A 57,671-nucleotide genomic window follows, 5' to 3' on the forward strand; every position below is an offset into this window, starting at 1 on the left:
CGGGATTGCTTCGGCGCAGCCTCGCAGGGTGAGCTTTCAGCTATCAGCTTTCGGCTGGCAGTAATCAGTACACAGTCGGCAGTTTACAGTAAAAAATACCGGGATTGCTTCGGCGCAGCCTCGCAGGGTGAGCTTTCAGCTTCGGCGCAGCCTCGCAGGGGAGCTTTCAGCTTTCAGCTATCAGCTTTCGGCTGGCAGTAATCAGCTTTTACAGTAAAAAATACCGGGATTGCTTCGGCGCAGCCTCGCAGGGTGAGCTTTCAGCTATCAGCTTTCACTGGCAGTCACAGTCGGCAGTTTACAGTAAAAAATACCGGGATTGCTTCGGCGCAGCCTCGCAGGGTGAGCTTTCAGCAGTCAGGTTTCAGCTTTCAACCCCCTCCCCGTCACTGCGAGCGACCACAAGGCGCGAAGCAGTCTCGGTACTCCTATTCAAATATTTGAGATTGGTAGTATTTGTGGCATTGGTAGTATTTTCCGGCCATCAGCTACATGGATTACCCGCTTTCGCGGGTAATGACAACAAAATAAATGTCATCCCCGGCGAAAGCCGGGGATCCACGTCCTCAATAACTCGTTACTGTTTACTGGATATTAGAATTTCCTGGGGGATCCACTCCTACGGATGCGGGCCGGCGTACTCCACCTATACGCTGCGCGCCTCCTGGTTGATCCAATACCGGATACGGTGGCTGTCAGTGACATCATATTGCAGCAGCCACTTCAACTCACCTTTGAGACGTTTGGCTTTCCCCGCTGAATTAATGGTATCAGCCGGCGATTTCTCCAGAAAAGCCTTGCAGCGCTTCATCGGCTCCGGATACTGGCTTTCAAGCTGTCGCCAGCCCTTAAGCACGGCGTTTTTCTCCAGATACACGGCATACTTGCCGGACGGCTCAGTCAAGACGAACATACTCCCGGACAGCCTGGCCGTCCTTCAAAAGCACGGCAGTGGCGGGGTTGCTTTTAGCCTCGGCGGTCGCCTGCCAGGCGGCCAATAGCTCTTCCAGTTGTTCCCACTGGTTATGGCTGGCAGCTTCCTCAAATCCGGCCAGCAGTTCATCATAAAATTCGTCAATCTCACCAGCGTTAAGGTGAATCATCCAGGAAAATACCTTACTCCCGCTCGTGGGGCTTAACCGCAGCTCCCGGCCGAGCCTGATCAATAAATCTGCGTAATAGTTGAACGCATACATCTGACGCGCGGTTTCCCGATTAACGATAACCAGTTTCTTTTTACCACTGGTCACCGATACCGGATTGCGCCAGGCCTTTTCAAACCACATCTTCTGTTTAGCCTTGAGTTCAGTCGCAGTGACGATTTCATCATTGAATATTGTTGGCATTTTTCCGTACCTTTTTTAGTATCTTTTTATATACTTATTATGGTACCTTGCGCCGGGGATGTCAATATGAGGCCGAAAGCTGTCAGCTTTTTAGTAGGCAGTCGACAGTTGGCAGTTTACAGTAACAAATACCGGGATTGCTTCGGCGTAGCCTCGCAATGACGTTGGAGTGTGACAATGACCCCCTTCCCCGTCACTGCGAGCGACCACAAGGCGCGAAGCAGTATCGGTACTCCTATTCAAATATTTGAAATTGGTAGTATTTGTGGCATTGGTAGTATTTTCCGGCCATCAGCTACATGGATTACCCGCTTTCGCGGGTAATGACAACAAAAATTAATGTCATCCTCGGCGAAAGCCGGGGATCCACTCCGTACTGAATACTCGTACTGTCTACTGTTCACTGAATATTCTGCCCACTCGGTATATTCAAATATTTGAAATTGGTAGTATTTGTGGCATTGGTAGTATTTATACCCATTAGATATTAAAAGAGGGAGCCTCCATTTCTGGAGGCTCCCTCTGAAGCTGACAGCTGTTAGCTGAAAGCTGATAGCTTAAAGTTTAACTACACTACCGCCCGCGTCCGGACAATCAGCACAGTCACCAGAATGGTCAGAATACCGCCGATGCCGATGATCAGCCAGATATAGGTCGGCACTTCGGCGTCCGGCGCTCCCAACTGGGTCAGGGTAATGCCCGGCTGTGCCGTCTGGGTCACCGTCACCTGCGGCTGAGCCGCCGCAGCGGTAGTGAACACGCCGCTCACCCAGGCGGACTGCCCGGTAGCCGTCTGTGCCGCCACGCGCCAGTAGTACACCGCGCCGTTATTCAGCGGGCTGCCCGGCCAGGCGAAGGCGGCGATGGGTGAGGAGAAACGCTGCGGGTTGGTGAATCCGGAATCGGTGCCCACCTCAACCACATACCCCGTAGCCCCCGGTATGGGCGACCACTGGAACGAAGGATTGGTCGGCACGTCCTGGGCCGCCGGCGGCGGCGCCAGGTTCGGGTCGGTCTGTCCCGGCGCGTTCGGTTGAGTGGCAAACGAGGTGGTGCCCACGAACGAGGTCACCGGAGCCACCGCCCAGACGCTCACCGAATACACCGTATTGGAATCCAGGTTGTTAAAAGTATAGGTCAGGGTATCCAGGTCGTCCGCGGCCAGCACAGCCGTGTACACGTCACTGGCGGCCTCTGAACCGGCCACAATGGCCACACCGTAAGTGTCGGCGGTCGGCAGACCAGTCCAGGTAACGGTGGCTGAACCGGTATTGAAAGCGCCGATGCTGACACCCGGCACAGGCACCGCCAGGTGGTCGGTATAGGTATAAAGCTCATTGCCGTCGCCGATGGTCCACAGCTTGTTGGCTCCGGCCTGAGGCTGGATATAGAGCTTATTGGCCCCGGTAAAATCGTCGGAGGGCGAAATCTTACCGGCACGGGAAGCATCGGCCATAATCCGGCTGAGTTCAGCATCGGCATCCATGGCATAGATGACATAGTCGCCGCCGACAGCGATACCGGAGGCAATGCCGACGCCCTGGTCGACCGTGTTGGGTACGGAATTAGGTGAATCAAACAGCGGCGCGTCGCCGCCGTCATCAAAGCGGTCGCCCCATGAAGGCGTAGCGGCGGTCAGATTCATGGCAAAAACGCCGCTGTTATAGCTGGTAGCCCAGATCTTGGAATTGGAGCCGTATTCAAAGGTAATGGATACCGGAGCCGCAGCGCCCGGCAGAGCCGCTTCGGGCGACGCTGACCAGGTCACACCCAGGTCGGTGGAACGGGTCACCCGGCCGTTGTCATCAATGGCCGCCAGGGTGGAGCCGTCGGTGGAGCGGATAATGGCGGCGATATAGCCGGTCATCTCCGTGATGTTGGTGACATCCCAGAAGAAACCGCCGTTGGTGGTGCGGGCGAACCGGCCGTCGGTAGTGCCCACCACAAAGGTATTCAGGTTAATGACCTCATAGGAACAGACGGGACTGCCGGCAAACGGCGGCACCACCTGCGCCTCAAAGGTCTGGCCCCGGTCGGTGGAGCCGACGATAACGCCGCCGGTTGTGCCGTTGTCAGTGCCGTCGATGAAGAAGACACCGCCGTCGGAGGCGTAATTGGGCGAAAGTTCCAGCTTGGTCAGGTAATTGGGTTCCTGGTTGCCCAGCACCCGCTCCCAGTTGCCGCCGGAATAGCGCCACAATGACCGGTTGTCATAATTTTGGATTTCGCCCATGCGGTGTGACTGATCCGGCGCTACTGAAGACGTAATCATGAAGATGTCGCCGTTGGCGGCGAAAGCCACGTCGTCAATGGTATAAATGGTTGAATTCAAAAGGCTCAGGCCGTTCCAGTTGACGCCCTTGTCCACTGAAAGGTGGAAGCCGGCTTCATCATAAGGGGAGCCTTCCATTCTCGGCGTGGTCAAAGCATAGGCAACGCCGGAAGAAGCGAAGTCGCCGCGGAAGAGCACCTCGGCCGGCCCGTCGCCGGTGAGCTTCTTGCCCTGGGTCCAGACCTGCCCGTAGTTAAGAGTAGTATAAACTTCACCGTAAGCGGTGCCGGCAATCAAAGAAGCCGAAGTAAAACTACCGGTTACATCCAGACTGCCCACCGGCATCGGTTCGCTGATCAGCACGGCCGCGCCGTTCATTACCCGGTAAACGCCGCCGTCGCCGCCATAAGCGCCCACGCCGACATAGTAACTGGGGTTGGATATGGAAAAACCGGTCGGCAGGGCCAGTTGGCCGAAGATATCGTAAGCGATATATGAGCGTTCATTACTTTCAGCCAGCGTGATCTCCACGCCGGGCGTTGCTCCCCATGAGCCGCCGCCGACGTTATAGGAGATGAGGGCTGCGGTATAGGAATCGCCTAATTTATATGAATTGTAGATATTATCGTCAGTGGACAGCACCACCACACCCCTGTCGGTGGCGAAGCTGGGCGAAAGTTCGATGTCGATAATCCGCGCCCCCGGATTGGCGGTGGCAAAATCAGGCGTGCCCACCGGCACCAGGGTATTGAAGAATTCGGCTTCGTCCATTATGTAAACGTTGCCGCCGGAAAGCTCATAAGGAGTCGCACTCATTTTCTTTGAGGTGGCACCGCCGTAGGAAGTACCCACTATCACCTTATAGGCACCGCCCACTTTGGCCACGGCCATGGCGGTGATAAATTCGTAACTGTTCAGGGACGCCATAGTGGTGAAGTTCTTGCCGCCGTCAGTGGATTTCATGATGGTGGGGGTATAACCGGCGGTCATGGGTGTAGCCGTCGTTGTGCCCTGACCGGCGAAGGGTGTTGTGGATGGCGGCGGAGTGGAACTGGGCGGCGGTGTATTCTCCACATTAACTGCGATATAAATCACGTTAGCCTCGGTCGGCGAAGCGGCAATGGCGGTAATCTCGCCGGGCACTTCAGTGGCCGTCCAGGTGCGGCCGCCGTTGGTGGACTTGACCAGATTATAGCCCCAGTCAAGTAAGACCACATTGTTGGTCTCTTCCCCAAACCGGACATAGGCGTACAGCGCGCCGTCAGCGCCCATGGTCAGTAGGCCGGAGTCATATATGTTGTTGGGCATGACCAGGCCTTCCTCGGAAGGAGTGGCAAACTGCGTCCACTCATGAGTGCCGGCGCTGACCGGCATGACTGAGGTAATCAGCAGACTGGCCATAATCGCTGCGGTCAGCAGCACGTTGAAGATCCGGTGGAGTTTTTTCATGTTTAAGAAGCCTTTCTAAAAACTCTTATTGTACCGAATGTGATTCGGCATATATTAAATCAACCCATACTATAGTACTTTTAGTAACCGGAGTTCAAGCGGACGAGCTGTCAGCCATCAGCAGTCAGCTATCAGCTACCTACATGTGTCATTGCGAACACCCGCAGGGTGTGTGGCAATCTAATACCATCTTCCATTCTGTCATTGCGAAGCCGCGCAGCGGATGTGGCAATCTAATGAGTAACTGGATTACCATGATTTAGATTACCACGTCGCTTCGCTCCTCGTAATGACGGAGGGGGTAAGGGTTTTGTCTTTGCGGACGAGCTGCCATCTACCCTTATACGTCATTGCGAAGCCGCGTCAGCGGCTGTGGCAATCTAATACCAACTTCCGCCCTGTCATATCTCATCATATAAATCTCGCCATTCAGGGTTGAACTTCTCTATCAGGTCGTTCTTCCGTTTCCGCGACCATGACTTCAGTTGTTTCTCTCTGGTGATGGCGCCTTCGGCCTGAGGACAGGTTTCGTAATACACCAGCTTATTGATATTGTATCGGCTGGTGAAGCCGTCGGCCAATTTGGCTTTGTGCTGATACACCCGCTGTTTTAGATTTGAAGTAACACCGATATATATCACCGTATTAAACTCGGATGCCATGATATACACGGCGAATGTTTTTTCACGCATCGTCGCCATATTAACACAAAAGGCTCCTTGCCGTACCGGACATTCAAGACGAGATTACCACGTCGCTTCGCTCCTCGTAATGACGGATGGGTTAAGCGTTATCGTCATTGCGAAGCCGCGTCAGCGGCTGTGGCAATCTAATACCATCTTCCATTCTGTCATTGCGAAGCCGCGCAGCGGATGTGGCAATCTAATGAGTAACTGGATTACCATGATTTAGATTACCACGTCGCTTCGCTCCTCGTAATGACGGAGGGGGTAAGGGTTTTGTCTTTGCGGACGAGCTGCCATCTACCCTTATACGTCATTGCGAAGCCGCGTCAGCGGCTGTGGCAATCTAATACCAACTTCCACTCTGTCATATCTCATCATATAAATCTCGCCATTCAGGGTTGAACTTCTCTATCAGGTCGTTCTTCCGTTTCCGCGACCATGACTTCAGTTGTTTCTCTCTGGTGATGGCGCCTTCGGCCTGAGGACAGGTTTCGTAATACACCAGCTTATTGATATTGTATCGGCTGGTGAAGCCGTCGGCCAATTTGGCTTTGTGCTGATACACCCGCTGTTTTAGATTTGAAGTAACACCGATATATATCACCGTATTAAGCTCGGATGCCATGATATACACGGTAAAGGTTTTTTCACGCATCGTCGCCATATTAACACAAAGGGCTCCTTGCCGTACCGGACATTCAAGACGAGATTACCACGTCGCTTCGCTCCTCGTAATGACGGAGGGGTTAAGCGTTATCGTCATTGCGAAGCCGCGTCAGCGGCTGTGGCAATCTAATGAGTAACTGGATTACCATGATTTAGATTACCACGTCGCTTCGCTCCTCGTAATGACGGATGGGTTAAGCGTTATCGTCATTGCGAAGCCGCGTCAGCGGCTGTGGCAATCTAATACCAACTTCTACTCTTCTGTCCATCTTAGTGATGGTAAAGAAATCAGTCCAGCCGTGCCCAAATCAGTGTTTTTTAGCCTGTAAAGCCGCCAAACGGCCATAGAACGATTTTAGCTTTACAAGTCACCCGTCTTTGCGAAGCCGCTGCCAGGCGGCTGTGGCAATCTAATACCTACTTCCTCGGCGAAAGCCGGGGAGCCACCGGGGCGGGAGAGGCATGCCTCTCCCCTACGGAAAAATCCCCGTTTTGAACCTTTGAGTTTAGGATTTTAATATTGTTTGTTATTTGGTGCTTTGGATTTGTGATTTCTCTTTTTGCTGTCGTGACAGCAAAAGAGGGAGCCTCCAGAAATGGAGGCTCCCTCTTTTCTAAGCTTTTAGCTGAAAGCTAATAGCTTTGCGTTACACTACGCGGCGGGTGCGGACGATCAGGACGATCACCAGGACGGTCAAGATACCGCCGATGGCAATGATAATCCAGATGTAGCCCGGGGTCGCTACGTCAGGAGCCGGCAGCTGGGTCAGCGTGATGTTGGGTGAAGTGGTGGAGGTCACGGTGACCGGAGGAGTCGCGGCAGTCACGGTGGTGAAGACGCTCTCAACCGCAGCGGAAGTTCCGGTAGCGGTGGTAGCGGTCACGCGCCAGTAGTACACGGTGTTGTTGGCCAGTGAAGCGCCATCCCAGGCAACAGCGGCAATGGGGGTGGTGAGGGTTTTGACGATGTTGGTGAAGAGGGCATCAGTGGCAACTTCCACGGTGTAGCTGGTAGCACCGGCAACGCCGCCCCATTGGAAGGACGGGTTAACCGGGACACCGATGGCGCCGGCAACCGGAGCCAGGCTAACCGGGGTGGTGACAGCATCAGGTTTGGTAGCTACTGAGGTAGTACCATAGAAGGTGTCAACCGGGTCAACGCCCCAGACAGATACATAGTAGGTGGTGTCAGCGGCGAGGCCGGTGACAGTCAGGGTGGTGGCGTCAACGGTGGCATCACCGAAAGCGAAGGTGGCGCTGAAGTAATTCTTTTCGGCAGAGCCGGTCTTAACGTTAACCGCATACTCTTCAGCATCAGCCAGAGCAGCCCAGTTGATGGTAATGCTGGAGGTGGAGTTGGCGGTAGCGGTGACACCGGTCACGGCGACAGCCAGGGTATCGGTGTAGGAGCGGATGGCATTACCGTTGACCAGAGCGGTCAGGGTGTTGCCGGCTCCAAACAGAGCGGTACCGGAGGTGAAGTCGCCGATGCTGGTGGCTTGGCCGTTGGACAGCAGGCGGATAACCTCACCGTTGGCATCCAATGCGTAGACAGCATAGGAGTCAGACGGAGCGGCACCGGAGAAGACGCCGACGCCGTTGGTCAGCAGGCCTTCGTCTAAATCAGTGCTTGGCTTGGAGGATTTTACCAGTTTGCCGTCATCGGTCACGCCCCAGGCGGCGGTATTGGAACCCATCTGGAGAGCTACGGCATTGATTTCGCCGGTAGCGGCATCAGCGGTCTTGGTGGCCGCGCCCCAGGTGGCGCCCATGTCAGCAGAGAAGGCAAAGCGGCCGTCGTCAGTGCCGACGACAACGGCGGTGCCGTTGGTGGCCATGGCGGTGATATCGCCAGCGGTGGCGGGAGTAGAATCGCCGCTCTTGATGGTGGTGGCGGTCCAGATGAAGCCGTTGTCGGCACTGCGATGGACCACACCGTTATTGTCGCCGACGATGAAGGTCTGAGCATTGACAGCAATGAAGGTGTTCAGGGACGGGGGATCGGAGAAGATGGTGCCGTCAAAGTTCTCGCCGTTATCCATGGATTTCTCCAGGCTGTTCACGTCACCAAAGGTGCCCATGAACAAGGCGGCGCCGTCCTCAGACAGGGTCAGCAGATCAATTGCCGCATCATCTTCAGTGAAGAGGACGCGTTCCCAATTACCGCCACTCATGCGCCAGATTGAGTTGGTGACATTGGCGGTAACGGGAGTGATGGGATAGGCAAGGGTAAAAGCGCCGGCTACTGGCGGGTTGGCACCGGCATAAACCGGGGCAGTGCCCGAAGTAGTGACGACAGTGCCAGTTACAGTGGTAGAACCCGTTGCGGTAACTGTGTAGGACTCACCATTGACGTCAAACGTCATAGTGCCATCCCCACTCCCACCACTCCAGTGAGGGCCAGAGACGGAAATTGTACCACCAGTAACATCAACGGTAACAACAGTGTTGACATTACTAACAACTGCAATGTCGGGCAGGACTACAGTGTAGTTCGGAGGAGTTCCCGTGATTGATATGTTATCACCAGAGCCGTCAAAGTTCTCAATGAAAGAATAAGTACCACCACCAGTGACGTCCATATCAAAACCAATGCCGGCTAGCAGGGCAGAAATAGTAACCGAATCCCCACCGTTAGGCAGAGTGATGAACATTGTACCGGCAACAATATTGTAACTACCAGCAGCGGAGAACGCGACACTGATATCATCAACATCGCCGGTAACCCAAGTATTCAACTCAGCAGTAAGCGAAACACTGCCTGTATTAACCAGAGTAACCGAATCAGCCGCAGTTGTGACTGCAGTACCTAAGGTCGGAACAGTCACAGTAAAAGTGCCGGCGGTTTGGCCAACGACACCATTATAGTCGTTCTGGGTGGACAGCCAGGTGAAACCGCCACCGACTTCCATCGCTTCGATGGAGGTGATATCGGTGTTGACCAGGCTGACCTGGTTCCAGTTGACGCCCTTGTCAACCGTCAGGTTGAAAGCGGATTCGTCGTTGATGGAACCGGAAGCGGCGACCATGGCACATGCAATACCGGAGGTAACGAAGTCATCAGCTAAGCAGACATAAACTTCATTGCCGGGGCCGGTTAGCTGGTCTGAGCCTTCGGTCCAGGAAGCGCCGGCGTTGGTGGAGATAGCGACTTCACCTTCGTCGGAGCCGATGATGATGCTGGCGGAAGCGAAGTTACCGACAACATCAATGCTGAAGACATCCATCTGTGAGATGGCGGCCGGCAGACGGAGCACGGAAGAAGTGGTGGGGCTACCGACTACGCGGTAGACACCAGAGGTTGAGCCGGTGCCGTCAATACCGACATAGAAGAAGGGGCTGGAAACGATATTGAAGTCAGCGGGCAGAGCGATCTGGCCGCCCCAGAAGGAGCCATCAATATCAGTTTCTTCAACAGCATCAACTGCGGAACCCCAGGCGCCGCCATTGACATTAAAAGAAATCAAGGGGCGATTGTCATCGCCTTCAGCCAGAACAACGATACCCTTATCGGTGGCAAAATTAGGGGACAGCACAACATCATAAATCTGGTCGGCGTCATGCTGAGTGCCGAAGGACGGGGTACCGATGGTCTGGAAATTGAAGAAGAAGTCGCTCTCATCCATGTAGAAGACTTCACTGTCCGGCCAACCGGTGTAGTTGGCACCGACGACCACTTTGTAGGTGCCACCGGCCATGGCGACATCCATAGCTACGATATCGTAGCTGTCGCCCCAGCCATTAGCCGGAACGGATGCCATCTTGGTGAAGGTAGCGCCACCATCGGTGGACTTGAACACGGTGTGCAGGGAGGCAATGTACACCACAGCAGCATCAGTGGGTGAAGTGGCGATAGCTTGAATCTCCCATTCACCAGCATCAAAAGTGACGCCGGTATTCAAACCAGTGAAAGAGGGAGTTTTAACGGTGGTCCAAGTGCGACCTCCGTTGGTGGATTTGCCAAGAAAGTACTCACCATCAATCCCAAGCGACGCAAACAGCGTGCCATCTGATGCCTGAGTCAATAAACCGGTGGATTCGATTTCATTACTGACAACCAACCCGGTAGCGCCGGGGATGGTGACAGTGCTCCACTCATTGGTACCGGCGGCGACCGGGATGGCGGAGGTGATCAGCAAGCTGGTCATGATCGCCGCGGTCAGCACGATACTAAAGATTTTGTTTAACTTTTTCATCGACCTTTAAATTTCCTTTTCGAATTATTTATTTTGGATTATTAATATGTCTTTTTGGTTATTCCCTAAAGACTCCTGGAGATCTATTTTGTTTTTCTTTCTGCCGACCCGTTTTCCTGATAAGTGGTTAGTCTATATAAAGGAAGAGGGGTCTTAACGGCTGCTTTCGTATTCCATCACCACCTTTCTGTATGTTTTATGAAATGCAGACAACGCGACACCGCGCAGCCTGCTTTTTCTGCGTTATTAATATAATACCACGGGTGTCAAGGGGGTAGGGGGGGAAAGCTTTCAGCTATCAGCAGTCAGCCATCAGCTTTTAGTACGCAGTTTTCAGTAAACGGTTCACAGTATTAGGTAGACCAGGGGGTTTTAAGGTATCCGTAAGCCTTATTGAAATATTTGAAATTGGTAGTACCCGAAGCTATCAGCTATCAGCTTTCAGCAGTCAGCTGTTTTGTAGGCAGTAGACAGTAGGCAGTATACAGGTATCAGCCACCTACATATGTCATTGCGAAGCCGCCGCCAGGCGGCTGTGGCAATCTAATGAGTAACTGGTTTACCATGATTTAGATTACCACGTCGCTTCGCTCCTCGTAATGACGGATGGGATACACGGTTTTGTCATTGCGAAGCCGCGTCAGCGGCTGTGGCAATCTAATGAGTAACTGGATTACCATGATTTAGATTACCACGTCGCTTCGCTCCTCGTAATGACGGAGGGGTTAAGGGTTTTGTCTTTGCGAAGCCGTCTGGCGGCGGCTGTGGCAATCTCGGTTCCTGTTTAGGTCATTATAATTTTGGTATTTGATATTGTTTAGGTATTAGATATTGGATATTAGAATTTCCCGAAGGGCTTTGTCATCCTCGGCGAAAGCCGGGGATCCACCGGGCGGGAGAGCCCGGCCGTCTTCCTTATATATATATCAGGGGTTCTTCAAACATTCATCATGGTTATCAACATTGCGGAGGAACAGTACCTCGCCGGACCGCTCAAAGGTCATGCGGTATTTATCATCCACATAAGCCTCAAAAATGCCCGGCGCGCCCTGAACCGGGTGACTGCGGAGGCCGGGGTGCCGGTGATCCGCGTCCAGCAGCTTCAGGGCTTTATCAACCTTGCGCTGGATTATCTTTGACAGCTCCGCGTAACGGCTGACAAAACGCTCCGACAGACGGATGGTCATCAGGCGCGGCGGCCACCGGTGCGTTTATGGAGATAGGCCACGGCCTGGCCGGCATCGGCAAATTCATGAACCCGACCGGCAGTTACATCAGCCTCAACCCCGGCCTCACCCTGCTGCCAGCGGCGGCTCCAGAACCAGGCCTGATCCTTATCTACCAGCTTCTTGAGCTTGAGGATGATTTCCCCGTCCTGCACCCGGACGTCAACCACGTCGCCGTCCTCAATATTCAGTTGCCGCCGAATAGACAACGGCAGGGTCAGCTGGGCTTTTTTCCGTATCTGAATCAGTTCCGACATATTTTCCTACTTTCTGATTTTCAGAATATCAGATGATCAGCTAAAAAGCAACATGAACGGGCGAGCTGTCAGCTGTCAGCTTTCAGCTTGTAGTAATCAGTTGGCAGTCAGCAGTTTACAGTAAAAATACCGAGATTGCTTCGGCGTAGCCTCGCAATGACGCTTAGAATATAACAATGCCCCTCCCCGTCACTGCGAGCGACCACCAGGCGCGAAGCAGTCCCGGTACTCTTATTCACATATTTGAAATTGGTAGTATTTTGATAAGGCTATCAGCTATCAGCAGTCAGCTTGTAGTAATCAGTTGGCAGTCAGCAGTTTACAGTAACGAATACCGAGATTGCTTCGGCGTAGCCTCGCAATGACGTTGGGGGTGTGGGCGGCCGTGGCAATCTAATGAGCAACTGGAATACCATGATTTAGATTACCACGTCGCTTCGCTCCTCGTAATGACGGAGGGGTTAAGGGTTTTGTCTTTGCGAAGCCGCCTGGCGGCGGCTGTGGCAATCTCGGTTCCTGTTTAGGTCATTATAATTTTGGTATTTGATATTGTTTGGGGATTAGATATTGGATATTAGGATTTCCCGTAGGGGCGCAGGCAATTTTTACACTATTACCAAAAGCGCTTTGCGTTAACAGGCCTGTATCGCAACGGTTGTCATATAATCACGGCAGAATTTCAGGCAAAAAAGATCGCCGGAAGCACAATATCGTTTGTTTCCGCCCCTATCCCATGTTTGCTATCCATGAGATTGTTGTTGTATCATGATGGTACAAGTAGTTATCCCCCCTGCGATTTAGGTTGCAGGGTCGCAAGAGCCGCCGCAAGGTGGCTTTTGTATATGGAGAAAAATTGAAAACCAACGTCTATATTGACGGTTTTAACCTTTATTACGGCGCATTAAAGTATTCCCCATTCAAGTGGCTGAACCTGGCCATGTTATGCTCAAATCTGTTTCCCAACGATACCATCAATCAAATCCGCTATTTTACCGCCAGAGTCAAACCATCGCCCCATGATCTGGAGGCACCGCTGCGGCAGGATATTTACCTGCGCGCTTTGCGTACTCTGCCGTCGCTTTCAATATATCAAGGAAGATACGTCCAGCATCCTACCTTGTCCGCCCAGTATCCCCTTGTTTATATCAACCATCCTAAAAGGCATGCAGCAGTTAAGCCGGTGCTGATAGACAAGCCGGAATATGCGTATATTGCAAATGGAGAAGCCAAACCTGAAGGCTCGCCGGTTTGTGCGTACGTCCTCAAACGGGAGGAAAAAGGTTCTGACGTTAATCTGGCCTCAATGTTGCTGGCTGACTGTTACGAAGATGCCTTTGATAAGGCGGTAGTCATCAGTAATGATTCAGATTTATGCATGCCGATAGAGTTATCTATCAGGCGTTGCGGCAAACACATCACTGTTGTTAATCCCCACGATAAATCTTACCAGTCAGTGCATCTTAAGAAGATAGCCACTGCATATATGCAGAACATCAACCGCAGCGTTCTCGCCGCTTCCCAATTCCCACACACCCTCAGCGACTCAGTAGGCACCATAACCAAACCCGCAGGCTGGTGAAGCCGCCGCCAGGCGGCTGTGGCAATCTCAACGGGCGAGCGTTCAGCTATCAGGTTTCAGCCTGTAGGGGCTGGACATGTCCAGTCCGCCCGGTCAGTCCTTCCCCTATCGTCACTGCGAGCGACCACCAGGCGCGTAGCAGTCCCGGTACTATTATTGAAGTATTTGAAATTGGTAGTATCCGAAGCTTTCAGCAGTCAGCTACCTGGATTACCCGCTTTCGCGGGTAATGACAAAATAAATGTCATCCTCGGCGAAAGCCGGGGATCCACGTCCTCAATGACTCGTTACTGATGACTGTTTACTGAATACTTGGCCCGTCTATTGAAATATTGGAAATTGGTAGTATTTGTAGTATTGGTAGTATTGATCCGGGGCAATTGGCCCGGTGTTCAGGCGCTTTACCAGGTCCTTCCAGGTGACCGGGGAGAGTTTAGACACCGGCCTTAAGGCGGCGGGGGATTTTCAGACGGGTTTTACCCAGTGCGGGGATGTCCATACCCTGACTGAGCCGGAATACTACCCAGGCGTCAACGGCATCGGCCAGATTACGGCGACACGCTTCCAGATTGGCGCCGGTAGCCCAAACGCCGGGGAGCTCCGGAATCTCACCATAATACGGCTCTGCGTCTTCAATGATTTCATATTTGGCCCGCTGTAAAGCGGCTTCAATGTATTCTCTAATCATGACGATTTTATTATAGGCTTTCACCAACACAGGGGCAAGGGAGGTGGCCGTGAAAAGCGACCAGCAGTCAGCAGTCAGCTTGTAGTAATCAGTTGGCGGTCAGCAGTTTACGGTTAATAATACCGGGATTGCTTCGGCGTAGCCTCGCGAGGCGAGCTGTCAGCAGTCAGGTTTCAGCCTGTAGGGGCTGGACATGTCCAGCCCGCCCCGGTCCGCACTCCCTATCGTCACTGCGAGCGACCACCAGGCGCGAAGCAGTCCCGGTACTAGTATTCAAATATTGGAAATTGGTAGTATTTCAATGCTGTCAGCTTTCAGCGTCTTTGATTATGGCAGGCTAAAGTCTGCTCGTTAAGGGGAGGGGCAACACTTTGAACACATCTGATGCTACGGGGCGCGGGGATATAATTTTCTTTCAGGATCCCAGCGGCAATATCTCGGTCAACGTGCGTTTGGAAAGAGAAACGGTTTGGCTAAGCCTGAACCAGATGGCCGAACTGTTTGAGCGAGACAATTCAGTTATATCCCGACATCTCCGAAATGTATTCAGGGATGGGGAATTGGAGCGGAAGGCAACTGTTGCAAAATATGCAACTGTTCAAACAGAAGGGACACGAACGGTAATCCGTGAGGTTGAATACTTCAATCTGGATGCCATACTGTCGGTTGGCTGGAGCTGCGTGAAGCCCTTGAATACTGGGTCATGATAAGCATTGCCCGTCACCTGCCGCTGCCGATTGTGGATAACATAGAGCTCAAGATACCGGCAGAAATCTCCTGATGCCGCCTTTCGGTCCGATAAAACGCCCTGACCTGGTGGCGGCGTTGCGCCGGGCAGGTTAGCCCTTCATCAAAGCAAGAAACTCGGCTACACTGACGCCGATACTCCGCAGAATAGCACGCAAAGTACCCCGGTCCAGTTCATCATGAAGAGGGACAGTTACCGGCTTGCGGCCTGGACAGCGCAACCTGACATGGCTACCCTTGACACGGGCTACGACACAACCGAGACCGGCAAGTATTTCAATACAACGGGCACCGGAAATAACGGGTAAGGGCGGCAATCAGGCACCAACCTCAACTTGATTGAGGCTATAATGCCTGGGGAGTGTCCAGCCTTCTTCATCCATACTTTCCAGGCACAGTTCAGCGGCTTCCCTGATGTTAACCAGGGCTTCGGCCTTGGTTTTACCCTGAGAGATACAACCGGGCAACACGGGCACCTCAGCTGTATAATAGCCGTCTTCGCCTTGTGATATCAGCACCGGTAGTTTCATAGTTTTCTCCAACATGGATTGTTGATTTCAGTATAGAGCCACGGATGGAAAAATCCAAGTTACGAGCGAAGCTGGCAGCGGGCGAGCTGTCAGCGGCCAGCTTTCAGCTATCAGCTTGTAGTAATCGGTTGGCAGTAAACAGTAACGAATACCGAAATTGCTTCGGCGCAGCCTCGCAAGGTGAGCTGTCAGCAGTCAGCCGTCAGCTTTCAGCTTCCTGGATTACCCGCTTTCACGGGTAATGACAACAAAATAAATGTCATCCTCGGCGAAAGCCGGGGATCCACGTCTTCAATAACTCGTTACTGATGACTGTTTACTGAATACTTAGCCCGTCTATTGAAATATTGGAAATTGGTAGTATCCGAAGCTTTCAGCAGTCAGCTTTCAGCTTCCTGGATTACCCGCTTTCGCGGGTAATGACAACAAAATAAATGTCATCCCCGGCGAAAGCCGGGGATCCACGTCCTCAATAACTCGCTACTGATGACTGTTTACTGAATACTTGGCCCGTCTATTGAAATATTGGAAATTGGTAGTATTGGTATTATTTGCCCGTCTTTGCGAAGCCGCCAGCGGCTGTGGCAATCTCAACGGGCGAGCTGTCAGCATTCAGCTATCAGGTTTCAGCCTGTAGGGGCTGGACATGTCCAGCCCGCCCCGGTATATCTATTGAAATATTGGAAATTGGTAGTATTTGTAGTATTTGTAGTATTGGTAGTATTGGTAGTATTTCTCTTGCGTCTCCCCTTAATACAGTATATAATACTTTATTTAAAGTAATATTTACTACATTATGAATCTGCTTGAAATCATATCCGGCTCCAAACTCAGGGCTAAACTGCTCGGCTGGCTGTTCAGTCACCCCGATGAACGTTTCTATGCCCGCCAGCTGACCGCATTGTTACAAGAGGATTCCACCAACCTCAGCCGGGAGCTGGCGCGCCTGGAAAAGGCCGGTCTGCTGAACCGGGTCATTGAGGGGCGTCAAAAGTACTACCAGGCCAACCGGCAAAGCCCGATTTTTGACGAACTCCACCGGCTGGTCATTAAAACTTCCGGCATCGCCGACACGTTGCGGGCGGCGCTGATGTCCGTGGCCGAACAAATACGCGTCGCTTTCATCTACGGCTCTTTTGCCGCCGGCACGGAAAACCGCCACAGCGACATTGACCTGATGGTAATCGGCGACATCTCGCCGGAAGAGTTGACCGTCCCGCTGGATATTGCCGAGGCGCGGCTGGCCCGGGAGATAAACCCGGCGCTCTATACCCCGGCGGAATTCCGGGATAAACTGGACGAAGGACATCATTTCCTGAAAACAGTAACCGGAGCTGAAAAAATGTTCCTGATCGGAGACGAAGATGAGTTTGGCAGACTGGCTGGCCGAGGGCAAACTAAAAACACATACGACAAGCCGTCAGGAAATAGCCCACTTGATGACCGTATTTGACCGGGATCTGAAAGACGCCCGGGCGGACAACATCAGCCTGGACAGAAGATTCACCACCGCTTATAACGCCGCCCTGATGACCGCCAAGGCAGCACTGGCGGCTAAAGGCTACCGCACCGCAGGAGAAGCTAACCACTTTGTCACCATCAAATCCCTGGAATTCACCCTCACACCGGATCCGGTAAAAATCGCTGTCCTCAACCGTTACCGGCGACAGCGCAACCTGCTGGACTATGAAATGGCCGGCATCATTTCAGACCGGGAGGTGGCGGAAATAATCACACTGGCTGAATATCTCCGCGCATCGCTGACGATGTGGCTGAAGGATAATTATCCGGAGCTGAGCTGAAGTATATTGCCGGTTGGGGGCATGAGCTATCAGCTTGTAGTAATCAGTTGGCAGTCAGCAGTTTACAGTAACGAATACCGAGATTGCTTCGGCGTAGCCTCGCAGGGTGAGCTTTCAGCAGTCAGCCGTCAGCTATCAGCTGTAGGGGCTGGACATGTCCAGCCCGCCCCGGTCAGTCCTTCCCTCCACCGTCACTGCGAGCGACCACCAGGCGCGAAGCAGTCCCGGTACTAGTATTCACATATTTGAAATTGGTAGTATTTGTAGTATTTGTAGTATTTCAATGCTGTCAGCAGGGTTTATTTACCGATACCGTATTTATCAATGAGTTCCATAAGCCCTTTTCGGCCGATTCCGGTTTGCTTAACACCAAGGATATCATGCAGGGTGCCGTCAGGCAGCACGGCGCGGGTATCATCAACCATGGCCACTCTGGTTCTGCCGGCTGGATCAGCCTTGACTACACAAACGCAATGACGGGTTCTTCTTTTCTCTACCCAGCCATCCTTGAGAAACAGCTTCAGCAGTTGCTTGCCGGTAATGGCAGGAAACTATGACATTCAGTTTACGCCGGCCAGCGCTTTCATATCGTGCAGATGGGTCTTAATAAAGGAGGCGCTCTCCGCCGGCATTTCAACTTCCACCATAGCCCGGCCGGCGGCTGCCGGGCGGACGACAATGTGATGATCCCGGAAAAACCGTTCCCGTTCACCGACTTCTTCCAGAGTGTTCAGGTGGCAATCCACCGCCTCCCGGAGTTTGGCATCAGCTTCCGTGAGCGTTCTGCCGAAGGTGGAAGTGCCCAGTTCCCGGCACCGACCCAGCCAGCGTCTGCCTTCTCTGGAGAACTCAAGGGTAAGCTGGATGTATCCGTTGGATGATGTCATGTTTTCCTCTTGATTACATTACGCTTTCAGCGCGGACACACCATATTAACACCGGAAAAGTTTAATGACAAACGTTGAGGCTGTCGGCGGGCGAGCTGTCAGCCATCTACATGTATCTTTGCGAACATCCGCAGGGTGTGTGGCAATCGTACCGGTGTTCAGCACAAACCAGTGTAGGGGCTGGACATGTCCAGCCCGCCCCGGTCAGTCCTTCCCTCCACCGTCACTGCGAGCGACCACCAGCCGCGAAGCAGTCCCGGTTTCCTCTCCAGCGTTCAGCTTTCAGCAGTCAGCTTTCAGCTTCCTGGATTACCCGCTTTCACGGGTAATGACAACAAAATAAATGTCATCCTCGGCGAAAGCCGGGGATCCACGTCTTCAATAACTCGTTACTGATGACTGTTTACTGAATACTTAGCCCGTCTATTGAAATATTGGAAATTGGTAGTACCCGAAGCTATCAACCGTCAGCTTTCAGCACTCAGCATTCAGCTTCATATATGTGTCATTGCGAAAGCGCAAAGAGCTTGTGGCAATCTAATACCAACTTCCACCCCGGACTGAATACTGAAAACTCGTTACTGTTTATTGGATATTAAGATTTCCCGAAGGGCTCGGGGAACAGCTTAAAAATACCGGCCTTACAGAGCTAAAACAAAGAGGGGAACAGGCGCTGCCTGTTCCCCTCTTATAAATCTTTCCGCTTTAGCTGAAACCTGATGGCTGAGAGCTGAAAGCTCTACTACGCCTTCTCCCGCGTCAGATTGGTCAGGAAATCCACGTTATTCTTACTCTTCTTGAGCTTATCCAGCACACGCTCGGTGACCTCGGCGAAGTTGTTGGAGTCATCGGCGATGATGCCCACCATGCGGCGCAGGAGCTGAATCTGCCGGTAAGCGGCGTCAGGATGCAGCAGTTCCTCGCGCCGGGTGCCGGAGCGGGGAATATCAATGGCCGGGAAGACGCGGCGTTCCGCCAGCCGGCGATCCAGGTGCAGTTCCATATTGCCGGTGCCCTTGAACTCTTCGTAAATCAGGTCATCCATGCGGGAGCCGGTTTCCACCAGGCAGGTGGCGATAATGGTCAAAGAGCCGCCTTCAGCGGTGTTGCGCGCCGCGCCGAAGAACTTCTTGGCCGGGTGCAGAGCGACCGGGTCCAGACCGCCGGACAGGGTGCGGCCGGACGGGGGCATGGCCAGGTTATAGGCGCGGGTCAGGCGGGTAATGCCGTCCAGCAGGATAACCACATCCTTACCGCTTTCCACCATGCGTTTGGCGCGCTCCAGCGCCAGTTCCGCCACGCGGGTCTGGTTCTCCACCGCTTCGTCAAAGGTGGCGGCCATAACCTCGCCCTTGATGGAGCGGCGCATGTCGGTGACCTCTTCCGGGCGTTCGCCGATGAGCACCACCATCAGGTGAATATCGTTGTAATTGGAGCCGACGGCGTTGGCGATGTTCTTCATCAGCATCGTCTTACCGGCCTTGGGCGGTGAAACCACCATGCCGCGCTGGCCGCGACCGATGGGGGCCACCAGATTAATCAGGCGGGTGGACAGGATATTGGCATCGGTTTCCAGGTTCAGCAGCCGGTCGGGGAAGGTGGGCGTCAGTGAGCCGAAGTACGGGCGGCGCTTGGCGCCTTCCGGATTGAAATCATTGATGGCCTCAACGCGCAGCAGCGAGTAGTATTTCTCACCGGGCTTGGCCTGGCGGGACTGGCCGATAATCATGTCGCCGGTGCGCAGGCCGAAGCGGCGGATTTGTGATTGGGAGACGTAAATATCCGATGACGAGGGCAGCAGCGTCCCCTGCCGCAGGAAACCGTAGCCGTCCGGCATGATTTCCAGGATGCCGGAGCAGAAGATATTGCCCTGCTGCTCCGTCGTGGCCTGGAGCAGCCGCAGGATGATGTCCTGCTTCTTGGCACCGGTCATGCCGGTCACCTTCATGCGCTTGGCCAGCTCCAGCAGGTCCTCACGGCTCATCGTCTCCAGCCGCGACAGCGACAACGGCGGCGGCGGCGGTTCGGGGGGGAGGGGCGCTTCATTTTCAAAGTTGTTCAGATTGGGATCTTGTTCAGTCATTGTGGTTCTCCTGGGGGTTTAAAGTTTACAGTTTACAGTTAGCAGTTTTCAGTTTGCATTATTCGACAGGGCGTTGGACGCCTTAACTGTCGTGGTCAGGGAAGAGATCATCCGCTTAATCTCAGTGACTTTTTCGTTGAACAGGTTGGATTGGCTCTCCGAAATATAGTGTAATTCGCCGGCCAGTAGCAAATAGTACTCAAGTTCACAGGCAGAACCGGTGGAAATGTGTAGAAAACGGGACAGTTCCGCCTTTCCATTCCTGCCGCAACCTTCGGCAATATTGGCTGGGATTGAGACACTGCAACGCCTCATTTGGGAAGTCAGCCCATATATTTCATTGGAAGGAAACCCTTCAGTAAGCAGGTAAACATCAACCGCAAGTCTATGTGCTTTTTGCCAGACACTCAGATTCTTATAATTCTGCATCCGAACCGTCTACTATCCACTTCCTACTGTTTACTGTCTACTGTCTACTCGTTACTCGCCCCTGATTTCTTCCAATCCTCCATAAACGCCTCAATCCCCTTGTCCGTCAGCGGGTGTTTGAGCATCTGCTCCAGAATCTTATACGGCACGGTGGCCACCTGGGCCCCGGCTTTCATTGACTCTACACAGTGCAGCGGGTGGCGGATGGAGGCGGCGATGACCCAGGTTTCTAACTCGTAGGTCTTGAGCATGGCGACGATATCCTGCACCAGCGCCATGCCGTCGTGGCCGATGTCGTCCAGCCGGCCGACAAACGGGCTGACGTAGGCGGCGCCGGCGTGCGCGGCCAGCAGCGCCTGATTGACCGAGAAACACAGCGTCATGTTGACCTGAATACCATCCTTGGCCAGTTCCCGGGTGGCTTCCAACCCGGCGGCATTAGTGGGCAGCTTGACCACCACGTTGTCCGGCGCCCATTCAAAGAAGCGCTTACCATCGGCCACCATGGTTTTAACATCCTCAGCCACGGTTTCCACTGAGATCGGCGAGCCTTCCGGCAGAATACCGGCAATCTCTTTCACCAGCGCCTGGTAATCCTTGTGCCCGGCGCGGGCCACCAGCGTGGGGTTGGTGGTCACGCCGTGGATAATGCCCATGGCGGCGGCTTTTTTAATCTCTTCGGTTACGGCGGTGTCTAAGAATAGTTTCATTGGGGTACTCCATCGCTATTAGCTTTCAGCGGTCAGCTTTCAGCTTTTGTTGTAGTATTTATTCCTTTTGGTCTTAAATATTTAAAGTTCCGAAAGTCTTTACATATGGTTGGACGATAAATCTATCCATTTCCAAATTAGGCTGACGGCTGATGGCTGACGGCTGACGGCTCGTTATTGTCAAGCGGTAGCGCTCTCTGCGCCCCTTCCCGCATCACCTTTGAGGCCGCGCCGATGAAGTCCCGGAATAACGGCTGGGGCTTGCCGGGACGGGAGGTGAACTCCGGATGGAACTGGCAGGCCACCATCCAGGGATGGTCCTTCAGTTCGCAGATTTCCACCAGCCGCCGGTCGGGCGACAGGCCGGAGAAGACCATGCCGGCAGCTTCATATCTGTCCCAATAGGTGTTGTTAAACTCAAAACGGTGGCGGTGGCGCTCATAGACCAGTTCCTGGCCGTAGGCGTCAGCAGCTTTGGTGCCGGGCGTTACCTGACAGGGCCAGTTGCCCAGGCGCATGGTGCCGCCCTTGCCGCAGACGTCCTTCTGCTCCGGCATTATGTCAATTACCGGGTGGGCGGTGGCGGCGTCAAACTCAGTGGAATTGGCGCTGTCGGCAGCGATGACGTTGCGGGCAAACTCAATCACCATGATCTGCAAGCCCAGGCACAGGCCGAAGTACGGCACCTGATGGACCCGGGCGTATTCCGCCGCCTTAATCATGCCTTCAATACCGCGGTCGCCGAAGCCGCCGGGCACGATGATGCCCTGAGCGTGGTCCAGCAGGTGCTCCCCGCCAGGTTTTTCCAGGTCTTCGGACTGTATCCAGTCAATCTGGACGCTGCGGCTGTGATGCAGACCGGCGTGGCTCAAGGCTTCCCGCACCGAATAATAAGCGTCCCGCAGCTCAACGTACTTGCCCACCAGGGCGATGCGTACCGGCTCGCAGGGATTTTTCAGGCAGTCAATCATCTTCTTCCAGGCTTCCAGCTGTGGCGGGTGGGCATTGGTCAGGCCGAGGCGGCGGACCACCAGGTCGCCGACGCCCTCTTCTTCCAGCACCAGCGGCACCTCATACACCGTTTCCACGGTGGGAGCGAAGATGACGGCTTCCCGGTCAACGTCGCAGAACAGCGAGATCTTCTCGCGGATGTTTTCAGATATGGGCACATCGGAGCGGCAGACGATGATGTCCGGCTGAATACCGATGCGCCGCAGCTCGTTGACGCTGTGCTGGGTGGGCTTGGTCTTCAGCTCCTGAGTGGAGCCGATATAGGGCAGCAAAGTAACGTGAACGTAAAGTACGTTGTCGCGGCCGACGTCCTTGCGCATCTGGCGGATGGCTTCCAGGAAGGGCTGGCCTTCAATATCGCCGACCGTACCGCCGACCTCAATCAGGATGACATCAGCCCCGGATTTCTCCGCCAGCTTGTGGAAGCGGTTTTTAATCTCCGTCGTCAGGTGGGGCACTACCTGAATGGTGCCGCCGAGGTAGTCGCCGCGGCGCTCGCGGGCGATGACCGCGGAATAAACCTGGCCGGAGGTGGTATTGGATTCAGCTGACAGATCAATGCCGATGAAGCGTTCGTAATTGCCCAGGTCCAGGTCGGTCTCGGCGCCGTCGCCGGTCACAAAGACCTCACCGTGCTGATAAGGCGACATGGTGCCGGGGTCAACATTAAGATAGGGGTCCAGTTTCTGAACCGAGACGGAAACGCCCCGGCTTTTAAGTACGGTTCCAATACTGGCGACAGTGATGCCCTTGCCTACGGAACTGACCACGCCGCCGGTCACAAAGATATATTTAGCCATATAACAGCATACCGAACGTCCTGAAAATAGAAATTGTGATGTTCATTTGGGAAACGGACTTTTGGGGAAATTCTCAAGCCCGTAGCTTATTATAGGAGTGCCCGGCGGTTGTGTCAACAGAAATGTGGGGGGGGTAGCCGTCAGCTATCAGCTGTCAGCCGTCAGCTTGAAGTAATCAATTAGCAGTCAGCAGTTCACAGTAAACCGTACCGGGGTTGTTAAGACGACCATAGACTATATTCAAGTATTTGAAATTGGTAGTATTGGTAGTATTGGTACGTATTTCCCGGTCCCCCGGAGAGGCCGCCTAAGCGGCCTCTCCAGCCTTAAACACCAATTCCTCACCCTCCAGCTCAACCACCACGGTTGACCCGGCCTTGAAGTCCCCCTTCAAAATCCGGGTGGCCAGCGGGTTCTCCACGTATTTCTCAATGGCACGCCGCAGCGGGCGGGCGCCATAAACCGGGTCATAACCCTTCTTGGCCAGCCAGCCCTTGGCGGCTTCGGTGATTTCCAGCTTGATTTCCATTTCCTCCAGCCGCCCCTCAACGTCTTTGGCCATCAGGTCAACGATGTGCCGCAACTGCTCCTCAGCCAGTTCATGGAAGACGATGATCTCATCAATCCGGTTAATGAACTCCGGCCGGAACTGCTTGCGCACCTCGCCCAGCACCTTGTCCTTCATCTTCTCGTAACCTTCTTTGGCATCGGCGCCGCCGCCGGTAACGAAACCCAGCCGGGACTCGCGCCGGATGGTTTCCACGCCGGCGTTGCTGGTCATAATGACCACGGTATTCTTAAAATCCACCGTGCGGCCATGGCCGTCGGTCAGCCGGCCGTCATCCAGTAATTGGAGCAGCACGTTAAAGACCTCCGGGTGGGCCTTTTCCACCTCATCCAGCAGAATAACGCGGTAAGGGCGCTTGCGGACGGCTTCGGTTAACTGCCCGCCCTCTTCAAAGCCGATGTAGCCGGGAGGCGCGCCGACCATCCGGGACACGGTATGACGTTCCTGATACTCTGACATATCCACCCGCACCATGGCTGTTTCATCACCGAACAGGAACCAGGCCAGCGAGCGCGCCAGCTCCGTCTTGCCGACGCCGGTGGGGCCCAGGAACAGGAAACTGCCGATAGGCCGCCGCGGGTCCTTGAGACCGGCGCGGGAGCGGCGGATAGCCTCGGAGACAGCGATGACTGCCTCCTCCTGATCCACAAATCGCTCGTGGATACGGTCCTCCATATGCACCAGCTTGGCCGCCTCCTCTTCCAGCATCTGGGTTACTGGCACGCCGGTCCAGTTGGCAATAAGCTGGGCGATATGCTCGGCGGTAACTTCGCCGGATATTTTCTCCTTAGCCAGCCAGGCTTCGCGGGCGGTATTGTATTCCTCTTCCAGCCGCAGACGCTGACTTTTAAGTTCCGCCGCCGCAGCGAAATCATCCCGCTGGGAGGCAGCTTCTTCCTCAGATTCCAGCAGCTTTAACTGCTTTTCCTGCTCCCGGATCTCCGGCGGGGCGCTCTCAGAGTCCAACCGCAGCTTGGAGGCGGCTTCATCTATCAGGTCAATGGCCTTGTCCGGCAGATGGCGTTCGGTCAGATAGCGCTGCGACAGCTTGACCGCCGCATCCAGCGCCTCATCGGTGATCTTAATCTTGTGATGCGCCTCATAACGGGGCCGCAAACCCTTCAAAATCTCAATGGCATCTTCAATGTTAGGTTCAGCCACAAACACCGGCTGCAAGCGCCGCTCCAGCGCCTTATCCTTCTCAATGAACTTACGGTAATCATCGGAGGTGGTCGCGCCGATAACCTGAAGTTCGCCGCGGGCCAGGGCGGGTTTGAGCATATTGGAGGCGTCCAGCGCGCCCTCGGTGGCGCCGGCGCCGACCAGGGTATGAATCTCATCTATGAACAGGATGACCTCACCGGCCGAAGCTCGCACCTCGTCCATGACCGCCTTCAGACGCTCCTCAAACTCACCGCGGAACTTGGCGCCGGCCAGCAATGACCCCATATCCAGCGCCATCACCCGGCGGCCTTTGAGGGAGGTGGGGATATCGCCGTTGACAATCTTCTGAGCCACGCCCTCGGCGATGGCCGTCTTGCCGACGCCGGCTTCACCCACGATGACCGGGTTGTTCTTGGTGCGGCGGGTCAGTATCTGCATCACCCGGCGGATCTCCATGTCCCGGCCGATGACCGGGTCCAGCTTGCCCTGCTCCGCCAGTTCGTTCAGATCACGGGAGTATTTTTCCAGCGAGCGGTACTTGCTTTCAGCACGGGCATCGGTAACCCGGTGGCTGCCCCGAATCTTCTGTAACGCCAGATAAACCTTTTCCTTGTCAATGCCGAAGCTCTTGAGGATCGCCGCCGACAGACCTTTCGGCTCACCGGCGATGGCGATGAAGATGTGCTCGGTGCCGATGAACTCATCCTTCAGCCGGGCAGCTTCCTGCGAGGCTTCCTGGCCGACCTGGTTAATGCGGGGGGTGGGGTATATCTGCTGCGCATCATAGCCCAGTTTAGGAACTTTTTTCAGAGCGGCGTCCACCTCGGTCTTGATGTCGTCGGCATCGGCGCCCAGTTCTTTAACGATATCACCGACCAGACCCTGATCCTGACTGAGCAGGGCCATCAGCAGATGCTCCACATCCCACTGGTTATGCTGGTATTGCCGCACCAGTGCCTGGGACGCGGCGATGGCTTCCTGGGCCTGTTCGGTAAACTTTTCCTGTTTCATGATGTGTCCTTTCACGGCGGCCGCGGCCGTCTATTCTTCTTCCAGTTTGCGGTACAACCGCTGCAATTCAGCCTTCAGCAATTCATTTTCACGGGCGAGCTGGTTCATTTTCTCCAGCATGTTGTTGATGACTTCCACGCCGGCCATGTTGACCCCCAGGTCATCCATCAGGTTCCGCACCCGCCGCAGTATGTCAATATCATATTCCGAATACAGCCGGATATTGCCCGGCGACCGCTGCGGTTTGACCAGCCCGGAACGCTCATAATAACGCAGGGTGTGCGTTTTAACCCCGATAAGCTCGGCGGCAACGTGAATCACATAACGCGGACGGTGCATTTCTTCTGTCATCTTGTCCTCCCTGCGGGGAAATCTTTAATCAGTTATTGGTCATTTGAGTTCTAATATCGGGTATTTCCAGCTAGCCGTCCGGTCTGAGCTTCGCCAGTTCGGCAAACAGTTCTTTCTCCCGATCTGTCAGATTGGCCGGCAGTTTAACGTTGATTTTGGCAATAAGGTCGCCGTGGCCGGTCTTGCCGAGGTGCGGCATCCCCTGTCCGGTCAGCTTGAAGGTGCGGCCGTTCTGGGTTTCCGGCGGCACTTTTAGTGCCAGTTTGGTGCCCTTGATAGTGGGGACGTGAACCTCGCCGCCCAGGGCGGCAACGGTCAGCGGAACATCAATGGTTTCCATCAGGTCATCGCCCTTGCGTTCAAATCTTGAATGCGGCGCCACCTTGACCACCAGGAACAGGTCGCCGCGCGCGCCGCCGCCGGAGCCTTCGCCGCCTTTGCCGGCCAGCCGCACCCGGGAGCCGTTGGTCACCCCGGCCGGGATTTTCACTTCCAGCTTGGAATCCTGCATCGCCAGTTGCCGGGCGGTGCCGTGGTAGGCTTCTTCCAGCGATACTTCTACCCCGTATTCCAGGTCCTGACCCTTGTGAGCGCGCCGCCGGCCACCACCGCCGCCGCGGAACATCTGGTCAAAGATACTGCCGATATCTTCACCGGCGTAACCGCCGCCGCCCTGCTGAAAATCAAAACCGCCGAACGGATTGCCGCCGCCACCGAAGGGGTTGCCACCGCCGGGCTGCTGCTGGTAACGGGCGCCGCCCGCCTTTTCAAAAGCATCGGCGTGCTGCCACTGGTCGCCGTACTTGTCGTACTTGGCGCGCTTGTCTTTATCAGACAGAACTTCGTTGGCTTCGTTGATTTCCTTGAATTTGGCCTCGGCGGCCTTGTCGCCCGGGTTCACATCCGGGTGGTATTTGCGCGCCAGCTTGCGGAAGGCCTTCTTGACCTCGTCCGTGGTGGCAGTCTTGTTGACTCCGAGTATGGCGTAATAGTCTTTACCGGCCATCGGGACCTCTTCTCATGCGGGAAAGTTGACTTATTATAGCATTCATCAGCTTTCTTGTCCAAGTTTAGCCAGTTTTCTTAACACTTCTATATTAAGTTCCACCGACCCTGAATAATAGCTGAGTCAATTGTAACGCGACCGATGGTGAGGTCAAAAAAGCGGGGCTAGTTGTCGGCCGTCAGCTTTCAGCCGTCAGCTGTCAGCTGTCAGACACCTATATATGTCATTGCGAGAAGCGCAGCGACGTGGCAATCTAATACCAACTTCCACTCTGGCTTCCTCGGCAAAAGCCGGAAACCAAAAACGTAATGTCATCCTACGCGAAAGCGTGGGATCCACGTCCCTGGTCACTGAATATTGTCAACCGTTTACTGCCTACCCCGGTACCCCGTTTGGGTTTTTGAATTTTACTATTTGATATTGTTTGTTATTTGGTGCTTGGGATTTGGAATTTTCCTGCGAAGCGGGCGATGCCTCGCCCGCCCGGTAAAAGCTGACCGCTGACTGCTGTTAGCTAATGGCCGACAGTTTGCCCAAAATATATATTGCCTAAATGGGACATTTACCCCTTGCATATCTCGCAGTTTTATGCTATTATATGTTCTGTTATTTTCCGCCTTATGAGATTGTTTGAATTGTTTTTTGGCTGATAACTCCTCTGAGCACTGTTTTTAATCGTAAATAAGAGAGTCGTTTCCTTCGCTTTTCAAAAAGTATACCAATACTTGACGATGTTGCCGCTCCGGACCGCCGGCAGACGCTGTAATTCGCCAAAAAAGGGGTATCTGTTACTCTAAAGTGACTCCCAGCGCCTAACTGACCGACTTGCTTTTCACTGCCGGCTGACAGCCCGTCCCCTTTTTGTTCACTGTGATTTGGCTATTTAGTATTGTTTGGGATTTGGCGCTTGGGATTTTGAATTTCCGTAGGGGCGCAGGCATGCCTCGCCCGCCCGGTAAAAGCTGACCGCTGACTGCTGATAGCTGATAGCCCCCCCCCGTTGCGCCTCCCCGCGCCAGATGTTATCATTCAGCTATCACCTCAAGGAGAAATCCCATCAACAAAGACGCTTACGCCGCCGCCGGCGTCAGTATTGACACCGCCGCCGCAGCCAAGGAACAGATTATCAAGCTGGCCCGCGCCACCTTCACCCCCGGCGTCCTGGGCGGCCCGGGTTTCTTCGGCGGCATGTTTGAACTGCCGGGCGGCTACCTTAAGCCCGTGCTGGTCTCCAGTTGCGACGGCGTGGGCACCAAACTCAAAATCGCCTCCGTCATGGGCAAACACGACACCGTGGGCATGGACATCGTCAACCACAGCGTGGATGACATTCTGACCTGCGGCGCGGCGCCGCTTTTCTTCCTGGATTACATCGCCATGGGCAAACTGGACAGCGCCCTGGTGGCTGATATTGTCAAAGGCCTGTCCACGGCGTGTCAAGAGGTCGGCTGCGCCCTGATCGGCGGGGAAACCGCCGAGATGCCGGGGCTTTACCACGGCAAGGATTATGACCTGGCCGGCTTTATAGTCGGCATTGTGGAAAAAGACCGGATTGTCAACGGGTTGACCATTAAACCCGGCGATGCCGTGCTGGGTCTGCCGTCGTCCGGTCTGCATACTAACGGCTATTCCCTGGCCCGGCGCGTGCTGGGCGAGACTCCGGAGGCCCTGTCAAAGGTTTATCCCGGTTTTGACCGCAGCATCGGCGAAGTATTGCTGGCGCCTCACGTCTCCTATTTCAAAACACTCCAGCCGGTAATGAGCGATGTCAAGGGGCTGGCCCATATCACCGGCGGCGGTTTCACCGACAACATTCCCCGCTCCCTGCCGGAAGGCGTGTCCGTCCGGATCAACACCGGCACCTGGGACGTGCCGCCGGTTTTTGAACTGATTCAGAGCTTAGGCCAGGTTGCCCCGGAGGAAATGTTCCGGGTATTTAACATGGGCATCGGCATGACCGTATTTGTTGACCCCTCACACGTTTCCACCATGCTGGCCGCCATGCCGCAGGCCAGGGTTATCGGCGAAGTGACCGCCGAGGCCGGCCGAAAAGTAGAGATTGTCTAGGGGATTCCATGCTGAAGCATAAGCTATCCAAAACCCTGATTACCGCGATGACCGCGGGGCTGATCCTGCTGGCCGGTTGCGGCACTCTGGACATGCAGCTGGAAACCGATGTCAAGGCCTCGGGCGACTACACTCAGAAGGTGGTCATCAACGCCACCGGCGCCATCGGTGCCAGCCTGGTGACCGAGGGCGGCGCCGACGAACTGACCGGCGACGGCTGGCAGGTGAGCCAGACTCAGTCCGGCGACACCGTCACCCTGACCGCTTCCAAGGATTTTTCCCCGGACGACCCCTTCTTCCTGCCCGATGCCACCGGCACGGAAACCGCCTCCCCGGTACTGGATATTCAACGGCAGAACAGCTTCCTGTTCACCGATTACAGCTTCACCGTTAACATCCCGTCAGACCCGGAAGGCATGGGGTTTGACGGCGGTGATGAACTTGATATGCTGGCGCCGAGCCTGCTGAAAAATATGTTCAGCATCTCCTGGACGGTCAATATGCCCGGCAAGATTACCGCGGCCAACGCCGATATCATCAACGGCTCTTCCGCCACCTGGAATTTTGACGTAGTCTCCATGAGTGAGGGTGTCGTGATGACCGCCGACGTGCGGGTCATCAACTGGGCGATTATTTCCGGCCTGGCGGCCTTTGCCATCATCATAGCTATATTAAGCCTGATTTTTGTCAGGCGCCGGCGCTAATAAACAGGCGAGGAAAAAGATTATGCGAGCAATCCTGAGCGTTTCCGACAAGAGCGGACTGACCGAATTCGCCACCGAACTGGCCGGACTGGGCTGGGAGATATTCTCCACCGGCGGCACTAAAAAAGCCCTGGCCGGGGCCGGCGTGCCGGTCCACGGCATCTCCGACATCACCGGTTTCCCTGAGATACTGGACGGGCGGGTCAAGACCCTTCACCCCGCCGTACACAGCGGCCTTCTGGCCCGCCGTGACAAGCCGGAGCATATGGCGGAACTGGAGAAGCAGGGGTTGTCCACCATTGACATGGTGGTGGTCAATCTATACCCCTTTGTCCAGACCGTGTCCAAACCGGATGTCACTTTGGAAGACGCACTGGAAAACATTGATATCGGCGGACCGACGATGATTCGGGCCTCCGCCAAGAATTTCCCCGGCGTCATCATCGTCACCGACCCGGCGGATTACGCCATGGTCATTGACAAACTCAGGAGCGGCGCGCTGTCTATGGACGACCGCAAGATGCTGGCCCAGAAGGCCTTCCAGCATACCGCCATGTACGACACCGCCATTTCCCAGTATCTGTGGCAGGGCAACGAGGAATTCCCGGAAAATATGACCATCGCCCTCAAGAAAAAATACGGTCTGCGCTACGGCGAGAACCCGCATCAGGCGGCGGCCTTCTACGCGGAACAGCGGGTCGGTGCCGGTAACAACCTCGGCATCACCAACGCCGAACAACTCTGGGGCAAGGCACTGTCTTATAACAATATCCTGGACGCCGATGCTGCCTGGAGCGCCGCCACCGATTACGCCGCGCCGACGGTAGCCATCGTCAAGCATACAAATTCCTGCGGCCTGGCCAGCCACGACGACGTGGCCGAGGCCTACCGCCGCGCCTTCGCCGGCGACCCGGTCTCCGCCTTCGGCGGCATCGTGGCCGTCAACCGCACGCTGACCGCCGAGATGGCCGAGGCCATGCGCGGCACCTTTTATGAAATCTCCATCGCGCCGGATTATGAACCGGCGGCGCTGGAAATCCTGCAAAAACGCAAGGATCTGCGCATCCTGAAAGCCGCCCTGCCGGTGGCCGAGGCGCAGACGCCGCTGGTGTACCGCCGGGTCAAAGGCGGCGTGCTGGTGCAGCAAGCCGACGCCCTGCCGGAAGACGCAGTTACTCTGACCACCGTCACCAAACGCACCCCGACCGCTGAAGAGGTGGCCGACCTGCTGTTCGCCTGGCGCGCCGTCAAGCACATCAAGTCCAACGCCATCGTCCTGGTCAAAGACCGGATGATTCTGGGCATGGGGGCCGGCCAGCCGAACCGGGTGACCAGTGTGGACATCGCCGTCAAGCGGGCGGGTGACAAAGCCAGGGGCAGTGTCATGGCTTCCGATGCCATGTTCCCGTTCAACGACAGCGTCATGCAGGCCGCTGCAGCCGGCATCACCGCCATCGTCCAGCCAGGAGGCTCCATCCGCGACGAGGATTCAGTCAAGGCCGCCGATGAGAACGGCATAGCCATGGTCTTTACCGGTACCCGGCACTTCCTGCACTAGAACTCCTGAATAATATCAAATGACCAAATTTTCAAAAGACGCTGAGACAGGCAACCGGATGAAATTCAAACCCTCCGAGGCAGTCCTGCGCGGCGATTCTGCCGACATCTATTTTCACCGCACTATTGAGATCTTGGACAAAGAAGGCATCAATGCCGCTGCGGTGATGGAGGTCTTTCCCAACGGCTCCGGCATCCTGTGCGGTATTGACGAATCGCTGGCCTTGCTGGACGAGGTTTTGCCGCCGGACAACCGCGAAGTCTGGTCACTAGCTGAAGGCGACAGCGTGAGTTCCAAAGAGGTGGGGCTGCGCATCAAGGCGCCTTACCGCAGTTTCGGCTTGTATGAAACCGCTCTGTGCGGCATCCTGGCCTCCGGCACCGGCTGGGCCACCGCCGCCCGGCAGTGCGCCGAGGCGGCAGGTGATATCCCCTGCATCAGCTTCGGAGCGCGCCATGTTCACCCCTTCGTCTCCGGACGCATGGACTACGCCGCTATTATCGGCGGTTGTAAAGGCTGCTCCAGTGTTGAAGGCGCAAGACTGGCCGGACTCGAACCGTCCGGCACCATGCCCCACGCCCTGATTATCGTCATGGGCGACACTGTCAAGGCCACGCTGGCCTTTGACCGGCACATTGACCCCGCCGTGTCCAGGGTGGCGCTGGTAGACACCTTCAAGGACGAGGCTGAGGAAAGCCTGCGGGTGGCCGCGGCCCTGGGCGACAAATTAAAATCAGTCCGGCTGGACACACCGGTGGAACGCGGCCGCGTCACCGCTGAACTCGTGAAAGAAATCCGCGCCCGGCTGGACCAGGCCGGACACCGACAGGTCGGCATTTTTGTCAGCGGCGGCATCACGCCGGAGCGCATCAGGTATTTTCTGGATCGCGGCGCGCCGGTAACCGGCTTCGGCATCGGCAGCTATATCTCCGGCGCGCATCCCATTGATTACACCGCCGACATCCACGAAATTGACGGCAAGCCAATCGCCAAACGGGGCCGGATTCCGGGAATTACCGAGAATCCGAGATTAAAGCGGGTTATTTAACAGGCTTAGCCCTACGGCACAGCGGGTAATTTCTCAGCCCGACACTGAAAGAAGCCTAAATTAGGAGCCTTGCGATATCAGCTACCCATTTTTTTATGTTGACAACATCAGTATTTTCTGATTATACTGATTTATCTCTTTTTACAGAGGACAATTATGGCCAAAGAAAAAACAGCTGCCAATTCCTGTTGCGACACTGGTGAATGCTGCCGCGTTGAAGCGGTGGTGGGCGTGGACGCCCGCGGCCAGGTAGTCTTACCCAAAGAAATCCGTGAGGGCATGGGCATCACCGCCGGGGAGAAGCTGGCCCTGGTCACCCTCAACCGTGATGGTAAACCGTGCTGCCTGGTGATGATGAAAGCAGACAAACTGGCCAAAGGCGCCGGCGAGTTTCTGGGTCCGATACTGAAAGAAATCTGAACGGAGACCACGATGAAAGACACCGAGATTAAGAGTTATGTCAAAGAGCGCTACGGCGGTATTGCCCGCTCCGGCGGGGGATGTGGCTGCGGTTCGGGGTGCTGCGGCAGCCCGGCGCCGGACACCATCGCCAAAGTCATCGGCTATGCCGAAGAAGACCTGGCTGCCGTACCCGACGGGGCCAATCTCGGCTTGGGTTGCGGCAACCCCACCGCCATCGCCGCCCTGCAGCCGGGAGAAACGGTGCTGGACCTGGGCTCCGGGGCAGGTTTTGATGCCTTCCTGGCCGCCCGCCAGGTCGGCCCGACCGGACAGGTGATCGGAGTGGACATGACGCCGGACATGCTGTCCAGGGCTAAAGCCAATGCCGTCAAGGGCGGTTTTAGCAATGTAGAGTTCCGCCAGGGCGAGATAGAAAACCTGCCGGTGGCATCAGGCACCGTGGACACCATCATCTCCAACTGCGTCATCAACCTGTCGCCGGACAAGCCGAAAGTTTTCGCCGAGGCCTTCCGGGTGCTCAAGCCCGGCGGCCGCATCGCCGTTTCAGATATTGTGCTGACCGAAGCCCTGCCGGATTATGTGCGGGATTCCGTGTCGGCTTATACCGCCTGCGTGGCCGGAGCCATCCTCAAAGAAGAATATCTAGATGCCCTCAGGCAAGCCGGGTTTCAGAATATTGAGATAATCGGAGAAAATGTCTTTGATCTGGACTTTCTGGACATGGCGCTGGAGCTGGTGAAGGAAGCCGGGACTCTGGGACTGACCGAAGAAAAGATTCAACACATATCGGAGACAATTGTCAGCGTGAAAGTGACAGCGGCAAAACCGGTTTAATGCTGAACCAGGCACCAGCCCGACGCATCCGGCAGGCAGGTTTGACGGAGACGTTATGACGTTTTATCTCCATGACATTATGATGCTATAATATCAGCGGAGGCTGTTATGAACGAACCGTCAAAAAGAACCACCATCTATCTTGACCCATATCTTTACCGGGCCCTCCGGCTGAAAGCCGCAACTGCGGACCGTTCGGTATCTGATCTGGTCAATGAAGCCCTGCGCGAAAGTCTGGCCGAAGATGCCGAAGACATAGCTGCTTTTGAATCCCGGCTGAACGAGCCGCTGGTCAGCTATGAGGCTATGATTAAGAAACTGAAGGCCGATGGCCGCATATAGCCTGTTCTTCAAGGCGTCGGTGGACAAGGATTTTCAATCCATTCCCCGAGCTGATGCCAGGAAAATAATGCTGCGGATCAGCACCCTGGCTGAAAACCCCCGACCGGCCGGCTGTGAAAAACTGACCGGACAGGAACGCTACCGCATCCGCCAGGGGCGTTACCGCATTGTTTATTCCATTCAGGATAAGGAACTGACGGTCTGGGTCGTCAGGATAGGCCACCGGAAGGATGTTTACCGGCAATAACAGCCGGCAGACACCTGTACCCTGCGCAATTAGATATACGTAAAATCCAGCCGCAGCACCCTGACAGTCGCCGCCGTAACCTTCACCCGGTCATCCAGCCGGTACCCCGCCAGCCCCACAATCTGTCCAGGGCTGACAACCACCGGCACCCGGTCGCGCCACGGCCGCGGCACCCTGGCGTCAATGAAATAGTCTTTAAGTTTTTTCTCCTGGCTCATGCCCTGAGGCTGAAAGCGGTCGCCGGGGCGGCGCGCCCGAACCGTCAGGTCACCGCCGGCCTTGTCATAATCCATCAGCATCACCATGCCTTCAGCCGCGGGCCGGTCGCCAGTATTGTCAATAATCTCCGCCGTCACCCGCCGGCCGGAAAACTCCGTCACACCGGGGATGTTCAACCGGTATTCACCTTCCAGCGGCGGTAGCGGGTTCAGACCAGCCAAATCACGCCCCAGATACAGTTCCCCGTAACCGGCGGCAAACACCAGCCCCGCCGGCAGGTCAATCGCCCGCCCGGCGTTACCGGCGGCAATATCCATCATATCTTCAATATGCCCCGCCTCAATATCCTTGGGGCTGCCCAGAGCCTCAGCCAGGGCTTGTTTCAGGACCGACCGCCGAAGAGCCGGATGCAGGGCCGCCAATCCTCGCTGGTCAATCACCGCCAGGCCGGACTGCCGTATTATCAGTTTCTCCGCAGCGCACCCGGCTTCGCCGCTGATAAAGTCCTGTTCATCAGCCGCCAGCTGTGACAGCCGGTCCAGCGCCTCATCAATGCGGGGGTTAAAATCACGCCGGATTTCCGGCAGAAGCTGTCGCCGGATTCGGTTGCGGGTAGGAGTCAGTGATTCGTTGGTGCTGTCGGTCCGGAACTCCAAACCAGCCAGCCGGCAATAAGTCTCCACCTCAGCCCTTGTAAGACAAATTAAGGGCCGGATGATTTGAAGACACTCAATGCGCTTATAGCGCAACGTAACCGCCTCTTTCAGCCCTACAAGGCCGGAGAGACCGCTCCCCCGGAGCAGGTGAAGCATCACCGTTTCCACATGGTCGCTTTTGGTGTGGGCGACGGCAACAGACGTAGCACCGCCGCTTTCAGCCACCTCGGACAGAAACTGGTAACGCACTTCGCGGGCGGCTTCTTCCGGAGTGAGGCGGTATTCCGCTTGGTAGGCGGTCACGTCGCGCCTGGTAATAACCGCCGGCAAATCCAGTCTGGCGGCCAGCGCACGCACGAATTCGGCATCGGCGTCAGATTCAGCCCCGCGGAGACCGTGGTCAAGGTGGGCGACTGCCAGGGTAATGCCGAGTTCAGTTTGGTATTTATGTAAAATAGATAACAGGCAGACAGAATCAGCGCCGCCGGAGACCGCCGCTACCACCCGCTCACCCCTGGACACCAGGCGATGACCGGTGATGAAATCCAGTACCCATTTTTCCAATTGTCGCATCGGCTAGATTATAACAGGAATTACAAGACGATTGACGGCTGTCTGAAACGCGGAGAGGTTGTGAATTTGGAATTAAGCGGCTAAAGCCATCACCAGGGCAGGCTGTCCACCTGGAAACAGGCTTCATTGAAAGCGACCAGTTTGGCGCTGTCGGCGGTCACTTCTATAATGGTCAGGCTGCCGGTGTTCATGCGGAATTTGCGGATAGCCTCAGGCGGCAAATCAAGCACCCGGCAAATCAAGCTCAGAATGGTGAAATAATGACTGACAATCAGCACTTCGCCATCGGGAAACCGCTCTGTCAAACCGGCCACGACCTTCCAGACCCGGTCGCGGACGTCCGCCAGTGATTCACCACCGGGCAGGCGCGCCGGACCGTCGTTGGCCGGCGCCGTCAATAGCTGCGCCAGACTGCCGCCGAACTCGCTGGCCAGGACCCCTTCCAGGTCCCCGGCATCAATCTCGCGCAGGTCGCGGTCAAACTCAATGGCGACGTGACCATGCTCCTGAGCGATGGCTTCAGCGGTGGCTCTGGCGCGGCCCAGCGGGCTGGAAACAATCGCCTCCAGCTTTTCGGTCGCCAGACGCCCGGCCAGACACTTGATCTGCTTCAGGCCGGTCTCATTCAGCGGCGTATCGGAACCACCGCCCTGAACCCGCTTGTGGCGGTTCCAGTCGGTTTCGGCATGGCGGGCAATAAATATTCTGGTCATCGGCAGTAATGATCAGCCGGTCAACATTTTGATGATATGTTTGGCCAGGCTGTCAGTAATCTCTCTATGTCTTGGGATTGGCTGGGACACCTTGGTTGCCGGATTTTGATACCAATCGTGGTTGCTCCCATTACGGATCAGTACACAACCGGCTTTGGTAATGGCTTTAACAAGGTCAATCCGCTTCACCCGACTACAAGTTCTCCGTATTTACGGACACAGGGAATGCTCCCCGTCCCGATATCGTCGTAGATCGCTTTAAGGTTCTGTTGCAGTTCGGTCAATGATTCGCCTTGAGTTTTATAATCAGGATATTCCTCCAGCCAACCCACCAGCATGCCGTCTTCCTGATAATACACAAATCTCATCTTTTCCATGATCCACTCACTTTACCAAAGGCTGTTCGCCAGCACAAAGCCGCCGCTACCACTAACAGTGTATTATTATATAACAAATCTGCAAATAATCCTTCAGTTTCTGACGGAATAGTCTTCAGCCATCTTCACCCGATCCTCATAACTGGGATGATCCTGTCCCAGTCTTTCCAGCCAACCGGACGGCCGGGCTTCGGCCAGGTTCTGGTCGGTCAGCCTGGTCATGGCGGAAATGAAGACTTCCGGATTGCCGGATACTTCCAACGCATAGGCGTCCGCCGCCTTTTCCCGCCGGCGGCTGAACCAGGACAGCAGCGGCATAGCAGGCAGACCGGCAACGAAAAAGACCGTCAGCAGCAGCGGCAGCGCTGCCGGGTCGGTGATATTTACATAATCCAATACCGGCACCAACAGGCTGAACAGCCCGGCGGCCAGGGCGAAAACCGCCAGCAGCGCCATCCCTTGAAAGGTATAAAGCCGCCAGACGTCATTATGCCGCTGGTGCCCCAGTTCATGAGCCATGACCAGTTCAATCTCTTCCGGAGTGTATTGGTCAATCAGCGTATCGGAAATAGCCACCCGTTTGGTCCGGCCCAGGCCCATGACCGCGGCGTTGGCCTGAGCGGTCTTGGCGGCAAACTCCATGACATAAATGCCGCCCACCTGGACGCCGGTGCGTTCGGCCAGTGCTTCCAGACGGTCTTTCAAATCGCCTTCAGCCATCGGCTTCAGCTTGAAAAACATCGGGATGATGAACACCGGCGCCAGTACCGTCAGCAACAGAGTGACGACCATCAGCCCCGTCCAGGCACCGAGCCACCACCAGTCCGGCAGCCACAGCATTAAGCCGTAAACCGCCCCCACGGCGACAGCGCCGAAGACAATACCCATTGACAAGGACTTGACATGGTCGCCCAGCCAGCCGCGGAAATCCTGACGGGACAGCCCGTAATCCCGCGGCAGCTTAAGCCCGCTGACATAGATCAAAGGCAGGGTGACCACATCCAGGATAACCATAAGAAAAACAAAATACAGCGCCGCCGCCGGTATCACGGCCGTGGGAAAAATGGCGGCGAAGGTCGCGGACAGCGGACTCAGCAGCAGCACGGCGGCTAGCACGGCCGTCAGCCCGAATTCCAGCCGGCTCCAGCGCCGCCGGCGGCGGGCGTACTCGGCGGCTTGTTGCTGGCGGTCAGCGTCAAGCCTGGACATCGGTCGGCCTAAGCCAGCACCAGCCGGGTTCGATGAATTGACCGCGGTTTAGCGGTAAAGCCCAGCGCCAGCGCCATCTGTTCGGGACGGCCGGAGCCGGACGGGTCGTTCTTAAGCCGCATGAACAGGGTGACGGCATCATCCTGAGTGCCAACGACATACATATCATCAATCTGAGCCCGCAGGTCATAGGTCCGGGTCGTCTTGTCCCGCTGATGGCTCCACTCCAGTGTCGTCAATTCCAGCAGGTTGTCAACGGCTTGTCCTATCTGCGCCGCCGGGCGGTCCAAAGGTAACGTTACCTGATATTCAGCGAAACGCACCAGTGATTGCAGCGACGGGGACTCCTGCGGCATAAACATCGCCTGTTCCACGGTTACCCCCGCCGGCATCCGGGCGGCTACCAAACCAAGCACCGTGGACGCTGCCGGCGGATTTTCCAGCCAGGCTTCCATCAGCTCTGTCTCGGAGGTCCAGCCGACCGCCAGCGGTGCCGCCACCGCCAGCCGGGGGTGGGCATTGAAGCCCTCAGAATAGGCCATATCCAGCCCGGCGCGCCGGAACACCCGCGGCCACAACCGCATCATGTCCAGGTGCGAGATATATTTCAATTCTTCCCCGCGGGAATAGCGAAAGCGAATCTTTTTCATTCAGTTTCCAGACATAGTTTAAAATTTATCAGCGGCGTCAGGGAATCCCGGGGCTGTGGACCGTGAAGACCGGTGCCGGGGCGCTAGTTTTTAACCGGCGGCTCGCCGGCGGCGCCTTCAGCGGGCGGCGCCGGGCGCTTTTCCCGGGTAATCAGCACTTCTTCAATCTTCTTGGCGCGCATCCGGGTGATTACCAGCTTCAGCCCGTTATACCGCAGCACCTGTCCCTGCCGGGGAATCTGCCCCAGTTGTTTCAGGACAAACCCGGCGATGGTTTCATATTCATCGTCCTCCGGCAATTCAATGCCGATCTGCTCGTTGGCTTCATCAATACGCATGCCGCCGTCCACCTGAAAGGTGTTTTCATTGATGGATTCAAAGTCTTTTTCGGCACTGGAGAGCTCATCACCCACCGGGCCGACAATCTCTTCCATCAACCGGGACAGGGACACCACCCCGGCGGTACCGCCGTATTCATCCACCAGCACTGTCATGCGGAAATTCTTGTCCCTCATCTCGTTAAAAAGTTCACCGATAGGCTTGGTTTCCGGGGCAAAATAAGCCGGGCGCGCCAGTTCATCAACCGGATCGTCCAGACTCACTTCACCCCTGGCCTGGGCCATCAGCACGTCCTTGATAGACAAAATACCGACCACATTGTCCATGTTTTCTTCATAAACCGGAAAACGGGACATGGGATATTTTTCATACAGCCCGAAGAAATCCTTCAGCAAAGTGCCTTTCTCCAGGGCCACCACTTCAGGGCGGGGTACCAGCACCTCAAAAACCGGCCGCTCCCGGAAATCCAGCACGGCATGGAGCATCTCAGCCTCATCCTTCTCCACAGTGCCTTCCTTGTGGCCGACATCAATCATACTGCGGATTTCTTCCTCGTTGAAGAGTGAACGATGATACGTCTGCCCGCCGCCGAACAGCTTCATAAACACCCCGGCAATCCAGGAAAGAAAGGCCACAAACGGGGCGAACAGCCAGGCCAGAAGCATTATCGGCCGGGCATACAGCAGGGTTAGCTTTTCGGCGTGCCGGGTGGCCGCCGTCTTCGGCGTAACCTCGCCAAAAATGAGCAGCGTAATCGTCAATCCCACGGTGGCGACGATAACGCCGTTCTGCTCGCCAAAAGCCGAGATGGCCAGTACCGTGGCCAGAGCGGAGGCGGCTACATTGACGAAGTTGTTGCCGAACAGCACCGTGGACAGCAGCCGTTCCGGTTTTTCCACCAGTGCCGCTACCAGCAGCGCGCCCTTGACCTTGTTTTCCACCATGGCCTGCAGCCGATAGCGCGACAATGACATAAACGCCGTCTCGGAGCTGGAAAAGAACATGGAGAGTAACAGACACAGGATAAGGAGAAGCAGATACACCGATTCTATTGACATAATACTATTACAAAGCCAGCCGAATTAGATTTTATTTCTGATAATACCATTTGCGCGAATATGATACCATAAAACGCCACAATGTCCACGGCTGTTTTTCAGCAGATTCGGGGCAAAAGCTCCCCTGACAGCATGTCCAGCACCCGCCGTGCACCCAGCGCCGTCCTGAGGATGACCTTGCCCGGCCGTTCGGCGGTTACTTCGCCGATAACGGCGGCTTCGGCTCCATACGGATTTGACCGTATCGCTGCCAGAATGCGGTCGGCATCATCGGCTCCGGCAATGACAATCATCTTGCCTTCATTGGCGACATACAACGGATCAAAGCCCAGCAGCTCACAGGCGCTCCGCACCGCATCCTTGACCGGCACTGCATTTTCATTGATGGTGATGCCGGCCTGGGACTGACCTGCAATTTCATTCAGCGTCGTCGCCAGACCACCGCGGGTCGGGTCCCGCAGTACCCGGACATTTTTTGAAACCGCCAGTATGGCGGCAATCATTCCGTTGAGGGGCGCGCAGTCGCTGGCAACGGGCACTTGGAAACTGAAACCTTCGCGCTGAGCCATGATGGCCATGCCGTGGTCGCCGATGCTGCCGCTTAACATAACGACATCACCCGGCCGGGCATTGACCCCGGAAATGTCCAACCCTTCGGGGATGACGCCGATGCCTGAGGTGTTGATGAACAGCCGGTCGGCCTTGCCGCGGTTGACCACCTTGGTATCGCCGGTCACAATCTGCACTCCGGCCTCGGCGGCGGCGGCCTTGATACTCTGGACAACCCTTGACAGGTCCTCCAGCGGCAGCCCTTCTTCAATAATCATGGCCAGACTGAGGTATTTCGGCACGGCGCCGGAGGTGGCCAGGTCGTTGACCGTCCCGCAGACCGCCAGTTTACCAATGTCGCCGCCGGGAAAAAATATCGGACTGACCACATAACTGTCGGTAGTGAAAGCCAGCCGTCCGCCGCCGATATTCAGGCTGGCGGCGTCGTCCATGCGGTTCAACAGGTCATTTTCCAGTTCGCTGACAAACATGCTGCGCACCAGTTCCTGGCTCAACTTGCCGCCGGAACCGTGGGCCAGCAACACATTTTTGGTTTTCTCCACTCAATCCTCCAGAGTCAAACCCTGATTTTCCATGTCAAAGCGCTCAACAACCGTCGCTGACAAAACCGTCCATTCCAGATCACCGGCTGTTAAGGGTTGGGGCTTCCGGTTGTTACCGCCGGTTTAACGCACCAATGTTTGAATCAATCAATTACTTCGGCAAAATGATAATACGCCGCGCACGAACCCTCACTGGATACCATGCACGGACCGACCGGATTTTCCGGCGTACAGACCTTGCGGAACAGCTTGCAGTCTTCCGGCGTCTTGACGGCCCGGATAACCTCGCCGCACAAACAACCGGCTGGCTCGCGGGACGGCTTATCAAGCTTTATGTCAAATAGTTTATCGGCATCATAGGCGGCATATTCCGACCGTATCTTCAGTCCGCTGCCGGGAATCTCGCCTATCCCCCGCCAGTTGGCGGCCGACGGCTCAAAAACGGTATCCAGCATTTTCAGGGCAATCGGATTCCCTTCCGCTTTCACCGCTCGGCTGTAGGCCGTTTCCACCTTCGGGGTACCGGCTTCAATCTGCTCCACAATCAGGTTGACGCACTGCAGGACGTCCAGCGGTTCAAAGCCGGACACGGCACAGGCAATGCCATAACGCTCCGGGATGAACTCCCAGGCATCAGCGCCGATGATGGCAGAGACATGACCGGGGCAGATAATCCCCTGAAGCTTGACCTCACCGGCATCCAGCAACACTTTAGTAACCGGCGGCGTCACTTTATGCAGGGACAACACCGAGAAATTGGACAACTTTTCGGCTGCGGCCTGCAGAATGGCGGCAGCAATGGTCGGTGCCGTGGTTTCAAAACCGATACCGACAAACACCACTTTCTTATCCGGATTTTGCCGGGCGATGTCCAGGGCATCCAGCGTGGAGTAAACGGTGCGCACATCGGCCCCGGCGGCCCGTGCCCGGTCCAGACTGGAATAACTGGCCGGCACCTTGATCAGGTCACCGAAGGTGGTGATGACCACCCCCGGCACAGCGGCCAGCGCCATAACCTTGTCCAGATCAGCGCTGGCGGTGACGCACACCGGACAGCCGGGGCCGGACAACAGCTTCAGGTGCGGCGGCAGCAGCTCCCGCAAGCCGTACCGGAAGATCGCCACGGTATGACCGCCGCAGAACTCCATGATGTTGGCCGGGGTTTTGGACTTCCGCCGGATGTTCTCCAGCAGTTTTTGTGCCAGAGCGGAATCACGGAAACCTTGGGTAAAATTCATGAATTCTCCGGAATCATCTCCATCTCTTTGAACAGCTTGAGCGTCTCCAGGGCATCGGCTTCATCCAGCACCTGAATGGCATACCCGGTATGCAGCAAAATATAATCTCCCACTTTGGCGTCGGGCACCATCATCAGGCTCGCCCGAACCTTGGTGCCTGCCATGTCGGCTTCGGCGATATCGCCGTTAATACTCTCAATCTGAGCCGGTACCGCTAAACACATCTTAAAACCTCCTCAGGTTTAATTTCCTGCTAAAAAAAGCTCTGTCAGGCCGGATCCGTTAACCATCCTGGACGCCACCGCGGCCTGACCCAGCGACAATCCGCCGTCATTGGCCGGGACGTCACGATGAGTATATACCTTGAACCCCCGGGCTTCCAGCCCGGCGATGGACTGACGCAGCAGCCGCCGGTTCATAAAACAGCCGCCGGACAACGCCACTTTGTCTATGCCGGTGTCTACCCTTAGACTCTGACAGACTTTTATATTTATGTCAACTACGGTGTTGTGAAAACGAGCCGCCATCTCCGGCTCCGGCACCTGGGCCGACCGGTCCGCCAGCACCCCGGCCAGCAGCCGTTGCAGCCGGATTATCTTCATGCCTCCGGCGACTGCAATGTCAAAGGGATAGACCGCATCGGTGTCCACCCCTTCAGCGGCCATCTCCAGTTCCACCGCCGCCTGGGCGTCATACTGTATTTCCGTCCGGATGCCCATCAATGCGGCGACGGCGTCAAACAGCCGACCGGCGCTGGAGGTTTCCGGCGTGTTCAGCCTGTGGTCTGTTTGCCGGGCGATAAGCTCCAGTTCAGACCTATTGACACCCCTTAGACACCCAGCGGCTTGTGTCAGGCCGGCGGCGCCGAAAAGCCGGTACAGATAACCAACGGCGGTGCGGTAGGGCTTCTTCACCGCCGCCTCGCCGCCCGGCAGCGGCAGGTATTCCAGATGAGCCCGCCGTTCAAAACCGGCGAGGTCGGCCGTCATAAATTCACCACCCCAGATTTTGCCGTCTTTACCGTAACCGGTGCCGTCCAGGGCGAGGCCGATGACCCGACCGGTTTCCCCGTTTTCCGCCAGACAGGCGGCAATATGGGCATGATGATGCTGCACTCTGACCAGCGGCAGCCGGCCGGCGGACGCTGATTCCTCCGCCCACTTGGAACTGACATAATCAGGATGAAGGTCACAGGCAATGATTTCCGGGTCAATACGGAACATTTTCCGGTACAGACCCAGCGTCTCTTCAAAATGCTCCCGGGTTTCCACGCTGTCCATGTCGCCGATATGCTGCGACACAAAAGCGTTATCATCACGGGTCAGACAGAAGGTGTTTTTTTCCTGAGCGCCCACCGCCAGCACCGGCGGCCCGCTGGCCGGCAGCCTGACGGGGTACGGGGCATAACCGCGCGCCCGCCGCAGCATCCGGGGCGCCCCGGCCTCATGCATCACCACCGAATCATCGTAGCGGGAATATATCTCCCGGTTATGCAGCAGAAAATAATCGGCAATTTCGCCCAACCGGTGCAGCGCTTCATCATTATCGCGGGCAATCGGCTCTTCTGCCAGATTACCGGAGGTCATCACCAGCGGCTGGCCGGCGTCCGCCATGAGCAGGTGATGCAGGGGGGTATAGGGCAGCATGACGCCCTGGTATTTCAGGCCCGGAGCCACTCCCGGCGCCAGACCGGTTTCCGCCCGGAGTTTCAACAGCACAATCGGGGCCGCCGCGGCAGTGAGCAGGCTTTTTTCAGCCTCACTGACCAGGCAGATTTTTTCCACCGCCGCCATATCCGGCAGCATGACGGCAAAGGGTTTGGCCGGCCGTTGTTTGCGCCGCCGCAGTTCGCTGACGACTGCCTCAGAGGTGGCGTCACAGGCCAGTAAAAAGCCGCCGAGGCCGCGGACCGCCAGTATCTTGCCCTGGCGTAATAAGGAGGCGGCGGTCGCGACAGCATCATCGCCGGCGACTGCGCTGCCGTCAGCGGCAACCAGCCGCAATCGGGGACCGCAGACGGGACAGGCGTTGGGTTGGGCGTGAAAACGCCGGTTTAACGGGTCCTGATACTCGGCGCGGCAATCCGGGCACATGGTAAAAGCCTTCATGGTGGTCAGCGGCCGGTCGTACGGGATGTCCTCAATAATAGTGAACCGGGGCCCGCAGTTGGTGCAGTTGGTGAACGGATAACGGTACCGCCGGTTCGCCGGGTTAAATATTTCAGCCCGGCAGTCAGCACAAACCGCCAGATCAGGAGAGATAAGCTGGTACTTGTCCGGCTCGGCGATACTCGGCTGAATCTCAAAACCCGCGTAACCACAGGCCGGCAAACTACTTGACATAACTTCGGTGATATAAGACTGTGGCGGCGCTTCGGCCGTTAACGCCGCCAGAAATGTTTGCAATGTTGCCGGCTCGCCCTCAACTTCCAGCCGCACTTCACCGGAGGTATTGGTCACCCAGCCGGTCAGCTGGTGGCGTTGCGCCAGTTGATAAACAAAGGGCCGGAAACCCACCCCCTGGACAATACCTTTGACAGAAACGGCCAGCCGCTCCATCGCCCGGGCGGTCATGCTACATCTCCTGCCGGAGCGCCTGGGCTTTGAGCCAGTCAATCCAGGCCTCAAAACCCTCGCCGGTCCGCGCCGACAGCGGCAGAATCAGGACGCCGGGATTCAACCCGGAAACCGCCTGTTGAAACTTAGTCAGGTCAAAGTCAAAATAGGGCAGGACGTCAATCTTGGAAATAACCACCACATCGGCAGTGGCAAACATCCCGGGATATTTGAAGGGCTTGTCATCACCCTCCGGCACGCTCAGGATAACCACCCGCTTATGCTCGCCGAGCTTGAATTCAGAAGGACAGACCAGATTACCGACATTTTCAATCATGATAATGTCCAGGGTATCCAACGGCAGGTTGTCCAGTCCGGCGGCTATCTGGTTGGCATCCAGGTGACAACCGCCGCCGGTGTTAATCTGCACCACCGGCGAGCCATGCTGCGCCACCTTCTCGGCATCTACCGAAGAAGCCAGATCGCCTTCAATAACGCCGACCTTCAGGTGCTGTCCAAGACTGTCAATGGTACGCAGGATAAAGGTGGTCTTACCGGAACCGGGGGAAGCCATGATGTTCAGCCCGACGATCCCCTGAGCGTCCAGGCGGGACTGGTTAGCCTCCGCCGTCGCCGAGTTAGCCGCCATAATATCCTTAAGGACCTTTATCTGCATCGTCCACCTCAATAGAATCTATATAAAATTCTTTGCCGGCCACCACTTCCGCCTGCCACTGACCGCACTCCGGGCAGATCCACTCCTCCGGAGCCGGCACAAATTCCGCAGCACACGCCCGGCACTTCATCCGCGCCGCAACCCGCTTGAAATTAAGTTTGGCACCGGCGGCAATGGTGTCTTTGGTCATAAAATCAAAATAGAATTGAACGCTGTCATCCACCAGGCCGGACATTTCGCCGATGACCAGGTTGACCGCGCTCACTTTCTGCGCTCCGGCTTTTTCCGCCTCTTTGAGCACAATATCCAGCAGGCTTTGGGTAACCGCCATTTCATGCATTAAGTCATAGTCCTAATACCAAAGTACAATGTGAATTATACTTCAAAGCCGTTTTTCGGGCAATTTATAGCTGCAGAAAAACAAGGGAGCCGCCTGAAAATTCAGGCGGCTCCCAATGAAAGGGGAAACTAAGTCAATTGCCTTCTAGTATTCAGGCATGGGGGCCGGCGGAGCCTTCTCCGGGATGTCGGCCACCAGGGAATTGGTGATGATGATCATGTTGGCGACTGAGGTAGCGTTCTGCAAAGCGGAACGAACCACCATGGTCGGGTCAATGATACCCATCTCAATCATGTTGCCGAACTGGTCAATCTCGGCATTGTAGCCGACGCCGACCGGTGAGGTGCGGACCTTGTCAATGATGACGGAACCGTCGCGGCCGGCATTGTTGGCAATCCAGCGTACCGGAGTCGGCAGTGCGCGTCTGACGATCTGCACGCCGGTCTCTTCGTCGCCTTCCAGCTTCAGCTTGTCCAGGGCGGGCAGGGCATTGATCAGGCCGACGCCGCCGCCGGGCAGGATGCCTTCTTCCAGAGCAGCGCGGGTGGCAGCCAGGGCATCTTCAACGCGGGCTTTGCGCTCTTTCATTTCGGTTTCGGTCGCGGCGCCCACGGCGATAACGGCAACGCCGCCGGCCAGAGCCGCCTGGCGCTCCTGCAGCTTCTCGCGGTCAAAAGCGCTTTCAACCTCATCAATCTGAGCCTTGATCTGCTTGATGCGATCCTTGATGGCCTCGGGAGTACCGGCGCCGTCAATGATGACCGTCTTGTCTTTGTTGGTAACCACGCGATGAGCGCGGCCCAGGTCTTCTTCGGTAACGGAATCCAGCTTGCGGCCGGCTTCCTTGGAGATAACACGGCCGCCGGTCAGGACGGCAATGTCTTCCAGCATCTGCTTCTGGCGATCGCCAAAGCCGGGGGCTTTGACAGCCAGGACGTTCATGGTGCCGCGCAGCTTGTTTACCACCAGGGTGGCCAGGGCTTCGCCTTCAACGTTCTCAGCAATGATGAGTACGGTCTTGGTCCACTGCATGACCTTTTCCAGGGCGGGCAGCAACTCAGCCATGTTCTCAATCTTGCGGTCGGTAATCAGAATGGCCGGCTCTTCCAGAACGGATTCCATGCGGCCGGAATCGGTTACGAAGTAGGCGCTGATGTAGCCGCGGTCAAACTGGAGACCTTCAACATAATCAGTTTCGTACTTAACGCCCTTGGACTCTTCAATGGTGATAACGCCGTCTTTACCGACTTTCTCCATGACGTCAGCGATCAGCTCACCGATTTCCTTGTCCTTGGCAGTGATGGTGGCTACCTGGACGATCTGCTCACGGCCCCGAATCGGAGTGGACATCTTCTTCAGTTCCTGGGCGATAACATCGGTAGCCTTTTCAATGCCGCGCTTGAGCGCAATCGGCTCGGCGCCGGCGGTGATGTTCTTGAAGGCCTCGTTAATGATGGCCTGGGCCAGCATGATGGAGGTGGTGGTGCCGTCACCGGCAGCGTCATTGGTTTTGACGGCGGCTTCCTTGACGATCTGACAACCCATGTTCTCAAAGGGATCGGGCAGGTCAATATCGCGGGCAATGGTCACACCGTCATCAATAACGGTGGGAGCGCCCCATGATTTGGCCAGAGCAACCGGATGGCCCTTAGGACCCAGGGTTACCTTCACGGTATCAGCCAGCGTATCAATACCGGCTTTGAGGGCTTTTCTAACTTGTTCACCAAAAATAATCTGTTTTGCCATTTTGCCTCCTTAATTTATTCTTTCTATTTTTTTTATGACTTAGTCGGTCCGTTTGGCCAGGATCTGGTTCTCCGGCATGATGACCATGTCATTGCCTTCTACTTTGATCTCAGTGCCGCCGAACTTGGGATAGATGACAAAGTCGCCGACTTTGACGTCCATGGACTCGCGGACATTGTCCTTACCCAGACGGCCGGGGCCGACGGCGATAACTTCGCCTTCCTGAGCTTTTTCCTGTGCGGTATCGGGGATGATGATACCGGAGCGGGATTCTTCTTTCTTGCCAGGTTTGACGATGACAAAGTTCTGCAGGGGTTGTACGTTTACTGCCATGAATACCTCCTTTTTTATTCTGCTGTTTTCAATTTTTTAGCAGTCCCCAGCAGAGACTGCTAACATTGCTAATGATAACCCAGACCGTGGTCTTTGTGCAAATGGGACTTTGACCGTGAACAAGTGTGTATCAACACTGAACATGAATAAACCGCCTATTTTTTATCTTGTTTGGCTGATTATCTTTATTTTTCGGTGATTTTCTGCCATTTTAGCAAACACCACCCCCGGCTGCCAAAAACACCCACCCCTTTGACACCCCCGCCGGCGGTGAAGCCCGGCCGCCGGGTCTGTTATAATAAAATCATGCTGGTATTGGGTATTGAAAGTTCCTGTGATGAAACCGCCGCCGCCGTAGTCCGCGACGGCGTTGAAATTCTGGCCAATGAAATAGCCTCCCAGGTAGACATCCACGCCCGTTATGGCGGGGTGGTGCCAGAGGTGGCCTCGCGCCAGCACCTGCTGTCTGCCGTGCCGGTACTGGAAAAATGCCTGACCACCGCCGCCGTCACCATCAATGACATAGATGCGGTGGCCGTGACCTCAGGACCGGGGCTGGCCGGTTCGCTGCTGGTGGGGGTGAACTTCGCCAAGGCCGTCGCCATGGCCGCCCAAAAGCCATTGATTGGCGTTAATCACCTGGAAGGCCACATCTACGCCAACTGGCTGACCGGGGATCTGCCGCAGTTTCCAGTCATGGCCCTGATTGTCTCCGGCGGCCATACCGACCTCGTATATATGAAAGACCACGGCGAATATGAGATTATAGGCCGCACCCGGGACGACGCCGCCGGCGAGGCCTTTGACAAGGCGGCGCGGCTGCTGAACCTGGGCTATCCCGGCGGGCCGGCTGTGGATAAAGCCGCCCGGCTGGGCAAACCGACCCTGAAGCTGCCTCGCGCCGTAATCCGCAACAGTCATGACTTCAGCTTTTCCGGTCTGAAAACCGCCTTGTACCGTCTTGTCCAGACTGGACAGACAGACACCCCGGAAAATGCCGCCGCCAGTTTTCAGGAAGCGGTAGTGAAGGTGCTGGTGACCAAAACCATAGCTGCCGCTATGGAATACGGCGTCAACCAGATACTGCTGTCCGGCGGCGTGGCCGCCAATTCCCGCCTGCGGGAGCGCATGGCGGCTGATTCGCCCATCCCGGTGCTTATCCCGCCGTTGAAACTGTGCACCGATAACGCCGCCGTCATCGCCTCCTGCGGCTACTTCCATCTTCAGCGCGGCGAACGCTCCGGCCTTGACCTGGACGTTTACCCCACCATGGCCTTCACCCCGTCATCTTCCTCCGGGTAGGGATCAGTCTCGGACCGACCCGCCGCTAGCTGTCTTTGCGAGGCCGCCTCTGGCGGCTGTGGCAATCGTGCAGGTATTCAAACCCTACCTAACCATCTGTAAGCTGATAGCTGACGGCTGTTTGCTGAAAGCTCCCCTTTGCAATTTGTCGGCGGGTCGGTTGTCCACTGACCCGCTTCAACTTTCCGTCGCCTGAAGAAATACACTCTCCAGCGTTGACTTGGCACGCGTCATCCCTCTGGGATATATACCCTCCGCCGCCAGACAAACTCCAATAGCTTCCGCCTGGCCTTCATGCGCTGTCACGATGACTAGATCCCCCTCGATACGGGAATCGAAACCGGCGTCAAAAAGTATCGCCACCGTTTTCACGGGATTGGCGACTGATAACTCCATTTCACTGCGGCCGTGGAGGAACAGCAGTTCTTCCATCGCACCCTGCCTGACCACCTTCCCTTTCTTGAGGATAGCCAGGTGACTGCATACCTGCTCTACCTCCGCCAACAGATGGCTGGCCAGAAACACGGTTTTGCCTTGCTCAGCCAATCTGATTATCAACCCGCGGATATCGGCAATACCTTCCGGATCCATTCCGTTGGTCGGTTCATCAAAGATATAGAATTCCGGGTCGCCCAACATGGCCAGGGCAATCGCCAGCCGCTGTTTCATACCCATGGAATATGTGTGGAATTTGGTTTTAGCCCGGTCGGCCAGCGATACCGTTTCCAGTACCTCCGCCAGCCGTTTTCTACCCACAGGCTGATGCAGCCCGCCGAAGATAAGCAGGTTGTCCAGACCTGACAGATCGGGGTAAAAGCCCCCGGTGTCCATCACCGTGCCCACCCGCATCAGTGCTTCCGGAGAAAGCTCCTGGCCGAACATATATACCTTGCCGGCGGTCGGGCGGATCAGACTCAGCATCATGGCGATGGTGGTTGTTTTGCCACTGCCGTTAGGCCCCAGGAAGCCGAATACCTGGCCGCGGCTGATTTCCATATTGAGACTGTCAACCGCGGCAATGTCACCGAAGCGTTTGGTCAGGTTTTCGGTTTTGACGATACAATCACTCATCACGTTACTCTTTCAATTCTTTCCGCTGGAAGATACCATAAACAAGGGCGGTGAACAGACTGATATAGGCCAGTACCAGGGCAACGGCCGGACCAACCCCCCGAAAACACTCCACAGTTTGGGCGGAACCACCCACGATAACGACATTTTGCCCGGATGCGCCGCCGATGAATTCCTGCCCCGGCCACATATAATGCATGATACTTCCAAAGTTATATCCCATGGTTGCCGGGGAGATGGTGGCGAAAAGTCCCTGACCACAGGGGGTGACTGAAAAGAAACTGGTGGAAACAAGGCCGATGACAATGCCGACCATCACCGCCGAACCGGGGGAGGCCAGGAATATACCTAAAAATCCCCCTAAAGCCATGTATGCCACAGCAATAAGACCAAAGACCCAAAATACGTTCCAGACGATGCCCAATGACAGTGTCGCCGGGTGAATCGCTCCGAACCCATCATAAAACAGCCGTATCGTAATAAGCAGGGTGACTGTGGTAATGACTGTGAAAACAACCGCCAATGCCGCAGAAACAAGTATCTTGGCCGTCATTATGCGGTGCCTTCTGACACCCCGGCTGACCATCACACGGTAAGACCCGCTGTTGAACTCACCGGCGACAAGGTTGACTGCCATCACCAGGCTCAACACAGCCAGTATCCCGGCGCCCTGGCGGGCCCCTTGGGACAGAAGGCTGGTCATTTCGTACCGCCCTCCTTCGGCTGTCAGAGCGTCTATCTTCGCCTGATAATGTTCCCGGATAAACCGTTTATAGACTTCGGCGTTTTCCGGTATCAGCTTACCCTGGGAATCAACCAGGGGATAATCCTCAGGGTCATAACTCTCCGGCCACTCACTGAGAATAACCGGGGACCCACGGTCTACTGCCGCAATATCAAATTCGGTCAGGCGCTCAAAACTGTCGGCCATGACTTTGTACTCGTTGCCCGGAACCGTCGCAAACAGAGCAACGAATACAATCATAACCAACAGAATGATGATAACCGTTTTGTTTCTGGTCAGCTTGAAATATTCGGTGGCGATCATGCGCCCTTTTGGATTTTCATTGTTCAAATTCCATTGACCCCGGCTATTTTTCCGGCCATTGTACCACCCCGACATTAACCTAACCTTAACGGGTTTTACTTTTTTTCAGCCGTCAACTACCATCTAAGCTGTCATGCGCTTATTACTAATTGAGGACGATAAGAGCCTGGGCTGGACAATCAAGTCCAGTCTGGACAAACAGCACGGCTATGTTATGGACTGGGTAACCAATGGCCTTGAAGGCGTTGAGATGGCCGAGGCTTACGAATATGACCTCATCCTGCTGGACATCATGCTGCCGGGGCAGGATGGCTTTGCCGCCTGCCGGTCTATCCGTAACACCGGCAATAAAACCCCCATCCTGATGCTGACCGCCCGCTCCCGGGAGGATGACCGGGTGCGCGGGCTGGACCTGGGCGCAGATGACTATCTGGTGAAGCCGTTCAGCTACCCGGAACTTTTCGCCCGCATCCGGGCGCTCATCCGCCGTGCTGGTAATCAATATGATTCGGTTATCACCGCCGGCCTTCTGGTCATGGATACCGCCGCCCGGAAGGTGGTATACGATGGGAAACAGATTGAACTGACCGCCAGGGAATATGCCGTACTGGAATACCTGTCCCTCAACAAGGGCAATGTGGTAACCCGGGAAATGCTGGAACACCAGCTCTGGGACTGTGAATCCGGTGCTTTCTCCAACGTCATTGAAGTCATGATCTGCCACATCCGCCGGAAATTATGCCCCTCCGGTGAGAGGGAAACGGTGGTAAAAACGGTCAAAGGACTGGGCTATGTTATCCGCGATTCGTAAGCGATTCAGCAGTCTCACCTGGCGCTTTCTGGGAGTGTATCTGCTGTCGCTGGTGGTCATACTGGCAACCTTCGTCTGGCTCATCACCGCCATCAACACCCAGCAGGCATACAACGCCATCAACAGGACTCTGGAAGTTGGGCCGGGCTACCTTGACGGCTTCAGCGCAGATAATACCCTGGCACCGCCGAATTCCTATTATACGGGGGAGAGGGTAATTACCGAATTCGTTCCTTTTGGTGACCGATCCGCCAACGGTGTTTCAGTAGACGGAGTCCTGTTTAAATACTTAATGACAGCCCCGGACGTAATGGCAACCACCACCACAAATTCTGATCAAATCTCTCTATACCGCTCCGACTTCCCCAGAACCTTTGAACTTGGTTTTACCAACATGAACGCCTACCGTATCTTTTACTACTACCCGGTACCCGGTTTTGACAACGTGGTACTGGTGGCCTCAGTGGACGGCCAGACGGTCCAGACGCTGGAAGCCGCTGACCGCACCCTCACCCAGGCTGTTTATCTCCTACCGGTTCTTTTGATTCTGGCCGCTGTCTTCGGACAGTTCGTCGCCCGGAAAGCGGTCGCCCCGGTGCTGACCATCGCCCGGGCCACGGAATCCATGAGTGAAAAGAACCTGTCCGAAAGGGTCTGGCGCGTTTCGTCATCGGACGAAATTGGCCGCCTGGCGCATTCCTTCAACCGCATGGCTGACCGGCTGGAACAGGCCTTCACCGCCCAAAAACTCTTCATATCCGATGCCGCCCACGAACTCCGGACACCGCTGGCTTCCATGAAAACCGCCGTCACCTACGCCCTCAGCCGTCCAGACATCGCACCGGAACACCAGCAGCTGCTTATCGGGTTGTCAACACGAGTAGAAACGATGGAACACCTGGTCAATGAGTTGCTCCTCCAGGCCAGAGTAGATGAGAACCGGACTTTAGCCGCGGGTATTCCGGTAAGTGTCGCCGTCATCGTTACCGAAGCCGCCGATATCTTCCAGCCGCTGTTTGAAGAAAACGGCATCACATTTACCCTGGACACCCCGGACAAGGCCTCGACAGTCAGGGGCGACGGCAAGCAACTGTTCCGGCTGATTTCCAACCTGCTGGACAACGCCGCCAAAAACACCCCCGCCGGCAGAGAGGTGACATTGGAACTGACGGCGGAAGAAGGGGAAGCCGTCATCAGGGTGCGGGATACCGGTCGCGGTATCGCCCCGGAACATCTGAACCGAATATTTGACCGTTTCTATAAGGTTTCGGCCGAGCGTTCACCGGAATCCGGCTTCGGCCTGGGCCTATCCATCTGCCGCGGCATCGCCGCCCGTCATGGCGGCAGCATTGCAGTGGAGAGCGAACCAGGCAGGGGCACCGTCTTCACCGTCCGCTTGCCGCTGGCCAAAGGATAACTCGCGTCTTTTGTTTCCCTTTTAATTCTCCAGTTCCGTTAATGTTAGGTTAATGTTGCCGTGGTAGAATGCTTTGCAAATGAATAAATTGCTTAAATGGCCGCTCATCTTCCTCGGTTCCCTGGCCGTGATATTTGTTGTCGCCAACGTGGTAAGCGTCATTGAATCCCGCTTCTGGGTCAAAGCCAAAGACTGCAACGCCACGGCATTTGAAATCGCCGGTCCAGCCTCGCCGGTGTGGCAGAACTCAAGGGGCTGGGCGTTCGACGGCGATCATCTCTGGATCATGGCCGCTAACGCCAGCCAGGTCATCAAGGTAAACCCCGCCACCGGGGCTACCGCGGGCGTCGTTATGCTGCCATCGAAACCCGTTGACCTCTCTTTCGACGGTACGCACATCTGGGTCTCCAGCGAGCGTTACTACTATGTTATAGATATCATAAGCAGTGTTTTTGTCGAGCTACCGGCGGCCGATGAAAAGGGCCGGCAGCTGAAGTCCGCTGTTGGGAATCTTATTTTCGATGGCCAGTATTTTTGGAGCGGCACCTTCGGCGTTTCCCGCATCTGCCGTGATACTGGTGAATTCCTCGCATGGAATATATCAGGGGGAGCGGGAACGGTCGGGATTTATGATGGACAGTTCTTGTGGGGAATTTCTCAGTCAGGGCTACTCCAAGTCGACCCTTCGGCCGGGTCCGTGGTTGCGGAGCACGCGCTGGATATCGGCGGTCCGTTGTACTATGACGGCGACGCTATCTGGGGTATCGTCGTTGAAGGAGGTGTCCCGAATGAATACGGCGGCATCCATTACACCGACGACAACTTCACCACCTTTCTGGTCAAGACTAATATTTCCCAACCCGCCTTTCCGTATATCTCGGCTAAATATGAATTGGGTGCCGTACGGATAAAAGACATTACGTTCGCCGGAGGTCTGACCTGGCTAATCTCTGACACTGGCAAAGTGATAACCTTCGACCCGCTGTCCAGGCAAATAACCGAATCCCGACAGGTGTTCAACCGCATGATGGGTGATTTCTCTCTGGTCACTGATGGAATTATAGTGTTCGCCCTCGATTATTCCAGCGGTACCTTAGTCAGCCTGGCGGATTGGCCGGCTTTCGTGCGGTAGTTAAATTAGGGTATTGTGCCTGGTCGGAGCTGGACCTATAATGTATTGTAACAGGAGTAAGACATGCAATCACCGCTACTTAGTTTTTTGTTGCTTACCGCGCTGGTAGCGGCGATCGTCTGGGTCATTTCCTGTACACCGCCGACGCCGTCCGCCGAGGAATGAGTAGCGGCCAGCTATATCTCCTGCGAGTCATGTGCTTCTTTACCTTCCCTTTCGGCCTGTTCGCCTGGATGCTGCTCCGGCCTTCTTTGAGGAGCAATGTTTAAAATGAACCGCCAGTTACTTAGCCGTGTCGTCAGAGCAGCCACCATCGCCGGGCTGACGGCCATCGCGGTTCCGTTGGTGGATTCTTTCATCTCCGGCCCCATTATGGGGTTAAGGTGAAATCTCATTTGCGGCCCGCTCGTGGGGTGGGGCTTGTTCTTTCTGGGCTTCACGCTCCTGGTCTCTTCCTGGTTCCTTGACCGAAAATTAAGAAGAAGCGCCCCTCCGTCAGGCTGAACCCGCAGCTTCCCGGCCTGGTGCCGGTCAGGTGAACGCATTTTCATTTTCCGTATATATTGGCTCTGCCTATATTCAATCCGACTTTGCCCGCGCCCCAAAAACCGGTACAATTAGCGCCAAGAGGAGTCATTAATGTACCGTAAAACCACCCTGCCCAACGGCCTGCGCATCCTGACCCAGGAAATGCCGTCCACCCTGTCCGCAACTATCTGCCTGTTTATCGGCACCGGTTCACGTTATGAACCGGAAAACCTCAGCGGCGTGTCTCATTTTATTGAGCACATGCTCTTCCGCGGCACCGAGAAGCGGCGCACCGCACATGACATTTCCGAGGCTATTGAAGGCGTCGGCGGCATCATGAACGGCGGCACCGATAAAGAAACCACCATTTACTGGGCCAAAGTCGCCAGCAGCCATTTCATGTCCACACTGGACACCCTGGCCGACATGCTCCTCAATTCACGCTTTGACCCGGAAGACCTGGAGAAGGAGCGCCAGGTCATCATTGAAGAAATCCACATGACTGAAGACCAGCCGGACCAGAAGGTCTGCCAGTTGATAGATACTATCCTTTGGCCGGACCACCCGCTGGGCCGCGACATCGCCGGCACCGAATCCACCGTGCGGGACATGAGCCGGGCTGATATCCTGCATTTCATGGCCGGACACTACCGGCCGGACAACACCGTGGTTTCCATCGCCGGCGGCATGAGCCACCAGCAGATGATTGAAGCCGTTGACGCCCAGTTCGGCAGCTGGCAATCCGCCAAACCGGCGGCTGATTTTGAGCCCTTCAACAACAGCGGCTTTGAGCGACTGGTGGTTGAACACCGGGACATTGAGCAGGACCACTTCCAACTGGCGGTACCGGCATTGTCCACCGTTGACCCGCGCCGCTACACCCAGAGCCTGCTGAATGTGATTCTGGGTGAGGGCATGAGTTCCCGGCTATTTTCCGAGATTCGCGATAAACTGGGCCTGGCCTATGCCATTCAAAGCTATGCTGATTTCCTGCTGGATACCGGCGCTTTAACCGTAGCCGCCAGCGTGGATACCGACAATCTGGAACTGGCTATCGGGGCCGTCATCAAGGAACTGGAAAAATTAAAAACCACCATCACCCAGCATGAACTGGACAAAGCCCGGGAATTGTCCAAGGGTCGGATGGCCCTGCGGCTGGAAGACTCGCGGCATGTAGCCACCTGGCTGGGCGGGCAGGAAGTACTGGCCGGGGAGATATTTACTCCGGAGGAGATCATCGCCCGGCTGGATAAGGTTACGCTGGAAGACCTCGCTGAACTGGCTGAGGAGATTATCCAAACCGATAAATTCCACCTGGCGGTGGTCGGTCCGGTGGCGGATCAAAAGCCGCTGCGGCAGCTTATCGGCGGTGTTTAGCCGCCAGTTGTCTAGCCTTGTCTAAGGCTCCGTCGGCTAAACCAGACCCCAGTCCCGGTAGCCCTGCTGTAAAATGGCCAGGTATTCCGGTGCCGGTTTATCTTCCGCCGCCTGGTGCTTGGGCACATAGGTAAAGCAGTTCAAAGATTCGCCGCTCTCGGTATTGACCACCACATTGATCTTGGTATTCTGGGTTGGAAAGCTCTCAGCAATATCCAGGCGTTTGGTCGCCGTATCTGGAACATCATAGACACCGCCGTTGACGTGCGCCCCGCGCAGCGGCCGCAGAGAGGCGGTAGCGCCCCGGTACACCCGTGACCAGCCGGTAAAAACCAGCTGGTACTGGGCCAGCGTCGCCGAGACTTTAGGCTTACAGCCGGGACACTGGGCGGCCATGTGTTTGCGGCTGAGAGCCGCGCCATAGGCAAAGAATAAAGGCATGGCGCTATTATAGCATAATGCAGCCTGACTGCCGGCAACAGGGTTTGTCAATGGGTTGTCAAG

At 55.7% G+C, this 57,671-nt stretch carries 55 protein-coding genes; 17 read left to right on the forward strand and 38 right to left on the reverse strand.

Going from position 1 to position 57,671, the window contains the following annotated elements; all coding sequences use genetic code 11:
• Positions 1 to 646: 646 nt before the first annotated feature.
• The 8 genes from V8247_RS02905 to V8247_RS02940 form a co-directional block, all read right to left on the reverse strand.
• On the reverse strand, positions 647 to 913 hold the full coding sequence (locus tag V8247_RS02905) for a hypothetical protein (RefSeq protein WP_338738591.1): 267 nt from the start codon (positions 911 to 913) through the stop codon (positions 647 to 649).
• Complete coding sequence (locus V8247_RS02910; RefSeq protein WP_338738593.1) at positions 897 to 1,346, reverse strand: hypothetical protein; 450 nt, start codon at positions 1,344 to 1,346, stop codon at positions 897 to 899. The genes V8247_RS02905 and V8247_RS02910 overlap by 17 nt, the downstream gene beginning before the upstream one ends.
• A gap of 568 nt (positions 1,347 to 1,914) precedes the next feature.
• Positions 1,915 to 5,067 carry a hypothetical protein gene (locus V8247_RS02915; protein ID WP_338738595.1) on the reverse strand — a complete coding sequence of 1,051 codons (3,153 nt, stop codon included), beginning with the start codon at positions 5,065 to 5,067 and terminating at the stop codon, positions 1,915 to 1,917.
• 401 nt (positions 5,068 to 5,468) lie between these two features.
• Positions 5,469 to 5,768 carry a GIY-YIG nuclease family protein gene (locus V8247_RS02920; protein ID WP_375340873.1) on the reverse strand — a complete coding sequence of 100 codons (300 nt, stop codon included), beginning with the start codon at positions 5,766 to 5,768 and terminating at the stop codon, positions 5,469 to 5,471.
• Positions 5,769 to 6,117: 349 nt separating this feature from the next.
• Positions 6,118 to 6,417, reverse strand: a complete 300-nt coding sequence (locus V8247_RS02925) for a GIY-YIG nuclease family protein (RefSeq protein ID WP_375340874.1) — start codon at positions 6,415 to 6,417, stop codon at positions 6,118 to 6,120.
• Positions 6,418 to 7,066: 649 nt separating this feature from the next.
• Complete coding sequence (locus tag V8247_RS02930) at positions 7,067 to 10,615, reverse strand: fibronectin type III domain-containing protein (protein WP_338738597.1); 3,549 nt, start codon at positions 10,613 to 10,615, stop codon at positions 7,067 to 7,069.
• 926 nt (positions 10,616 to 11,541) lie between these two features.
• Complete coding sequence (locus tag V8247_RS02935; RefSeq protein WP_338738598.1) at positions 11,542 to 11,802, reverse strand: DNA helicase; 261 nt, start codon at positions 11,800 to 11,802, stop codon at positions 11,542 to 11,544.
• Complete coding sequence (locus V8247_RS02940; protein WP_338738600.1) at positions 11,802 to 12,098, reverse strand: AbrB/MazE/SpoVT family DNA-binding domain-containing protein; 297 nt, start codon at positions 12,096 to 12,098, stop codon at positions 11,802 to 11,804. The genes V8247_RS02935 and V8247_RS02940 overlap by 1 nt, the downstream gene beginning before the upstream one ends.
• A gap of 853 nt (positions 12,099 to 12,951) precedes the next feature.
• Here V8247_RS02940 and V8247_RS02945 point away from each other — a divergent pair.
• Entirely contained in the window at positions 12,952 to 13,677 is a 726-nt protein-coding gene (locus V8247_RS02945) for an NYN domain-containing protein (protein ID WP_338738602.1), read from the forward strand.
• A gap of 433 nt (positions 13,678 to 14,110) precedes the next feature.
• On the opposite strand, the gene V8247_RS02950 is transcribed toward V8247_RS02945, so the two are convergent.
• On the reverse strand, positions 14,111 to 14,365 hold the full coding sequence (locus V8247_RS02950; protein WP_338738604.1) for a type II toxin-antitoxin system HicB family antitoxin: 255 nt from the start codon (positions 14,363 to 14,365) through the stop codon (positions 14,111 to 14,113).
• 371 nt (positions 14,366 to 14,736) lie between these two features.
• On the opposite strand from V8247_RS02950, the gene V8247_RS02955 reads away from it, so the two are divergent.
• Positions 14,737 to 15,072: a hypothetical protein gene (locus tag V8247_RS02955; protein WP_338738606.1), complete on the forward strand. Its 336-nt coding sequence runs from the start codon at positions 14,737 to 14,739 to the stop codon at positions 15,070 to 15,072.
• A gap of 132 nt (positions 15,073 to 15,204) precedes the next feature.
• Here V8247_RS02955 and V8247_RS02960 read toward each other — a convergent pair whose 3' ends face one another.
• Together V8247_RS02960 and V8247_RS02965 are read right to left on the reverse strand one after the other, a co-directional pair.
• Entirely contained in the window at positions 15,205 to 15,429 is a 225-nt protein-coding gene (locus V8247_RS02960; protein WP_338738608.1) for a type II toxin-antitoxin system HicA family toxin, read from the reverse strand.
• On the reverse strand, positions 15,430 to 15,642 hold the full coding sequence (locus tag V8247_RS02965) for a type II toxin-antitoxin system HicB family antitoxin (protein ID WP_338738610.1): 213 nt from the start codon (positions 15,640 to 15,642) through the stop codon (positions 15,430 to 15,432).
• 796 nt (positions 15,643 to 16,438) lie between these two features.
• On the opposite strand from V8247_RS02965, the gene V8247_RS02970 reads away from it, so the two are divergent.
• Both V8247_RS02970 and V8247_RS02975 read left to right on the forward strand, forming a co-directional pair.
• Positions 16,439 to 17,095, forward strand: coding sequence for a nucleotidyltransferase domain-containing protein (locus tag V8247_RS02970; protein WP_338738612.1), 657 nt, complete (start codon positions 16,439 to 16,441; stop codon positions 17,093 to 17,095).
• A complete protein-coding gene (locus V8247_RS02975) occupies positions 17,082 to 17,444 on the forward strand; it encodes a hypothetical protein (RefSeq protein ID WP_338738614.1) in 363 nt (120 codons plus the stop codon). Before V8247_RS02970 ends, V8247_RS02975 begins: the two co-directional genes overlap by 14 nt.
• A gap of 299 nt (positions 17,445 to 17,743) precedes the next feature.
• Here V8247_RS02975 and V8247_RS02980 read toward each other — a convergent pair whose 3' ends face one another.
• From V8247_RS02980 to V8247_RS03020, 9 genes are all read right to left on the reverse strand, one after another.
• On the reverse strand, positions 17,744 to 17,869 hold the full coding sequence (locus V8247_RS02980) for a hypothetical protein (RefSeq protein WP_338738616.1): 126 nt from the start codon (positions 17,867 to 17,869) through the stop codon (positions 17,744 to 17,746).
• 135 nt (positions 17,870 to 18,004) lie between these two features.
• On the reverse strand, positions 18,005 to 18,331 hold the full coding sequence (locus V8247_RS02985; protein ID WP_338738618.1) for a hypothetical protein: 327 nt from the start codon (positions 18,329 to 18,331) through the stop codon (positions 18,005 to 18,007).
• Positions 18,332 to 19,073: 742 nt separating this feature from the next.
• A complete protein-coding gene (gene rho, locus V8247_RS02990; RefSeq protein ID WP_375340878.1) occupies positions 19,074 to 20,315 on the reverse strand; it encodes a transcription termination factor Rho in 1,242 nt (413 codons plus the stop codon).
• Between the two features lie 147 nt (positions 20,316 to 20,462).
• Positions 20,463 to 20,843, reverse strand: coding sequence for a four helix bundle protein (locus V8247_RS02995; RefSeq protein ID WP_338738622.1), 381 nt, complete (start codon positions 20,841 to 20,843; stop codon positions 20,463 to 20,465).
• Positions 20,844 to 20,887: 44 nt separating this feature from the next.
• Positions 20,888 to 21,553, reverse strand: coding sequence for a fructose-6-phosphate aldolase (gene fsa, locus V8247_RS03000; RefSeq protein WP_338738624.1), 666 nt, complete (start codon positions 21,551 to 21,553; stop codon positions 20,888 to 20,890).
• A gap of 137 nt (positions 21,554 to 21,690) precedes the next feature.
• The gene (locus tag V8247_RS03005; RefSeq protein ID WP_338738626.1) at positions 21,691 to 23,364 is read right to left on the reverse strand and encodes a CTP synthase; all 1,674 of its coding nucleotides are present in this window, start codon (positions 23,362 to 23,364) and stop codon (positions 21,691 to 21,693) included.
• Between the two features lie 307 nt (positions 23,365 to 23,671).
• Positions 23,672 to 26,107, reverse strand: coding sequence for an AAA family ATPase (locus tag V8247_RS03010; protein WP_338738629.1), 2,436 nt, complete (start codon positions 26,105 to 26,107; stop codon positions 23,672 to 23,674).
• 30 nt (positions 26,108 to 26,137) lie between these two features.
• Positions 26,138 to 26,458: a MerR family transcriptional regulator gene (locus tag V8247_RS03015; protein ID WP_338738631.1), complete on the reverse strand. Its 321-nt coding sequence runs from the start codon at positions 26,456 to 26,458 to the stop codon at positions 26,138 to 26,140.
• Positions 26,459 to 26,528: 70 nt separating this feature from the next.
• A complete protein-coding gene (locus V8247_RS03020) occupies positions 26,529 to 27,464 on the reverse strand; it encodes a DnaJ C-terminal domain-containing protein (protein ID WP_338738633.1) in 936 nt (311 codons plus the stop codon).
• A gap of 1,056 nt (positions 27,465 to 28,520) precedes the next feature.
• On the opposite strand from V8247_RS03020, the gene purM reads away from it, so the two are divergent.
• The 8 genes from purM to V8247_RS03060 all read left to right on the forward strand — a co-directional run bounded on the left by purM (position 28,521) and on the right by V8247_RS03060 (position 34,687).
• The gene (gene purM / locus V8247_RS03025; protein ID WP_375340879.1) at positions 28,521 to 29,531 is read left to right on the forward strand and encodes a phosphoribosylformylglycinamidine cyclo-ligase; all 1,011 of its coding nucleotides are present in this window, start codon (positions 28,521 to 28,523) and stop codon (positions 29,529 to 29,531) included.
• Positions 29,532 to 29,539: 8 nt separating this feature from the next.
• On the forward strand, positions 29,540 to 30,235 hold the full coding sequence (locus V8247_RS03030) for a hypothetical protein (RefSeq protein WP_338738635.1): 696 nt from the start codon (positions 29,540 to 29,542) through the stop codon (positions 30,233 to 30,235).
• A 22-nt stretch (positions 30,236 to 30,257) separates the two neighbouring features.
• Positions 30,258 to 31,793, forward strand: a complete 1,536-nt coding sequence (purH, locus tag V8247_RS03035; RefSeq protein ID WP_338738637.1) for a bifunctional phosphoribosylaminoimidazolecarboxamide formyltransferase/IMP cyclohydrolase — start codon at positions 30,258 to 30,260, stop codon at positions 31,791 to 31,793.
• A 58-nt stretch (positions 31,794 to 31,851) separates the two neighbouring features.
• Positions 31,852 to 32,841: a nicotinate phosphoribosyltransferase gene (locus V8247_RS03040; protein WP_375340880.1), complete on the forward strand. Its 990-nt coding sequence runs from the start codon at positions 31,852 to 31,854 to the stop codon at positions 32,839 to 32,841.
• A gap of 156 nt (positions 32,842 to 32,997) precedes the next feature.
• A complete protein-coding gene (gene hgcC, locus V8247_RS03045; RefSeq protein ID WP_338738641.1) occupies positions 32,998 to 33,261 on the forward strand; it encodes an HgcAB-associated protein HgcC in 264 nt (87 codons plus the stop codon).
• A gap of 12 nt (positions 33,262 to 33,273) precedes the next feature.
• Positions 33,274 to 34,098, forward strand: coding sequence for an arsenite methyltransferase (locus tag V8247_RS03050; RefSeq protein ID WP_338738643.1), 825 nt, complete (start codon positions 33,274 to 33,276; stop codon positions 34,096 to 34,098).
• 108 nt (positions 34,099 to 34,206) lie between these two features.
• Positions 34,207 to 34,440, forward strand: coding sequence for a ribbon-helix-helix protein, CopG family (locus tag V8247_RS03055; RefSeq protein WP_338738645.1), 234 nt, complete (start codon positions 34,207 to 34,209; stop codon positions 34,438 to 34,440).
• Positions 34,427 to 34,687 carry a type II toxin-antitoxin system RelE/ParE family toxin gene (locus tag V8247_RS03060; RefSeq protein WP_338738647.1) on the forward strand — a complete coding sequence of 87 codons (261 nt, stop codon included), beginning with the start codon at positions 34,427 to 34,429 and terminating at the stop codon, positions 34,685 to 34,687. Before V8247_RS03055 ends, V8247_RS03060 begins: the two co-directional genes overlap by 14 nt.
• A gap of 29 nt (positions 34,688 to 34,716) precedes the next feature.
• Here the strand turns inward: V8247_RS03060 and tilS are convergent, their stop codons facing one another.
• The 15 genes from tilS to groES form a co-directional block, all read right to left on the reverse strand.
• Positions 34,717 to 36,135 carry a tRNA lysidine(34) synthetase TilS gene (gene tilS, locus V8247_RS03065; protein WP_338738649.1) on the reverse strand — a complete coding sequence of 473 codons (1,419 nt, stop codon included), beginning with the start codon at positions 36,133 to 36,135 and terminating at the stop codon, positions 34,717 to 34,719.
• 89 nt (positions 36,136 to 36,224) lie between these two features.
• Positions 36,225 to 36,848, reverse strand: coding sequence for a histidine phosphatase family protein (locus V8247_RS03070; RefSeq protein WP_338738651.1), 624 nt, complete (start codon positions 36,846 to 36,848; stop codon positions 36,225 to 36,227).
• Between the two features lie 12 nt (positions 36,849 to 36,860).
• The gene (locus V8247_RS03075; protein WP_338738653.1) at positions 36,861 to 37,037 is read right to left on the reverse strand and encodes a type II toxin-antitoxin system HicA family toxin; all 177 of its coding nucleotides are present in this window, start codon (positions 37,035 to 37,037) and stop codon (positions 36,861 to 36,863) included.
• A complete protein-coding gene (locus V8247_RS03080) occupies positions 37,034 to 37,225 on the reverse strand; it encodes a type II toxin-antitoxin system HicB family antitoxin (RefSeq protein WP_338738655.1) in 192 nt (63 codons plus the stop codon). The genes V8247_RS03075 and V8247_RS03080 overlap by 4 nt, the downstream gene beginning before the upstream one ends.
• Positions 37,226 to 37,318: 93 nt before the next feature.
• On the reverse strand, positions 37,319 to 38,434 hold the full coding sequence (locus V8247_RS03085) for a M48 family metallopeptidase (protein ID WP_338738657.1): 1,116 nt from the start codon (positions 38,432 to 38,434) through the stop codon (positions 37,319 to 37,321).
• Between the two features lie 8 nt (positions 38,435 to 38,442).
• Positions 38,443 to 39,084 carry a TIGR03936 family radical SAM-associated protein gene (locus V8247_RS03090; protein WP_338738659.1) on the reverse strand — a complete coding sequence of 214 codons (642 nt, stop codon included), beginning with the start codon at positions 39,082 to 39,084 and terminating at the stop codon, positions 38,443 to 38,445.
• Positions 39,085 to 39,167: 83 nt separating this feature from the next.
• A complete protein-coding gene (locus V8247_RS03095; protein ID WP_338738662.1) occupies positions 39,168 to 40,481 on the reverse strand; it encodes a hemolysin family protein in 1,314 nt (437 codons plus the stop codon).
• Between the two features lie 98 nt (positions 40,482 to 40,579).
• The gene (hypE, locus tag V8247_RS03100) at positions 40,580 to 41,593 is read right to left on the reverse strand and encodes a hydrogenase expression/formation protein HypE (protein WP_338738664.1); all 1,014 of its coding nucleotides are present in this window, start codon (positions 41,591 to 41,593) and stop codon (positions 40,580 to 40,582) included.
• 143 nt (positions 41,594 to 41,736) lie between these two features.
• The gene (hypD, locus tag V8247_RS03105; protein WP_338738666.1) at positions 41,737 to 42,831 is read right to left on the reverse strand and encodes a hydrogenase formation protein HypD; all 1,095 of its coding nucleotides are present in this window, start codon (positions 42,829 to 42,831) and stop codon (positions 41,737 to 41,739) included.
• Positions 42,828 to 43,055: a HypC/HybG/HupF family hydrogenase formation chaperone gene (locus V8247_RS03110; protein WP_338738668.1), complete on the reverse strand. Its 228-nt coding sequence runs from the start codon at positions 43,053 to 43,055 to the stop codon at positions 42,828 to 42,830. The genes hypD and V8247_RS03110 overlap by 4 nt, the downstream gene beginning before the upstream one ends.
• Positions 43,056 to 43,073: 18 nt before the next feature.
• On the reverse strand, positions 43,074 to 45,404 hold the full coding sequence (hypF, locus tag V8247_RS03115; protein WP_338738670.1) for a carbamoyltransferase HypF: 2,331 nt from the start codon (positions 45,402 to 45,404) through the stop codon (positions 43,074 to 43,076).
• A 1-nt stretch (position 45,405) separates the two neighbouring features.
• Positions 45,406 to 46,062 (reverse strand): hydrogenase nickel incorporation protein HypB, encoded by a 657-nt coding sequence (gene hypB / locus V8247_RS03120; protein ID WP_338738672.1) that lies wholly within the window; start codon positions 46,060 to 46,062, stop codon positions 45,406 to 45,408.
• A complete protein-coding gene (gene hypA / locus V8247_RS03125) occupies positions 46,043 to 46,402 on the reverse strand; it encodes a hydrogenase maturation nickel metallochaperone HypA (protein ID WP_338738674.1) in 360 nt (119 codons plus the stop codon). The genes hypB and hypA overlap by 20 nt, the downstream gene beginning before the upstream one ends.
• 144 nt (positions 46,403 to 46,546) lie before the next feature.
• Positions 46,547 to 48,148 (reverse strand): chaperonin GroEL, encoded by a 1,602-nt coding sequence (gene groL / locus V8247_RS03130; RefSeq protein ID WP_338738676.1) that lies wholly within the window; start codon positions 48,146 to 48,148, stop codon positions 46,547 to 46,549.
• Between the two features lie 39 nt (positions 48,149 to 48,187).
• On the reverse strand, positions 48,188 to 48,481 hold the full coding sequence (gene groES / locus V8247_RS03135; protein WP_338738678.1) for a co-chaperone GroES: 294 nt from the start codon (positions 48,479 to 48,481) through the stop codon (positions 48,188 to 48,190).
• Positions 48,482 to 48,787: 306 nt separating this feature from the next.
• Here groES and tsaD point away from each other — a divergent pair, with 306 nt between their 5' ends.
• Positions 48,788 to 49,783 (forward strand): tRNA (adenosine(37)-N6)-threonylcarbamoyltransferase complex transferase subunit TsaD, encoded by a 996-nt coding sequence (gene tsaD / locus V8247_RS03140; protein WP_338739300.1) that lies wholly within the window; start codon positions 48,788 to 48,790, stop codon positions 49,781 to 49,783.
• Positions 49,784 to 49,960: 177 nt separating this feature from the next.
• Here the strand turns inward: tsaD and V8247_RS03145 are convergent, their stop codons facing one another.
• Complete coding sequence (locus V8247_RS03145) at positions 49,961 to 50,854, reverse strand: ATP-binding cassette domain-containing protein (RefSeq protein WP_338738680.1); 894 nt, start codon at positions 50,852 to 50,854, stop codon at positions 49,961 to 49,963.
• Positions 50,855 to 50,858: 4 nt separating this feature from the next.
• On the reverse strand, positions 50,859 to 51,929 hold the full coding sequence (locus tag V8247_RS03150; protein WP_338738682.1) for an ABC transporter permease subunit: 1,071 nt from the start codon (positions 51,927 to 51,929) through the stop codon (positions 50,859 to 50,861).
• A gap of 106 nt (positions 51,930 to 52,035) precedes the next feature.
• Here V8247_RS03150 and V8247_RS03155 point away from each other — a divergent pair, with 106 nt between their 5' ends.
• From V8247_RS03155 to V8247_RS03170, 4 genes are all read left to right on the forward strand, one after another.
• Entirely contained in the window at positions 52,036 to 52,713 is a 678-nt protein-coding gene (locus V8247_RS03155; protein WP_338738684.1) for a response regulator transcription factor, read from the forward strand.
• Positions 52,694 to 54,130 (forward strand): HAMP domain-containing sensor histidine kinase, encoded by a 1,437-nt coding sequence (locus V8247_RS03160; RefSeq protein WP_338738686.1) that lies wholly within the window; start codon positions 52,694 to 52,696, stop codon positions 54,128 to 54,130. Before V8247_RS03155 ends, V8247_RS03160 begins: the two co-directional genes overlap by 20 nt.
• A 79-nt stretch (positions 54,131 to 54,209) precedes the next feature.
• Complete coding sequence (locus V8247_RS03165) at positions 54,210 to 55,262, forward strand: hypothetical protein (protein ID WP_338738688.1); 1,053 nt, start codon at positions 54,210 to 54,212, stop codon at positions 55,260 to 55,262.
• Positions 55,263 to 55,901: 639 nt separating this feature from the next.
• On the forward strand, positions 55,902 to 57,167 hold the full coding sequence (locus V8247_RS03170) for a pitrilysin family protein (protein ID WP_338738690.1): 1,266 nt from the start codon (positions 55,902 to 55,904) through the stop codon (positions 57,165 to 57,167).
• 36 nt (positions 57,168 to 57,203) lie between these two features.
• Here V8247_RS03170 and V8247_RS03175 read toward each other — a convergent pair whose 3' ends face one another.
• A complete protein-coding gene (locus V8247_RS03175; protein ID WP_338738692.1) occupies positions 57,204 to 57,608 on the reverse strand; it encodes a gamma-glutamylcyclotransferase family protein in 405 nt (134 codons plus the stop codon).
• Between the last annotated feature and the right edge of the window lie 63 nt (positions 57,609 to 57,671).

It is taken from the genome of Dehalogenimonas sp. W, from assembly GCF_037094495.1.
Classification (GTDB): domain Bacteria; phylum Chloroflexota; class Dehalococcoidia; order Dehalococcoidales; family Dehalococcoidaceae; genus Dehalogenimonas; species Dehalogenimonas loeffleri.

Excerpts from the sequence above, each read along its gene's own strand:
- purH (WP_338738637.1), top strand. The coding sequence starts at position 30,258 with ATGCGAGCAATCCTGAGCGTTTCCGACAAGAGCGGACTGACCGAATTC.
- V8247_RS02995 (WP_338738622.1), bottom strand. The coding sequence starts at position 20,843 with ATGCAGAATTATAAGAATCTGAGTGTCTGGCAAAAAGCACATAGACTT.
- V8247_RS03050 (WP_338738643.1), top strand. The coding sequence starts at position 33,274 with ATGAAAGACACCGAGATTAAGAGTTATGTCAAAGAGCGCTACGGCGGT.
- V8247_RS03080 (WP_338738655.1), bottom strand. The coding sequence starts at position 37,225 with ATGGAAAAGATGAGATTTGTGTATTATCAGGAAGACGGCATGCTGGTG.
- V8247_RS02930 (WP_338738597.1), bottom strand. The coding sequence starts at position 10,615 with ATGAAAAAGTTAAACAAAATCTTTAGTATCGTGCTGACCGCGGCGATC.
- hypA (WP_338738674.1), bottom strand. The coding sequence starts at position 46,402 with ATGCATGAAATGGCGGTTACCCAAAGCCTGCTGGATATTGTGCTCAAA.
- groES (WP_338738678.1), bottom strand. The coding sequence starts at position 48,481 with ATGGCAGTAAACGTACAACCCCTGCAGAACTTTGTCATCGTCAAACCT.
- V8247_RS03090 (WP_338738659.1), bottom strand. The coding sequence starts at position 39,084 with ATGAAAAAGATTCGCTTTCGCTATTCCCGCGGGGAAGAATTGAAATAT.
- V8247_RS02970 (WP_338738612.1), top strand. The coding sequence starts at position 16,439 with ATGAATCTGCTTGAAATCATATCCGGCTCCAAACTCAGGGCTAAACTG.
- V8247_RS02980 (WP_338738616.1), bottom strand. The coding sequence starts at position 17,869 with ATGGTTGATGATACCCGCGCCGTGCTGCCTGACGGCACCCTGCATGAT.
- V8247_RS02975 (WP_338738614.1), top strand. The coding sequence starts at position 17,082 with ATGACCGTATTTGACCGGGATCTGAAAGACGCCCGGGCGGACAACATC.
- V8247_RS03005 (WP_338738626.1), bottom strand. The coding sequence starts at position 23,364 with ATGGCTAAATATATCTTTGTGACCGGCGGCGTGGTCAGTTCCGTAGGC.
- tsaD (WP_338739300.1), top strand. The coding sequence starts at position 48,788 with ATGCTGGTATTGGGTATTGAAAGTTCCTGTGATGAAACCGCCGCCGCC.
- V8247_RS03085 (WP_338738657.1), bottom strand. The coding sequence starts at position 38,434 with ATGTCCAGGCTTGACGCTGACCGCCAGCAACAAGCCGCCGAGTACGCC.
- hypD (WP_338738666.1), bottom strand. The coding sequence starts at position 42,831 with ATGAATTTTACCCAAGGTTTCCGTGATTCCGCTCTGGCACAAAAACTG.
- V8247_RS02965 (WP_338738610.1), bottom strand. The coding sequence starts at position 15,642 with ATGAAACTACCGGTGCTGATATCACAAGGCGAAGACGGCTATTATACA.
- hgcC (WP_338738641.1), top strand. The coding sequence starts at position 32,998 with ATGGCCAAAGAAAAAACAGCTGCCAATTCCTGTTGCGACACTGGTGAA.
- V8247_RS03040 (WP_375340880.1), top strand. The coding sequence starts at position 31,852 with ATGAAATTCAAACCCTCCGAGGCAGTCCTGCGCGGCGATTCTGCCGAC.
- V8247_RS03095 (WP_338738662.1), bottom strand. The coding sequence starts at position 40,481 with ATGTCAATAGAATCGGTGTATCTGCTTCTCCTTATCCTGTGTCTGTTA.
- V8247_RS03030 (WP_338738635.1), top strand. The coding sequence starts at position 29,540 with ATGCTGAAGCATAAGCTATCCAAAACCCTGATTACCGCGATGACCGCG.
- V8247_RS02910 (WP_338738593.1), bottom strand. The coding sequence starts at position 1,346 with ATGCCAACAATATTCAATGATGAAATCGTCACTGCGACTGAACTCAAG.
- V8247_RS03110 (WP_338738668.1), bottom strand. The coding sequence starts at position 43,055 with ATGTGTTTAGCGGTACCGGCTCAGATTGAGAGTATTAACGGCGATATC.
- fsa (WP_338738624.1), bottom strand. The coding sequence starts at position 21,553 with ATGAAACTATTCTTAGACACCGCCGTAACCGAAGAGATTAAAAAAGCC.
- V8247_RS03155 (WP_338738684.1), top strand. The coding sequence starts at position 52,036 with ATGCGCTTATTACTAATTGAGGACGATAAGAGCCTGGGCTGGACAATC.
- V8247_RS03160 (WP_338738686.1), top strand. The coding sequence starts at position 52,694 with ATGTTATCCGCGATTCGTAAGCGATTCAGCAGTCTCACCTGGCGCTTT.
- V8247_RS03175 (WP_338738692.1), bottom strand. The coding sequence starts at position 57,608 with ATGCCTTTATTCTTTGCCTATGGCGCGGCTCTCAGCCGCAAACACATG.
- V8247_RS03145 (WP_338738680.1), bottom strand. The coding sequence starts at position 50,854 with ATGAGTGATTGTATCGTCAAAACCGAAAACCTGACCAAACGCTTCGGT.
- V8247_RS02935 (WP_338738598.1), bottom strand. The coding sequence starts at position 11,802 with ATGACCATCCGTCTGTCGGAGCGTTTTGTCAGCCGTTACGCGGAGCTG.
- V8247_RS02985 (WP_338738618.1), bottom strand. The coding sequence starts at position 18,331 with ATGACATCATCCAACGGATACATCCAGCTTACCCTTGAGTTCTCCAGA.
- V8247_RS03070 (WP_338738651.1), bottom strand. The coding sequence starts at position 36,848 with ATGACCAGAATATTTATTGCCCGCCATGCCGAAACCGACTGGAACCGC.
- rho (WP_375340878.1), bottom strand. The coding sequence starts at position 20,315 with ATGAGCCGTGAGGACCTGCTGGAGCTGGCCAAGCGCATGAAGGTGACC.
- V8247_RS02915 (WP_338738595.1), bottom strand. The coding sequence starts at position 5,067 with ATGAAAAAACTCCACCGGATCTTCAACGTGCTGCTGACCGCAGCGATT.
- groL (WP_338738676.1), bottom strand. The coding sequence starts at position 48,148 with ATGGCAAAACAGATTATTTTTGGTGAACAAGTTAGAAAAGCCCTCAAA.
- V8247_RS02940 (WP_338738600.1), bottom strand. The coding sequence starts at position 12,098 with ATGTCGGAACTGATTCAGATACGGAAAAAAGCCCAGCTGACCCTGCCG.
- V8247_RS03060 (WP_338738647.1), top strand. The coding sequence starts at position 34,427 with ATGGCCGCATATAGCCTGTTCTTCAAGGCGTCGGTGGACAAGGATTTT.
- V8247_RS03020 (WP_338738633.1), bottom strand. The coding sequence starts at position 27,464 with ATGGCCGGTAAAGACTATTACGCCATACTCGGAGTCAACAAGACTGCC.
- tilS (WP_338738649.1), bottom strand. The coding sequence starts at position 36,135 with ATGCGACAATTGGAAAAATGGGTACTGGATTTCATCACCGGTCATCGC.
- V8247_RS02905 (WP_338738591.1), bottom strand. The coding sequence starts at position 913 with ATGTTCGTCTTGACTGAGCCGTCCGGCAAGTATGCCGTGTATCTGGAG.
- hypF (WP_338738670.1), bottom strand. The coding sequence starts at position 45,404 with ATGACCGCCCGGGCGATGGAGCGGCTGGCCGTTTCTGTCAAAGGTATT.
- V8247_RS03015 (WP_338738631.1), bottom strand. The coding sequence starts at position 26,458 with ATGACAGAAGAAATGCACCGTCCGCGTTATGTGATTCACGTTGCCGCC.
- V8247_RS02920 (WP_375340873.1), bottom strand. The coding sequence starts at position 5,768 with ATGGCGACGATGCGTGAAAAAACATTCGCCGTGTATATCATGGCATCC.
- V8247_RS03010 (WP_338738629.1), bottom strand. The coding sequence starts at position 26,107 with ATGAAACAGGAAAAGTTTACCGAACAGGCCCAGGAAGCCATCGCCGCG.
- V8247_RS02950 (WP_338738604.1), bottom strand. The coding sequence starts at position 14,365 with ATGATTAGAGAATACATTGAAGCCGCTTTACAGCGGGCCAAATATGAA.
- V8247_RS03055 (WP_338738645.1), top strand. The coding sequence starts at position 34,207 with ATGAACGAACCGTCAAAAAGAACCACCATCTATCTTGACCCATATCTT.
- hypB (WP_338738672.1), bottom strand. The coding sequence starts at position 46,062 with ATGCAGATAAAGGTCCTTAAGGATATTATGGCGGCTAACTCGGCGACG.
- V8247_RS02925 (WP_375340874.1), bottom strand. The coding sequence starts at position 6,417 with ATGGCGACGATGCGTGAAAAAACCTTTACCGTGTATATCATGGCATCC.
- V8247_RS03170 (WP_338738690.1), top strand. The coding sequence starts at position 55,902 with ATGTACCGTAAAACCACCCTGCCCAACGGCCTGCGCATCCTGACCCAG.
- V8247_RS03165 (WP_338738688.1), top strand. The coding sequence starts at position 54,210 with ATGAATAAATTGCTTAAATGGCCGCTCATCTTCCTCGGTTCCCTGGCC.